Raw genomic sequence first — 57,671 nt, 5'->3', positions numbered from 1 at the left:
TTGCTGACCCATTCGTCTTCTTGTTCAAACATTGTGTTTACCTGATTTTCTGAATCTGCCTATTTTATCAGTTTTCAGACGGCCTTTCCGTGCGATTTTTGCAGTGGCCGTCTGAAACGGTTAAAATGCCGCAAAACCCTGTCAGGAAACCTTTTTATGCTGTTTAACCACACACCGGACGAGCTGTTGCGCTTGTGCGGACACACGCTGGATTTGGCCAAACAATCCGGCGCTACCTCGGCCGAAGCCGATTTCAGCGAGTCGCTCGGCCAAAGCGTCAGCGTGCGCCTGGGCGAAATCGAACAAATCGAGTTCCAACAAGACAAATCTTTAGACATTACGGTCTATGTCGGCCAACGCAAAGGCCGCGCCAGCACTGCCGACTTCTCCGAACGCGCCCTGCAAGATACGGTCAAGGCCGCCATCGATATTGCGCGCTATACCGCCGAAGACGATTGCGCCGGCCTTGCCGATGCTGCCTTGATGGCAACCCATATCGGCGACCTCGACCGCTACCACGAATGGGATTTGAGTACCGAATCCGCCATTGATTTGGCCAAGCAATGCGAACAGGCTGCGCTGTCAACGGACAAACGCATTGAAAATTCCGAAGGCGCATCGGTTCATACCGGCCATTACCAATACGTTTACGGCAACACCCACGGCTTTGCCGCACACCAGCAAAGCACGCACCACAGCATTTCTTGCAGCGTGGTCGCCAGCGACGAACACGGCATGCAGCGAGACTATTGGTACGATTCTTCCTGCCGTCACGAAGACATGGACGCGCCCGAACTCATCGGTAAAACCGCAGCCGAACGGACTTTACGCCGTCTGAACAGCCGCAGCGTTCCGACCGGCAGCTATCCCGTACTGTTCGACACCACTGTCGCCGTCGGCTTAATCGGCCACCTTATCGGCGCACTCAGCGGCGGTGCGCTCTACCGCCAAAGCAGCTTCCTGATTGACAGCATCGGCAAACAGGTGCTGCCCGAGTTTCTCAGCCTTCGTGAAGAGCCGCATATCCTGCGCTCGTTCCGCAGCACTTATTTCGATGCCGAAGGCGTGGCCACGCAGCCGCGTTTTGTGGTGAAAGACGGCGTCGTCAAAGGCTATTTCCTCAACAGTTACAGTGCAAAAAAACTCGGTATGCAGACAACGGGCAACGCCGGCGGCGCGCACAATCTGTATCTGAACCACACCCACGCCACGCAGGCCGACCTGTTGAAAGAAATGGGAACAGGTTTGCTGGTTACCGAATTGATGGGACAAGGCGTTAACACCATTACCGGCGACTACTCGCGCGGCGCGGCCGGATTTTGGGTGGAAAACGGCGTCATTGCCTATCCGGTTCAGGAAATCACCATTGCCGGACGTTTGCAGGATATGTACCGCGACATCATCGGCGTGGCAGACGACGCATTACGCCGTTCGTCCAACCAAATCGGCTCCGTCTTGGTTTCCAAAATGACGGTTGCCGGCAACTGATTGAACTAAATATACCAAAGGCCGTCTGAAAGATATCTTTTCTTTTCAGACGGCCTCGCCGTTATCTACCTCCATAAAAAACACATCATGCATATTGTCGTCATCCCCTCTTGGTACCCCTCTTCCGAAACCGACGTGGACGGAATCTTTTTCCGCCTCCAAGCCCAAGCCCTGCAACGCGAAGGCATGAAAATCGGCATGGTCGTTCCCATGTTCCGCTACTTGAGAAGCCAGCCGAAAACCATCTTCTCGCGCTTCTACGGCCTGCGTCGCCATCAGCAAGGCGGACTCAACACTTACGCCTACGACAGCATGTATTTCTTCCCGCGCTGCCCGGTTGTCGACATCGACCGCATCCGCTGGGTCAACGCAGGCATGAAAGCTTTTGAAGCCTATATCGCCGACAACGGCAAACCCGACGTAATTCACGCCCATTGCGTCAACTACGCCGCCATTTTGGCCTGTGCCATCTTCAAAAAATACGGCATTCCCTATGTGATTACCGAACACAGCAGTGCCATTTCACGCGGCCTTGTCCGCAAAAACCAATGGCCGTCCATGCACGAAGCCGTGCGCCACAGCGCGGCCCGGTTCGCCGTCAGCCGTGATTTCTGCCGCATTCTCGAAAAAACCTACGCCGGTACAGACTGGCAATACCTGCCCAATATGCTGGGCAGCAATTTTGAACAGGATTTCGAATTCCCCGAAAAAAACCATCAAGACTTCACCTTCTGCAGCGTCTCCCACCTGCGCCACCTCAAAGGCCACGACCTGCTCCTGCCTGCTTTTGCCGAAGCACTCAAAACCTATCCGCAGCTCAAACTCAAAATCGGCGGCGGCGGCGCAGAAGAAGGCCGTCTGAAACAACTGGCAAGCGACTTGGACATCAACCACGCCGTTACCTTTACCGGCGCATTGACCACCGACCAAACCCTAGACCTCATGCGCCACAGCAACGCATTCGTCCTCGCCAGCCGTACCGAGACTTTCGGCGTCGTCTATATCGAAGCACTGTCGCAAGGTTTGCCCGTTATCGCCACACGCTGCGGCGGCCCCGAATCCATCGTCACTTCCGACAACGGCCTGCTGGTGCCAATCGAAAACATACCGGAACTGACCAAAGCATTGCTCACCCTATACGAAAACCATGCACACTACGATCCCGTCCGTTTGCGCCAAGATTGCCTGCAACAATTCGGCAGCCGAGCCATAGCGCAACACCTGATCGACACCTTCCAAAAAGTGCTTAATAAATAGGCATAAACCATGCAGGCCGTCTGAAATCCTTCAGACGGCCCGCCTTCTTCCAACAAGACAAATCTAGTGTAAAATTAAGACAATAACCAAACTTTTTGATTTAAAATCAGTCGAAAGAAAAACTGTTACCTATAATAATATCCCCACATACATTATGCGCTATTACGGAACGATTACTCGCTGGAACAGCAAGCGCGGCTTCGGCGCCGCTACCATAGAAGACACAGGCCAAGAAATCTTTCTTGCCCTTGCCGCCTTCACCACCCTTACCCGCCTTCCGGCCGAAGGGCAACACATCTCCTTCAACATCACAGAAGGCCGGCGCGGCCGCAAAGAAGCCGAAAACGTCTGCTTCGCCCTCGATTGCGCCGACTGCTTCGATGTCCTCGTCCCTCCCCCCGAAAAACCCCTCGCCGGCAAACAAGCCATCGTCGGCCTGATTGCCGTGATCTTCGTCTGCAGCATTTTCGCCGCCTTGTGGTACGGCCTCCACTTTTCCGACAATACACCCAAAGAACCGGCCGTCAAAAAACAAGAAACCATGGTTCACGAAGTAGCCGCCAAAATCGAAGCCGAACGCAAAGCATGGCGCGATGCCGTCAACCGCAGCAACCAACGCTCGGGGCAGCCTCAACGCGCCAAAGATGATGTGTCGAAACAATAACGCTTTATCCAATACAAAAAGGCCGTCTGAAAAAATGGGAAGATGAAATGATAGATTTCTTCCTCATTCTTTCAGACGGCCTTTATTCTTACCTCAATTCGGTTCGGCCATTTCCAACGCCTGTTTGATGTCTACGGCAACGACGCGCGATACGCCTTTTTCCTGCATGGTTACGCCGACCAGCTGCTCCGCCATTTCCATGGTCAGGCGGTTGTGGGAGATGTAGAGGAACTGGGTTTGCGCCGACATTTCTTTGACCAGGTTGCAGAAACGCGAGGTGTTGGCGTCGTCCAGCGGGGCGTCGACTTCGTCCAGAAGGCAGAAGGGGGCGGGGTTGAGGCTGAACAGGGCGAACACGAGGCTCATGGCGGTGAGGGCTTTTTCGCCGCCGGAGAGGAGGTGGATGGTGCTGTTTTTCTTGCCGGGCGGGCGCGCCATGATGGACACGCCGGCGGTCAGGAGGTCGTCGCCTATCATTTTGAGGGTGGCTTCGCCGCCGCCGAATAAGGTGGGGAAGAAGGTTTGGACTTTGCCGTTGACGGCATCGAAGGTTTCTTTGAAACGCGCTTTGGTTTTGTCGTCGATTTGGGCGATGGCTTCTTCCAAAAGGGTGATGGCGGCCTGCACGTCTTCACTCTGGCTGCGGTAGTAGCCGTCGCGTTCGCGCGCTTCTTCGAGTTCTTGCAGGGCGGCGAGGTTGACGGCGCCGAGGGCTTCGATTTGCTGGATGAGGCTGCCGATGCTGCTGTTCAATACTTTCGGCGATTCTTTCGCCAACGCTTCGAGCGTGTCCAAATCGGCGGCGCGTTCGGTCAGGTTTTGATGGTAGCGTTTGGCGTTAATCAGGGCTTCCTGCTGCTGCAACAGGGCGGTTTGGGTGGCGGCCTGAAGCTGCGGCAGCTTGGTTTGCAGGGTTTGTACGCGGGCGTATTGCTCCCTGCCCTGCTCCTGAATCTGCGCGAGTTTTTCCTGTGCGGCGATGTATTCTTCGTCCAGCGTGTGCACGGCTTCTGTCAGCTCGTCGAGCTTGATGTGCTGCTCGTCGTTTTGGAACTCGGTTTCATAGGCGAGGGCAAGCTCTTGCTGGCGTTCCTGCCAGTCCAGGGTTTGCTGTTCGAGCCGGGCGATTTGCTGCTGGTAGTTTTGTTTTTGCTGGTTGAGCTTATGGACGGCAACTTCGGCCAGCCCGTATTGGCGGTTGGCTTCCAACAAGGCAAGCTGCGCCTGTTTCAGACGGCCTTGCTGCTCTTGGCGGCTGTGCGCGGTGGTCTGTTGTTGGTGTTCGAGTTCGGCGGCGGCTTCCTGCAAAGTAGCGATGTCGTCTGAAAGCCCGTCGGACGTGTGTTGCAACACGGTCTGTTCTTCCGCCAACTGCGCCAGTTCGCGCTCGATGTGTTCGCGGCGGATTTGCCCTTGGTTGGTGCGCGCCAGAAGTTCGGCGGCGCGTTGCTGCGCCTGGCTGTATTGGCGCGTGTGCTGCTGTTGTTGCTGCATCAGGTTTTTGTGCTGCACTTCGGACGAGCGCACGGCGGCTTCCGCCTGTTTGAACGCGGCTTCGGCGGCGGAAAGTTCGGGGGCGAGGTTTTCCAGTTCGGAAGCGATGCCGTCGAGGCGCGCTTTTTGGGCAATCAGGCTTTCCTGCGCGGGTTTGGCATAGAGCAGGACGCTGACTTTATCGACCTGATGGCCTTCGGGCGTGAGCCAGATTTGGTGTGCGCCCAAATCGCTTTGATGCGCGAGGGCGTAGCTCAAATCGGGCGCGCACAATACGCCGTCGAGCCAGTGGTGCAATGCCGTCTGAAACGGCGGCTGCGCTTGGATTTGGTTCAACAATGCCTGTACGGGCAGGGATTTTTTGATGCCGCCGGAGAGGTCGTCTGAAAGCCATGCCGCCTGCCCCTGCGGCAACGGCACGGGGGGAACGAAGCCAGACGGCACGCTACGGGCGTGCAGGCGTTCGGCAAGGATGACGGACAAGGCGTGCTGCCACTCGGCGGGCGCGGTGATGTGTTGCCACAGTTGCGGCGCGGCGGCGTGGTCGGTTGCCTGCCAGAAGTCGGCTGCTTCCTGCTGTTGCGACAGGATTTGCGACAACGCCTGCTGCTGCGCCTGCAAGGTGATGTGTTGCTGCTTCAGGCTTTGGAAGCGGTTTGAGGCCGTCTGAAACGCCTCGCGGGCGGCGTGTAGGGCTTCTTCGGCAGCAATGATTTGTTCTTCGTAATGCTCTTGCTGGCTTTGCAACAAGGCGGCGGCTTCCTGCGCGGCGGCGGTTTCGGCCTCGTCGGGCAGGTTCAGGGCTTGGTTTTCCTGTTTCAGACGACCTTTGCGCTCTTCGTGCTTGGCAACGGTTTGTTCGGCATGGGCAAGCTGCTGCTGCTTCAACGCCAGTTCGCGGCGGATTCGGTTTGCCTCGTCCTGCTGGGTTTGGAAGGCGGCATTAAGCGTGGCTTGGGCTTCTTCCAATTCGGGCAGACGCTCTTCGTGTTCGGCAACCTGCATCGCCCATTCCGCCAATTCGGTTTGCTTTTCTTCGGCCTGCAACTCGTTTTCTTCAAGCTGCACGCGGATTTGCTGCTGCTCCTGATGGATACGTTGCAACTGCGCCTGCGCCGCCTGTTTGTCGCGTTCGATGCGTTGGTGCAGGTTTTGCTGATGGCGGATTTGTTCTTCCAAACGGGCAATCTGCTCGCGCAACACGCCGCGTTTGTTGCTCAATTCGTGTACTGCCTGCTGCTGCGACTGCTCGGCAGTCTGCAAGGCGTGTACTTCGTCGTTTAACGCCTGAACCTGCGCGGCGGTTTCGTCCTGCTGCGCCTGCAAAGACTGATGCTGCGCGGTCGCCTTGTCGGCGGCGGCAAGCGATTGCTGCCATTGGGCGTAATCGAGTAAATCCTGTTGTTGGTTCAACTGCGCGGTCAGGGATTTGTAGCGTTCGGCGGTTTCTGCCTGTTTTTCCAACTTTTCCACCTGACGCGCCAACTCGTTCTGTAAATCGCCCAAACGCTGCAAATGCTCGCGCGTGTCTTTCAGACGGCCTTCCGTCTCCTTGCGGCGTTCCTTATATTTGGACACGCCCGCCGCCTCTTCGATATAGGCGCGCAACTCCTCCGGCCGCGCTTCGATGATGCGCGAAATCATCCCCTGCTCGATAACGGCATAACCGCGCGCGCCCACGCCCGTACCCAAGAACAAATCGGTAATGTCGCGGCGGCGCACGGTCTGATTGTTGATGAAATAAGTCGATTCGCCCTGACGCGTCAGCTGCCGCTTGATGCTCACCTCGGCATACTGCCCCCACGCCCCCTGCAAACTGTGGTCGCTGTTGTCAAACACCAGCTCCACCGAAGCCCTCGGCGCAGGACGGCGCGTCGCCGCACCGTTAAAAATCACGTCCTGCATACTCTCGCCGCGAAGCTGCTTCGCCGAAGCCTCGCCCAACACCCAACGCACCGCGTCAATCACATTCGACTTGCCGCAACCGTTCGGCCCGATAACCGCAACAAGCTGCCCCGGCACATGAATCGTGGTCGGGTCGGTAAAAGATTTGAAGCCGGAGAGTTTGATGTGGGTCAGGCGCATGGCAATGTTTCGAATCGGAAAAGAAGGCGTATTTTAACGGAAATACGCTGATTCGTTGAGAGAAAAGCATCCATAAAGTCCGACTGCTCTTTTATCTTCAAAGGCCGTCTGAAAAGTTTGTTAAAAAGAAACAGACCAGCTATCGAACTCACTAAAATATTCAAAATAAATTCATATAAAACAATTAACTAAAAAAATATCCACCCAACCACCTTCCCTTTGATTAATTTTTGTACAGAAATGAAAACAAACTGTTTATTTTTTTATGATTTATGGTTATTATCGGGCATTAAAGGTTTAAAAATCAGATAAACGATCTCTCCGACCTTTTCATCAAGCGAATAACTATACAGGGAATCTCATGTCAAACATCCAAACCAAACTTAAAACTATCGTTTTTACAGCCATCAGCGCAGCCATCAGCGCAGCCATCTTGTCCGCATGCGGCGGTGGCGGAGGCGGCGGTTCATCTGCTTTAAGCACCGGCGCGACTCCTACCAATAATACCGGCAACTCTGCTGGCAATAATGGCAATCCTGCCAACAACAGCAATGCCAACACTCCGAAAGCGCCGTCTACTACGCTCACCAACAGTGCCGACAATCTTGCCAAACTGACCGATGAAGCTCCAATCGATCCGGCCAACATTACCCAGCCTTTGCACACACATTTCATCTCCTCCAAAGGTGCACAGCAATCCAACCCTAACGTACAAATCCGCAGAGATACCGCAGGCAAAATGTTCCAAACGGACAATCAAGACCGCAACCAAAATGGTCTGATCAGTTCTATTGACTTTAACAGCAATGATGAAGTCAAAATGGACGGCGTTGTATTGTTTAACAAGACCACTGATGGCAACGCAACCCAACCTACATGGACAAGCTACGCTTCTGTTATTGCCAAAGTATATTCAAAAGGCAATACTCAAACTGATGTCAGTGAACAAACGGGAAAAGAGAAAAATACCGAATTTGCATACGGTAAATCAACTTTGGATGAACGTATTGTTGAACTTTATAAGAAGTTAGAAGCTGAAAAAGAAAATCTAAAAAAAGAACAAAACTCAGAGTCTGGCCAAATTGATCATGACAAAATAAAGAAAATTGAAGCTAAAATTAGAGACTTAGACGCTTTATACAAAAAAAATCTGCAACATCGCACTAATCTGGCAACCTTTAATAAAATTGACAGCGATAATTTAGCCTACTTCCGCACCGATAAAAACGGCTTAGTTTTTGACAAACAATTCGATGGTGTTTATGTCATCAATTTTGATGACGGCACCAAAATTGTGTTGCATGATCCTTCTGCGGCCGGCTGGACATATCAAACCTTCGCGCATTACACCGATCCTAAAGGACATGTATACCAAGGCTACCAAAGCCTGGGCGATGAAACTGTCTTCACTACCCTGCCTGCTAAAGGTACAGCCACCTACAAAGGTATTTCCACTGCCTATGTGGTTACCGACAAGAACAATCGTCAGTTGACTTCCAATGTCATGGCTATCGTTGATTTCGGCCTCAAAGGTGTCCGTTTTGAAACGTCAAACTCACACTTCCATACTTTGGAAAATGGTAAGCGTGTATCCCAAGCAGATAAAAACTACGATTTCAAAGGTACGGCAAGCTGGAAAGACGGTAACCTCTTCTCCGGCAAAGTCAGCACGGCCGATGACAAGTTAAGTGGCAACCTGAACGGCAAATTCTACGGCCCCAATGCTGCAGAAATTGGCGGCACTTACGGCTTGAAAAACAAAGATGCAACCGAACACTTAATCGGTGGCTATGGCGCGAAACGTCAATAAACCTGCCTAAACAAAAGGCCGCCTGAAGTTTCAGACGGCCTTTTGTTTTTTAGCTTGGATTACACCGACACGGCGGCTTTGATGTGCGGATGCGGATCATAGCCTTCCAGCTCGAAGTCTTCAAATTTGAAGGCAAACAAGTCTTTGATTTCAGGGTTGATTTTCATGGTCGGCAGGCTTCGGAAATCGCGGCTTAATTGTAGTCGGGCCTGCTCGATATGGTTGCTGTATAAATGGGCATCGCCAAACGTATGGATAAACTCACCGGCTTCCAGGCCGCACACTTGCGCCATCATCATGGTCAACAATGCGTAGCTGGCGATGTTGAACGGTACGCCAAGGAAGATATCGGCGCTGCGTTGGTAAAGCTGGCAGGACAGTTTGCCGTTGGCAACGTAAAACTGAAACAGCGCGTGGCAAGGCGGCAAAGCCATTTCATCGACCAAAGCGGGATTCCATGCGGACACAATCAGGCGGCGCGAGTCGGGATTTTTCTTAATTTGTTCCACCACATTGGCAATTTGGTCGATATGGCGGCCGTCAGGTGCGGGCCAGCTGCGCCATTGGTAGCCGTAAACCGGGCCTAAATCGCCGTTTTCGTCCGCCCACTCGTCCCAAATGGAAACGTTGTTCTCTTTCAGGTATTTGATGTTGGTATCGCCTTTGAGAAACCAAAGCAGCTCATGAATAATCGAGCGCAGATGCAGTTTTTTGGTTGTCAACAGCGGAAAGCCTTCACTTAAATCAAAACGCATTTGGTAACCGAACACGGAACGCGTGCCAGTGCCGGTACGGTCGGATTTGTCGATACCATTGTCGAGGACATGGCGCATAAGGTCGTGATAGGCTTTCATGGGTTTCCTTAATGTATGTGTTGTGGGAATTTGATGCATATTGTACCGAATTTTCAGACGGCCTGCCTCTCTGTCTGCAATGGGCTAACCCTTCCTCTAGACTTAGAGCATACCCATTAATAATGTTGACAATTTATCATTTGCTTACACGAAATTTTGAGCTAAATAAAATTTTTACAAAAAAATTTTGGAATTTTCTAGTTTAATTACTTAGAACTTTATAGCTTATTATTTTTAAATGTAAAATATAAACCATAATTTTTATTATAATTTAAAATATAATTCCATTTTTACAAATTGGTAAAAAAATAATGTCAACAATCTGGTCAAAATTTTTCTTGGCAAGTAAAATTTTTACAGCTATATTTCAAAACATAAATATTGAAACATCTCACTCAATAGGAGTTGAAAAATGACTGACCTGAACACCCTGTTTACCAATCTTAAACAACGCAACCCCAACCAAGAACCCTTCCACCAAGCCGTTGAAGAAGTGTTCATGAGTTTGGATCCGTTTTTGGCGAAAAACCCGAAATACACCCAACAAAGCCTGCTTGAGCGTATTGTTGAACCGGAACGCGTGATTATGTTCCGCGTCACTTGGATGGACGACAAAGGCCAAGTTCAAGTCAACCGCGGCTACCGTATTCAAATGAGCTCTGCCATCGGCCCTTACAAAGGCGGTTTGCGTTTCCACCCGACCGTCGATTTGGGCGTGTTGAAATTCCTCGCCTTTGAACAAGTCTTCAAAAACGCGCTGACCACCCTGCCTATGGGCGGCGGCAAAGGCGGTTCCGACTTCGACCCTAAAGGCAAATCCGATGCCGAAGTAATGCGCTTCTGCCAAGCCTTTATGACCGAACTCTACCGCCACATCGGTGCCGATACTGACGTTCCTGCCGGCGACATCGGCGTAGGCGGCCGCGAAATCGGCTATCTGTTCGGCCAATACAAAAAAATCCGCAACGAATTTGCTTCCGTCCTGACCGGCAAAGGCCTCGAATGGGGCGGCAGCCTGATTCGCCCTGAAGCCACCGGCTACGGCTGCGTGTATTTTGCCCAAGCCATGCTGGAAACACGCAATGACAGCATCGAAGGCAAACGCGTATTGATTTCCGGCTCCGGCAACGTGGCGCAATACGCTGCCGAAAAAGCCATCCAACTGGGTGCAAAAGTATTGACCGTTTCCGACTCCAACGGCTTTGTCCTCTTCCCTGACAGCGGCATGACCGAAGCGCAACTGGCCGCTTTGATCGAGCTGAAAGAAGTACGCCGCGAACGCGTGGCCACTTACGCCAAAGAACAAGGCCTGCAATACTTTGAAAACCAAAAACCGTGGAACATCGCGGCCGAAGTCGCCCTGCCTTGCGCCACCCAAAATGAATTGGACGCAGACGCTGCCAAAATCCTGCTGGCAAACGGTTGCTATGTGGTTGCCGAAGGTGCGAACATGCCGTCAACTTTAGGCGCGGTCGAACAATTTATCAAAGCCGGCATCCTCTACGCTCCGGGCAAAGCCTCCAACGCCGGCGGCGTAGCAACTTCAGGTTTGGAAATGAGCCAAAACGCCATCCGCCTGTCTTGGACTCGAGAAGAAGTCGACCAACGCCTGTTCGACATCATGCACAACATCCACGAATCCTGCCTGAAATACGGCAAAGTCGGCGACAAAGTGAACTACGTCAATGGTGCGAACATTGCCGGTTTCGTCAAAGTAGCCGATGCCATGTTGGCACAAGGTTTCTAAACCTCTATCCAGCCAAACCAAAGGCCGTCTGTTTTCAGACGGCCTTTTTCTTTTCATACAAACTTTATACGCCCAAATAACCTTCCCTGCTGGAAAGCCATCTTGCCAAATGTGCTTCGACGATTTCGGGGTTTTGTTCAATCAGCAAGGGGGCGATTTCGCGCGCCTGTTCCAAGAGGTGCAGGTCTTCTTCGAGATTGGCGAAGCGCAGCATGGGGACGCCGCTTTGGCGCGCGCCGAGAAATTCGCCGGGGCCGCGGATGTTGAGGTCTTGGCGGGCGATTTCAAAGCCGTCGGTGTGTTCGTAAATGACTTTCAACCGCGCTTTGGCGAGTTCGCTCAAGGGTTCGGCAAATAGGAGGACGCACACGCTTTCTGCCGCGCCGCGTCCTACCCGTCCGCGTAATTGGTGCAGCTGCGCCAAGCCCATGCGCTCGGCGTGTTCGATCACCATCAGGGCGGCGTTGGGTACATCTACGCCGACTTCGATGACGGTGGTGGCGACCAATACATTCAGACGACCTACGGCAAACTGAGCCATGACTTCGGCTTTTTCGGCGGCTTTCATGCGCCCGTGTACCAAGCCGATGTTGAGTTCGGGCAATGCCGCCTGAAGCTGGGCTAGGGTTTCAGTGGCGGTTTGCAGTTGCAGGGTTTCGCTTTCTTCAATCAGCGGGCAGACCCAGTATGCCTGCTGCCCTTTGCGGCAGATGTTGAGGACGAAGCCTTCGACTTCGGCGCGGCGGACATTGTTGACGAGGCGGGTTTTAATCGGGGTGCGTCCGGGCGGCAATTCGTCGATGACGGACACGTCCAAGTCGGCGAAGAAACTCATGGCGAGCGTGCGCGGGATGGGGGTGGCGGACATCATCAGCTGGTGGACGTCGCGTCCTTTGTTTTTGAGGGCGAGGCGTTGGGCGACGCCGAAGCGGTGTTGTTCGTCCACAATCACCAAGCCCAGATTTTGAAACTCGACGTCGTCTGAAAACAGGGCGTGCGTGCCGACGGCGATTTTGACGGTGCCGTCGGCAAGTTTGGCTTTGGCTTCGTCTTTGGCTTTTTTGCGCTGACTGCCGGAAAGCCAGACGACTTCAAGACCTAAAGGCTCAAGCCATTGTTTGAACTTGATAAAATGCTGTTCAGCAAGGATTTCGGTTGGTGCCATTACAGCCACCTGCGCGCCGGATTCAATGGCGGTCAGCGCGGACAAAGCAGCAACAATGGTTTTGCCGCTGCCGACATCGCCTTGCAGCAGGCGGTGCATGGGGTGGGTTTGCGCCATATCGTGGAGGATTTCGGAAACAACTTTTTCTTGTGCATCGGTCAGGGCAAACGGCAAAGCATGACGCAAGGCTTGAGTCAATGTGCCGTCGCCGCCCAATGACGTCGCCGTGCCGCTGACACGCTTCTGTCGCGCCAAGCGCATGGAAAGCTGTTGTGCCAAAAGTTCGTCAAATTTGAGCCGTTGCCATGCAGGCAGCGTGCCATCTGAAAGTTGATGAATAGTGAAACTCGGCGGCGGAGAGTGCAAAAGGCGCAGGCTTTCAGCGAGGTGTGGCAGTTTCAGACGGCCTAATAAAGCATCAGGCAAGGTGTCGTGCAGCGGCGTAACGTCCAAGGCCGTCTGAATAATACGGCGCAAAGTGGGCTGGTTCAAGCCGTTTACGGTCGGATAAATCGGCGTGAGGCTTTCCGCCAAACCGCTGCTCTCGGCATCGCGGATTTTAGGGTGAATCATCTCGTCGCCGTGAAACCCGTGTTTGATTTCACCCACGGCGCGGATGCGCTTGCCGACCGCCATCTGTTTCTGGTTGCTGGCGTAAAAGTGAATGAAGCGCAAAAAAAGGACGCTGCCGGAACCGTCGGCGATTTGGACAATCAACTGCTTGCGCGGTTTGAACGTGACTTCCTGATGGATGACCTCGCCCTCAACCTGACACGGCACACCGATCGGCGCGTCCTTAATCGGCATGATGTGCGTCTCGTCCTCGTAACGCAGCGGCAGGTGCAACACCAAATCCCATGCGGTATGGAGGTTGAGTTTCTCTAGCTTCTTAGCGGAAACATCGGTGATTTTGAGCTGTTTTTGGGTTTCGGGCGTCATCTTAAAAGGCAGCTGATTGAAAGTTTGCTGTATTTTATCCGAAAACAAAAAGGCCGTCTGAACGCAATGTTTCAGACGGCCTTCAAAGCTGAATACTTGAAACAAATTAATATTTGAAAATACGCCGGCTATCGAATCAACTTCAGCCATTGTTAGGAAACAGCTTTCAAAAAAGAAGGATATTCAACCCATACTTTTATCAGGAATTTAGCCAATAATGTTTACATACCCAATCATTATCCATTCTCTCTAGAAATGCCAATCCAATTTCAGTTTGACTGTCCGCGGTTCGCCATAGAAATTGTTTTGACCTCGCGTACGGTTGTAGTTATTTTCAAAATACGTCCTGTCAGCCAAGTTAGTTCCGATCAGGCTGATTCTGCCGTGTTTGTGAAAGTCATATTGAACAAAGCCATCTATAAGTCCGTAGCCTCCTTGGCGAATATTGTAAAGGCTACTTGTGCGACTTTGCGCGGATATTCCGCCGCCCAAGGTCAATTTAGTTTGAGGCAAGCGGTAGCTTGTACCGAGGCGGAACATATGTACCGGCGTGAAGTTACTGAAGTTATACGGGTCGGCAGTCGTATTTTTCTCCAACCGCTCCGCATTGACTTCTGCAGCATTTTTATACTTGCTTTTGTTATATGTGTAGCCAACAAAAATACGCCAGTTTTCCGACAATTCGCCAGCCAATTCAAGTTCTGCGCCGCTACTCTTAACCTTACCCACAGGTTTGGCGATGGTTTGGAATGAACCTCCGTTACTACTAGTATCAGGAACAAATCCAAAATCGACAACGGTACGGTTTTTCTGCTGTAAAACAAACAAGGCAAGCGAAGCATTCAGACGGCCTTGCAGGAACGACCCTTTCCAACCTATTTCATAGTTAGTCCCGATGAGTGGTGGAAGAACGGATTTGCTGGTTACATCAACGTTATCCTGTTGTTTAAAAATCTTAGTATAGCTGGCATACAAGCTTTGTTGCGGTGTCAGGTCGTAGGTAATGCCTGCATATGGCGTGAACCGATGACTTTGCATTTTTGAGGTGTAGTGTTCTTTGTCGATTTTGTTACTACTCTCAGTTTGAAATGCCGTAGCAGGCTGGCCGTAGCGTACAGGCATTTCTTTGGTTTGTGTGGTTTCATAGCGCGTATAGTGCATACCGCCCAAGAGATGCAGACGGTTGGTTGCATTAAAGCGGGTGCTGACAGTCAAAGAATGTGTTTTATTCGTGTTAAGGTATTTCGAATAATTGTATAACGCCGGAACATGATCATCTGCAACCTGAACAGTTTTCCACAGCGGTATTTTCAGATATTGGTTTGCCCATTTCAAATTTCCCTCTTCATCCCGCTCCTGTATTTTGTTTCCATTTGCATCCAATTCGTAAACAGGATCTTGCACCATTACGCGTTCACCATTGTCGTTGACTGTCCAGACAGGCTTGCCCTCCGCATCCAAACGGGGAGTATATTTGGTAATATGCGCGCCACTGCATTCCGGCACATAGATTTTGTTATTACCTTTTTCGTTATAAATATGCCAATCTGGTTCGGCAATACCTTTTTCTAAAGGATTACGCTCCGGTCCATCGGGATGAATACCGCAACTGCCTGCACCTGCATAACCTTGAGGACGGACAAAATAACGGTTTTGATAGATTTCCGTATAAGCAGAACGGATTTTTTCATTGTTATACGCATAGCCGACAAAGAAATCATGTTCACGTCCAAGCAGGCGGTAGTTACCTGTCAGATCCAGCTTAAAGCCCCATTGCACATCGTGTTTGGTATAGTGCAACGGCATGAAGTTGTAACGGCGGTTGTATGTGCGGCGAAGATTGTATGCTGAGTCGTATAGACGGTTGGGAAACAGGCCTTCTGCATTGTTAACAATGCCTTGCTTTGCAAGCTCCTTATCAACAAACTCTTTTTTATCTACTTCTACACCCGGATCCTGCCAGTCGTTGCACAGGAAATCCAAACCAATGTCCTGCATACATTGATCAAAACCTGCCCGACGTGCTGCCGCCCTTTGGGAGCGATATTGTTCAAAAGCAGATGCATCGAAATGATGGGCAACGTAATCTGCTTTTTTCTCTTCATATGTTTTAGTGACGCCATCACGATATTCTTTTAATTTTGCCAATGCCTTGTCTTTAGGCTCAAAAGGAATAACCTCTCCCTTTTCGGTTAAGAAACCCGTTGCCTCAGATGCTGAAATACCTGCCGCGTGTTCGTTTTTCAGAAAAAATTGTCCGACTTTGGCATCTGAATCGTTACGCGTATAAGAAATTTCGGCATTAAGTTGCCATCCATTGTCAAAGACATGTTTGAAACCGGAAAAAATATTGTATTTATCAGCATTCAGGCGTGACCATGAGGTTTCACCCAAATAAGTTTTACGTGGCAATTTCAAAGGATTGTTACAGGCAGGACTGGAGCTGAAGGCCGCAGTTTTTTGATCCTCACAAGGTAAAATCACGCCGGCAAAATCGGGAATGTCTTTATTTTTCTGATAAGTGCCGCCCAATGTCAGCATACTGTTATCACTCAAATCCGTATCGATCACGCCATAAACCATGTCTTTCTTGTTCCATACACCCTCTTTAAAAGAACGGTGGTCCTCATGAACACCAACCAGCCTACCGCGTACCGTATGTTCATTATTCAAGCTTCCAGATACATCCAAAGCCAAACGCTTGCTGCCCCTATGGTCAGTGCTGATTTCACCGGTATGCTTAAACAAAGCTGTTGGCCGCTTACGGATTAAATTAATGGTTCCACCTGGTTCGGAATTGGATTGAGTAAGACCGGTTGCACCTCTGACAACCTCAATGTGATCATAAACAGCAAGGTCTGTGCTCGGAGAGACATCAATTTTTGCCGTATAGCCCGAACGTCCAGACACATTAGTGGTAATACCGTCTTCACCAATCTGATCAACATAGAAACCACGAGACAAAAAACGAGTTTGTAGACCCGAATCGCGAACCACGTTGATTCCCGTAGTGTTTTTCATTGCCTCTTCTAAAGAATATATTGCTTTATCATCTAGCTGCCGACGCGTCATTACGCTCACCGACTGCGGCGTATCCTTGCCTGAAATACGCAAGCCAGTCGCCGTTGCCATCGTTCCGATTGTATAAGACTGACTGCGCTCGGTATTCCTTTGTGCCTGCCGTTTGCCGCTGACCTTGACCGTATCCATATCTACATGTTCCACTTCTTGATGTCCCGTATCTGCAAAAACAGTTTGGCAAGGCAGCACTAATAACAAACAAATTGTTTTCATTTGAAAATCAGGTTTCACAACTATTTCCTTAATTAATAGAATCTACTTGCTGGATAAATTTCAATATGTTGATTTTAAATGGTATATAAACCCATTAAATTAAAATATTATCGTAATGATAAACGGTATCATTATATACTTATTACATTAATATATGAACTTTTTATTATAGATTTTTCTTATGTCCTAATTTTCAAATAAAAAAGGCCGTCTGAACGCAATGTTTCAGACGGCCTTAATTTAGATATAACGCGATTAAGCGTTAGCTTCCTGTTGTTGTTGGTAGATTGCTTCGAAGTTGATCGGAGCAAGCAGTACAGGTGGGAAGCCGGCGCGGGTTACGCTGTTGGAAATGGCTTCGCGTGCGTAAGGGAACAGGATGTTCGGACAAGCAACGCCCAGCAGCAGTTGTACGTCTTCTTCAGGAATGTTTTCCAGACGGAAGATGCCGCTTTGGGTAACTTCGTTCAAGAACATGGTACGCTCTTCATTCAGTTTGGCAGTCACGGTAACGGTAACGTCAACGCTGTAGAAACCGTCTTCCAGTTTGGTGTTGCCGGTAGAAACGCGCATATCCACTTCAGGCTCGCCTTGTTCCAAGAAGATTTGTGGTGCGTGAGGCACTTCCAAAGACAAGTCTTTTACATACAGACGCTCAACGCTGAATACGGGTTGCAATTCTTCGCTCATTTTATTTTCCTAAGTTAAGGGTTAAGGATTCAGTAATTCGTCCAACTTGCCTTCCTGCTGCAAGCGGTACAAATCGGTAAAGCCACCGACATGGGTGTCGCCGATAAAAATCTGCGGCACGCTGCGCTGGCCGGAAAGCTGCTGCATTTCGGCAAAAACTTCCGGATTGCCGTCGATGCGGATTTCGTTGATTTCTTTCACGCCTACCGCCTGCAACAGCCTTTTCGCCATGGTGCAGTACGGACAATACGGACCAGTATAAACAGTAACGGTTTGCATGATTTCTTCCAAAATACCAATGTTCATGACTATATGGGCATAAGCGTTATTTTACAAGTGTTCCCGCCGTACGGTTGTAAAAAACATTCAGACGGCCTCTTGGCATAAACATTTGTGCAGATGCGGAAAACCCATAATTAAAGTATGATAAGCGCTTTCGATGAATGACTTTTGCCATTTGTTTTTTTGAAGAAGAACACTTCGCAAAAGTTTTTCTATTCAAAATCAGGTATCCCCATGCTTTCAGGAATCCCCATCCCCAAGGACGCCGTGCGTCCGCCCGAAACCGTCCTCGTCAACATCACGCCGCAAGAAACGCGTGTGGCCGTTTTGGAAGAGAACAATATCTGCGAGCTGCACATCGAGCGCAACAGCGGCCACAGTTTGGTCGGCAATATTTATTTGGGCGTCGTCAAACGCGTCCTCCCCGGCATGCAAAGCGCGTTCATCGATATCGGCTTGGAACGCGCCGCGTTTTTGCACATCGTCGACGTCCTCGAACAACGCCGCAATCCGGACGAAACCCAACGCATCGAACACATGCTCTTTGAAGGCCAGTCCGTCTTGGTTCAGGTCATCAAAGACCCCATCAATACCAAAGGCGCGCGGCTTTCCACCCAAATCTCACTGGCCGGCCGTTTCCTCGTCCATCTTCCGCAAGAAGACCACATCGGCATTTCCCAACGCATTGAGGACGATGCCGAACGCAGCAGCCTGAGGGAGCGCCTCAACAACCTGCTGCCCGAAAACGCCTGCCACGGCTACATCATCCGTACCAACGCTGAAAACGCTTCCGATGCCCAGCTGCAATCAGACATCAACTATCTGACCAAAGTGTGGGAACACATTCAAAAACAGGCAAAAATCCAGCCGCCCGAAACCTTGCTCTATCAAGATTTGCCTTTGAGCCTGCGCGTTTTGCGCGATATGTTCAGCCTCGATACGCACAAAATCCTGGTCGATTCCACCGAAAACCACCGCCGCATGACCCAGTTTGCCGAACAATACGTTCAAGGCGCATTGGGCAGAATCGAGCTATTCAAAGGCGAACGCCCCCTATTTGAAACCCACAACATCGAGCAGGAAATCGCCCGCGCCCTGCAACCGCGCGTCAACCTCAACTTCGGCAGCTACCTCATCATCGAGTCCACCGAAGCCATGACCACCATCGATGTCAACACCGGCGGCTTTGTCGGCGCGCGTAATTTTGATGAAACCATCTTCCGCACCAACCTCGAAGCCTGCCACACCATCGCCCGCGAACTTCGCCTGCGTAATCTCGGCGGCATCATCATCATCGACTTCATCGATATGGCACAGGAAGTCCACCGCGAAGCCGTCCTGCAAGAGCTTGCCAAAGCCCTGAGTTTCGACCGCACCCGCGTCACCCTCAACGGCTTTACCAGCCTGGGCCTTGTCGAACTGACCCGCAAACGCTCGCGTGAAAACTTAAGCCAAATCCTCTGCGAACCCTGCCCTTCCTGCCAAGGCCGAGGCCGTCTGAAAACACCGCAAACCGTGTGCTACGAAATCCAACGCGAAATCGTCCGCGAAGCGCGCCGCTACGATGTCCAGGCCTTCCGCATTTTGGCCGCTCCAAATGTCATCGACTTGTTCTTAGACGAAGAATCTCAATCGCTGGCAATGTTGATAGACTTTATCGGCAAACCGATTTCGCTGGCAGTCGAAACCGCCTACACGCAGGAACAATACGATATTGTGTTGCTGTAAAGATAAAAGGCCGTCTGAAAACTTTTCAGACGGCCTTCTTGTTTGAGCAAATAAAGATTACGGTTTCACTACTTTACCGTTGATTTTGACGGAAGTCAGTTTCAGGTTGTAGGTTTTGCCGTCATCGGTATAGCTGATTTGTGCCGGGATATTGTCGATATCGGAAGCAAACGAGTAAGTAACGGTATCGTCGCCGCGGCGGACGCGATATTTGCTCACAGGCGTTGTACCGCCGTTCAGTTTATAGCTTTCGTTGCCGATTTTGTTCATGCTGCCGACAGTGTACAGTTTTTTACCGTTGGTAATTTTCAAACCTGACGGCAGGCGCACGTCATTGGCGGCCAGTTGCCATGCCAAAGTGAACAAGTCCATGGCCGGGCCGGATTTTTCGGTTTTCAAATCACCTGCTTTGCCGTAAGTGATGTTGCCGCCGGAGAATTTGGCCTCGGCATACACTTTGCCGCCGCGTACATCTTTGTAGTAAGACGGATTCAAGGTTGTGCCGTTAATGCTGCCGCCGGATTCAAAGCGGATATTGTAAAGCGGCACTTTGATGGTAGAGACGATTTTGTATTGGTTGCCGCTGCGTGTGAAGGTCATGGTCGCAGGAATACCGTAGCTGCCTGAGTATTGCAAAACGGCAGATTGCGGCAATTCAGCGGCTTGCGCGCCGACGGAGGCTGTGAGCAGGGAAAGTGTCAGCAGGGTTGTTTTAATCGGATTCATAATGTTTTCCTTGTGTGTATGGTGTTTCAATCAAGCCAGCAGGCTTTGACCGGCGGCATTGCGTTGTGCATTCAAAACGCGGTTGCCTTCGATTTTCAGACGGCCTGCAACAAAATCGGCAACGGCTTGCGGGAAAAGCCGGTGTTCAACCGTCAGCACGCGTGCGGCAACGTCGTCGGCAGTATCACCGTCCAAAATAGGCACAATGCCTTGCGAAATAATCGGGCCGCAATCCAGCTCAGGGGTTACGAAATGGATGGTGCAGCCTGCCACTCGGCAACCTGCTTCCAATGCGCGTTCGTGGGTATGCAAACCGGTGAAAGAAGGCAGGATGGACGGATGGATATTGATCAGGCGGTTTTCATAATGGGCGCAGAATTCCGGAGTCAAAATGCGCATAAAGCCCGCCAATACAACCAAATCGGGTTGATAGGCATCGATTTTTTCCATCATGGCCTGATCAAATGCCAGACGCGAGTCGAAGTTTTTATGGTTCAAACTGTCGGTGGCTATACCGCGCTCTGCCGCCCATGCCAATCCGGCTGCGGTCTCGTTGTTGCTCAATACGGCTGCAATGTTGGCATTGGGAATATCGGCATTCACAATCGCCTGCATATTGCTGCCGCGTCCGGAAATAAGGATGACGATATTTTTCATCATAATTCCTTGTTGGTTTGGAACAAAGGCCGTCTGAAACGGAATTTTTTCAGACGGCCTTTTATCCGTTGTTTAAGGGCGTAAGCCTTGATTCGGATTATTGAACTTTTTGTACGTCAACTTGTACTGGTTGTTGTGCGGCAGCGTCAGGTGCGCCGACTTTAACCAGTTTTACGTCGAATACCAAAGTGGCGTTCGGGCCGATTTTATCGCCGGCGCCCACTTCGCGGTAAGCCAATTTAGCCGGGATGTAGAATGTTGCTTCGCCGCCTTCTTTCAAGAGTTGGATACCTTCAGTCCAACCTGGAATCACTTGACTTACAGGGAAGCTGACTGGGCCGCCGTTGGCTTTGCTGCTGTCAAATACGGTACCATCAATCAGACGGCCTTCATATTCAACGGTAACCATATCGTCTTTAGTCGGTTTTTTACCTTCGCCTTCTTTGGTAATTTTGTATTGCAGACCGGAAGCGCTGGTTTTCACGCCTTCTTTAGTCGCGTTTTCTTTCAAGAACGCTTCGCCTTTTTCCAAGTTTGCTTTGGCATCTTCAGCACGTTTGGCAGCCGCTTTTTCTTGTTGCTCTTGCAGGAATTTCATCATCACTTCCTGAGCTTGGGCTTCAGTCATTTTGACTTCTTTGCCTTCAAACATGGCTTCCATGGCTTCGGTGAAGACTTTCAAATCGATTTCTGTGCCTTGGTCTTTCATTTGTTTCAATGAACGGCCGATGTCCACACCCATTGCGTAGCTGGCTTGTTGGGCAGTAGAACCGATGGCGGAAGCATCTGCAGTCGCATTTGAAGCTGCGGAAGCAGCAGGGGCATCTTTGGCGGCAGTGTCTTTTTGTTGGTTGCAAGCAGTCATCGCCAACAGAGCAGACAAAGCCAATGCGCTGAATTTGAAAGTTTTGTTCATGATTATGTCTTTTCCGGAAAGGTCAAAAAAGGGGATTATAGCTGAGTTTGATTGAAATGGAATCAAGGTGGATTAAAATTTGTAAAGGCTCTTATTAAAAACATCAAGGCCGTCTGAAAACAGGTTTCAGACGGCCTTGTCTTAGCTATCGGTCAACCGATTAATACCAACCGCGCAGTTTCATTGCTTTCTCAACACGACGGATACTCATCATGTAAGAAGCGGTACGCAGGTCAACATCGTATTCTTGAGCCAAGTTCCAAATATCGCGGAACGCACGGCGCAGAACCACGGTTTCTTTCTCTTGAACTTCGTCAAACTCCCAGTAGTAGCCTTGCAGGTTTTGTACCCATTCGAAATAAGATACAACCACGCCGCCGCAGTTTGCCAAAATGTCAGGAACAACCAATACGCCGTTTTGACGCAGGATAACGTCGGCTTCAGGAGTAGTCGGGCCGTTTGCGCCTTCAACCACGATTTTCGCGCGGACTTTGCCTGCATTTTCGGAAGTCAATTGATTTTCCAATGCACAAGGGGCGAGTACGTCCACATCCAAAGCCAGAAGTTCGGCATTGCTGATTTCTTTGCCGTAACCGGCTTCGTTGGTGATGAAGCCTTTTTCTTGGTATTCTTTGAACAGCGCTTCCATATCCAAGCCGTTTTCGTTGTAGATGGCAACGTCAACAGTAGATACGGCAACGACTTTCGCACCGGATTTGTGTGCATAGTAACCGGTGTGGTAGCCCACGTTACCGAAACCTTGAATGGCGTAAGTGGCACCTTTCACGTCTTTACCCAGTTTTTCCAAAGCTTGGACGGCGGCGAAGTTTACGCCGTAACCGGTGGCTTCGGTACGCGCCAAAGAGCCGCCGAACTCAACCGGTTTACCGGTGAATACGCCCGGTGCGGAATGTTTTACCACGTTTTCATAGGCATCAACCATCCAAGACATGATTTTGCCGTTGGTGTTCACATCTGGGGCGGGAATGTCGATTTTCTCGCCGATCAGCGGAGAAATGGCTTCGGAATAAGCGCGGGCAATGCGTTCCAATTCTGCTTCGGAATAATTGCGCGGATCCAAAGTGATGCCGCCTTTGCCGCCGCCGTAAGGAATACCGGCTACGCAACATTTGATGGTCATCCAAATAGACAGGGCTTTGACTTCGTCCAGATTCACATTGGGATGGAAGCGCACGCCGCCTTTGTAAGGGCCGACGGCGTTATTGTGTTGGGAACGGTAACCGGTGAAATTTTCTACTGTACCGTTGTCGAGTTTGACAGGGAAGTTCACTTCCAAAACACGTTGCGGCTTTTTCAAGATTTCAAATACTGCCGGGTCGGCATTCAGGCGATCGCAGGCAATTTTTACTTGTTTTTGTGCAATTTCAAACGGATTCAGTGTTTCTTTAACAGCAGATGCGGACATGTATTTTTCCTTTTCATACACATGATTAGACGAGAGCCATACTTGTTACTATATACAAAAACGGGAAAAAATGTAATAGCATGTAGTCAATAAAAAGCAAATCCATTCATTTATATATGAATTTAGTTTGAGGCCGTCTGAAAATATGGACGCCTTGACTCAAAATTTTCAGACGGCCCGGCCCCAATATTTCTCAAACCCTTTCCAAAAACGATACAAACTCTTTGTTTTTCAATACCTACCCAAGCTCCCTTTTTGTTGACAAAATCACTTCCGCCCTTCCCGACAAACAACCAATCCTACGCCTGCGAAAATTGTTAACAATTTAAACAAGCAGCCATTGGAAAATCGGCAAAACATCGGCAAATCGGGGAAATAATGCTAAAATAACGCCTTAAATGATATGACAGAAAGCTATTTAATGACCGCTGCTACTTTAGAACACGTTCAAGCCGTTGCTTTTGATTTGGACGGTACTTTATGCGATTCCATTCCGGATTTGACTACCGCAGCCCAAGCCATGTGCGAATACTTGGGTTTACCTGTTTTACCCACTCAAACGGTTGAAAGTTATGTCGGCGACGGCATCGGCAAGTTGGTTCATCGCGTCATCACCCATGATCGTGAAAAAGAAGCTGATCCTGAAATCTGGGAAAAAGGTTTTGTGTTCTTTATGAAATATTATCGCGAACACCTGAGCGACTTTACCCACCCTTACCCTGAAACCGAAGCCGGTCTCGGCCTGCTCAAGTCCTTGGGTATTCCATTGGTTGTCATTACCAATAAAAACGAAGTACTGGCTGTAGAGCTGCTGAAACAGCTCAATCTCGACGGCTACTTCAGCCTGGTTCTCGGCGGCGACAGCCTGACTGAGAAAAAACCCAGCCCATTGCCGCTTCAACATGCTGCCGAAGTTTTGGGCATCGATGTTGCCAATATGCTGATGGTGGGCGACTCTAGAAATGATATTCTTGCCGCCAAAGCAGCCGGTTGTTTCAGCGTCGGCGTAACATTCGGCTACGGCGACATGACCTTGCTCTCCCAAGACAAAGCGACCAAACCTGATTTGTTGATTCGCGCCCTGCCTGAAATCTACGAAAATCTGCAACCGCAAAAAAATAAAGACGAAGAATAATTCGGCTTTATTTTCAGACGGCCTTTTCGGCTATTTTCCCAATCAGGCCGTCTGAAAATGTAATTCAATGTAGTCCCCTCACCCCCCGCCATATCCCATGAGACCCCCTAAAACCTTACGTGCCCGCGCCTTGGATATTCTTTCCCGTCAAGAAGTCAGCCGCGTCGGTTTGAAACGCAAACTGGCTCCGCACGCTGAAAGCGAAGAAGAATTGGAAAAGGTTTTGGACGAATTCGCCGAACGAAATTGGCAATCCGACCAACGTTACGCAGAAGCCTATATTCACAGCAAAAGCAACCGTTACGGCACGCTCCGCCTCAAACAAGCCTTGGCGCAACAAGGTATTGATGCGGATGACTGTCGAGAATTACTGCCCGACAGAGAGGACGAGCTGCAAACCGCCATTTCTGTTTTGCGTAAAAAATTCAAGCAAGAAGCTGAAGATTTGAAAGAAAAACAAAAACAAGCGCGTTTCCTTGCGTATCGTGGCTTTGGTGCAGACACCATTCAGACGGCCTTAAAAACCGCGTGGAATGAAGAAGAAGACTTCTATCAATAATCATTCCTACTTGAATCTTTACGGCTATCGGCGTACCCTTACGCTTTCATTCAATAATCCAATCAGAGCTTCATCATGTCCGACAAACCACACGATACATCCAACCCCCTACTCGAAGACGAACGCAAAAACCCTGTTTACCGCTTGGGTCAGGCAGTGGCCGGATTCATGTTGCTGGTTTGGGCCGGCGTTTTGGTCTTGGTTTTCTTCTTGGTTTTCCGATTTTGGTTGAGTTAAATCCAACCTGAAGCATTATTTTTCTTCAAAACAAACTGAAAGAAGTTTGTTTGTACATACTCAAAAGGCCGTCTGAAAACACTTTCAGACGGCCTTTGCTTATAACGAGATTATCCTCGAATCACTTTGCGGATATTCGGATTGGCATGCATCTCATGAACAATCTGATTAACCTGATCCAAGTCCTTGACTTTAATCATGAATTTAAATTCCACAAAACCTTCCGTTCCTGCTTGGGCTTTGGTCGGCGTATCGACAGATTCGATGTCCGCACCCGAGTTGGAAATCGCTTGCGCCATTGAAGCCAGCAAGCCATGGGCATCTTCGGATTTGACGTTGAGGATGGTGCGATACGTTTGATTACGCATACTGTCCCAACCGGCATCCAACTGCTCTTCCGGATCGGCTTTGACTAAAGTTTGGCAGGTATCACGGTGAATAATCATGCCCTTGTCTTTGACCAATAAGGCGCGAATCGGATCACCGGGAATCGGATGGCAACACTCGGCAAAATGAATCCGGCCGGTCTCTTGATCGTTGACTTTAATCGGGCTGAGTTTGACCTCACTGCCGAAATGTTGGCCAGCCAACTCGGCAATGTGCATGGCAACGTGAATCGGCAAAGTATGCCCCATACCGACTTTGTAGAGAACTTCTTCAAACGAAGTTTGTTTGGTATTCAAATCGGCAAGGTATTTTTCTTTAAGGTCGTCTGAAAGCAAAACATCTTTAGGCAGCAGGCTGGATAAAGCTTTTTGCAGCAGGTTCTCACCCAAAACAACGGCATCGTGACGATTCAGATTTTTAACGTATTGGCGGATGGCGCTGCGCGCACGACTGGAAACGGCAAAATTCAACCATGCCACATTGGGCTTGGCATGTTCGGAAGTAATGATTTCGACCGTATCGCCCGTTTTCAGCTTGGTACGCAACGGCATCATGATATTATTAATGCGCGCGGCAACGGTTTTATGACCGATATTGGTGTGCACGGCATAGGCAAAGTCAATCGGCGTTGCGCCCTTAGGCAAGGTCAAAATATCGCCTTTCGGAGTAACGATATAGACTTCGTTGGGGAACAAATCGACTTTGACATGTTCCAGAAACTCGATGGCATTTGAGCTGCTGGCTTGCAGGTCAAGAATATTTTTCAACCATCGGTTCATATGGAGGACGGCCTGATCCGGAGTGTTTTCTCCGGATTTGTAAATCCAATGGCCGGCAATACCGCCCTCGGCTACGGCATCCATTTCACGCGTACGGATTTGCACTTCGATCGGCAAACCGTAAGGACCGACCAAGGTCGTGTGCAGGCTTTGATAACCGTTGCTTTTCGGGATGGCGATATAGTCTTTGAAACGACCAGGCTTGGGTTGGTATAAATTATGCAATGCACCCAATGCGGCATAACAGGCAGGAATGCTGTTGACGATGACCCGAAAGCCGTAAATATCCATTACTTCGGCAAAACGCAGTTTTTTAGCCAGCATTTTTTGATGAATGCCGTATAGGTTTTTCTCACGGCCTTTGATTTTAGCTTCAATATTGACACCGACCAAACGCTGACTGAATGCACGCAGCACTTTGCCGACAACATCGCGACGGTTTTTGCGGCTGTTGTCCATGGCTTTTTTCAGGGTTTCGTAGCGGCTTGGGTGAAGGTTTTGGAACGATAAGTCTTGAAGCTCTTGATACGCGTTGTTCAGACCGATGCGGTTGGCGATTTGAGCATAAATTTCGAGGGTTTCTTTGGCGATGCGGCGGCGCTTGTCCGGACGCATAGAGCCAAGGGTGCGCATATTGTGCAATCGGTCGGCCAGTTTGACGACGATGACGCGCACGTCTTTAGTCATGGCGAGGATCAGTTTGCGGAAACTTTCCGCCTGATGCTCGGCATGATCTTCAAATTTGAGTTTTTCCAGTTTGGAGAGGCCGTCTACCATTTCGGCAATGGTATCGCCGAATTCCGCCGCCATTTCGACTTTGGTTACACCCGTATCTTCCAATACATCGTGCATAACGCCTGCGCAAAGGCCTTGAACATCCATGTGCCAAATCGCAAGCTGCGTGGCAACGGCAAGGGGATGGGTGATGTAGGGTTCACCGCTCTTACGGGTTTGTCCGTCATGGGCATGAAAAGCGTAGGCAATGGCTTTTTCAAGCTCGGCCTGTTCATTCTCATTGAGATAGGATGCGGTGCGAAACAGAAGATCGCGCGCTTCTGCTGTCAACGGGTCATAAGGAGCGGTAGGCAGTGGGGCTGGCATTTTCAGACGGCCTTTTATGGCTATTTTTTAAGCCGTCAGACTGTATCGGTTGTTATATTGCACCGATACAGTCCGCACGGCGGTTTTATCGGTTTGCCGGTTGGTTTATTTGTTGCGAGTCAGAAGCTCGGTTCCGATTTGTCCGGCTGCGATTTCGCGCAGGGCGGTTACGGTTGGTTTGTTGTTGCGGATGTCGTCAACCAAAGGCGTATTGCCGTTTTCCAGTTGGCGTGCGCGACGAGCGGCAACGAGTGTGAGGTCGAAATGGTTAGGGATTTTACCTGTGCAGTCTTCAGTAGTAATACGGGCCATGTTTGCTTGCTTTCTTTCTATGTTTCAAATAAACGGTTATTTTCGCTGTTTTTTACGAATTTTCCAACAGGTTTGAGATAAATCCCTGCTGGGCAGATTTTTTCAGACGGCCTGCTTTAATAATGTGGAACAAATCGGCTTCGGCACGATCCAAATCGTCATTCACGACGACGTAATCAAACAAAACAGATTGTTCAATCTCGTGACGGGCTTTGGACAGGCGTGTTTGAATGACTTCTTCGCTATCCGTACCACGGCCGATCAAACGTTGCGCCAATACCTCAAAGGAAGGCGGCAAAATGAAAATGCTGCTGGCTTCAGGCAACGATTTACGCACTTGCGCCGCACCTTGCACATCGATTTCCAAAATCACATCATAGCCCTCTTCGCTCAACGAATTTACGCCGGCGATGCTGGTGCCGTAATAATTGCCGAACACATTGGCGTGTTCCAAAAAGGCCCTTTGCTCAATCAGTGATTCAAATTCGTCTTTGGGGACAAAGTGGTAATGCACGCCATGCACCTCTCCTTCGCGCGGCTGGCGCGTGGTGTGAGAAACGGAAACACGGATATCGTCATGATTTTTCAACAGGCGCGACACCAAAGTCGTTTTGCCTGTGCCCGAAGCGGCGGAAATGATGAAAATATTGCCTTTTTTGTGATTTTGCATGGTAATTCAGCCGATGGTATGTATCTGTAAATTATAACACAACACAATGTTTCTCGGAATTTCAGACGGCCTGTTGCAAAATTTGGCTATTGTATCGATTAATTTGGCAAGTTTGCATATGACCGCTACAATGGCGTGTTAAAAACTTTTTGATTTCGGAATGTCGAAATGTTGATTCATCCTGAAGTAATGGGCGTAGAAGCTTTGGCGGACAAAATCCGTAAAATTGAAAACTGGCCGCAAAAAGGGATTTTGTTTCATGACATTACTCCCGTTTTGCAAAGCGCAGAATATTTCCGCCTGCTGGTCGATTTGCTGGTTTACCGCTATATGGGGCAAAAAGTTGACGTTGTGGCAGGCTTGGACGCGCGTGGTTTCATCATCGGTGCGGCTTTGGCCTATCAACTGAATGTCGGCTTCGTTCCCATTCGTAAAAAAGGCAAACTGCCGTTTGATACGGTTTCTCAAAGTTACGCTTTGGAATATGGCGAAGCAACGGTAGAAATCCATACCGATGCCATCAAGCCGGGCGCACGCGTTTTGTTGGTAGATGATTTGGTGGCGACCGGCGGCACAATGCTGGCGGGCGTCGAGCTGATCCGCAAACTGGGCGGCGAAGTAATCGAAACGGCTGCTATTTTGGAGTTTACCGACTTGGACGGCGGCAAAAAAATCCGCGAAAGCGGCGCGCCGTTATTTACCCTGTGCCAAAACAAAGGCTGTATGTAACACACAAAAAACCGCAAGCCGATCAGCCTGCGGTTTTTTTATTGTCAAAATTATTCGAGAACGTATCCGTCTGTATCCCAAAAGGTTTTTTTCACCAACTGGTCGTCTTTATACACCAACTCGGATTTCTTCGCACCATCATCATACCAATCCAAAATAATGCCGCTGCGTTTGCCGTTGCGAATACTCAATTCAGACACAATGCGGCCATTTTCATCCCAACTGATAATCTCTGTCGGTTTATCATTGCTCATCATCATTTCGGTTTTCGGGCTGCCGTCTGAATACCATTGTTTCCAATGACCGTTGGCCTTATCGTGCTTGAATTGGATTTCGCTTTCTTTGACGCCGTTGCGGTAATAACGAGAGCCTATACCCTCGCTCAAGCCGTTTTGATAAGGCATGACCGCAGATTTTTTGCCGTTTGGATACCAGTTAATCCACTCGCCGTGCGGCTTGCCGTTGCGATAGCTGCCAACCATCTTTTTCTGCCCGTTAAAATGCCACAGGGTCAGTGTGCCATTGTCCAGAGCCGGCACAAAAACCTTAATCTGACCAGCAGGTATCTCGTACGGATCAGAATATTTTTTCATTGATGGATAGTAAAAATCCTGAACCTGCGCCTTGCCTGCCGCAATTTTGTATTGGCGGACATAAGCAACCGAAGGCATGGTTGCCGTCAGTTTACCGTTTTGATTGAAATAAACGGTATATTGCTGGGCAAAAGCGACAACGGGCGTACTGAATAAAACAGCAGCCAACAGGCCTGATTTTAAACAATTATTCATAATATTGGGTTTGGCAGTATATGTTCTACAAAAAGTCAGTAATAAAAATCTACCGGCATTTGAATCTATGACAAATATTATAAGCCATAGTTTCAAACCCTGCTTGGATTTCACAACCGACATATCATAGGCGTTTGTATTTTCTTAAAACATTAAAGACATTACAAAATAGAGGCCGTCTGAATTTTTTTTCAGACGGCCTCTATTTTATTTACATCACAATAAACTATTCTTCACCCAACAATTGCTCACGGGTCAATAAGAATACAAACCCGTCGCCACCGCTGGTTTCCAACCAAGTAAACGGCAATTCCGGATAAGCCGCCTCCAATACTTCGCGGTTGTGGCCGATTTCAACCAGCAATACACCTTTCGGATTCAAGTATTTCGCAGCCTGCAAAATGATTTGGCGTGTAGCATCCAAACCATCTTCTCCGCTACCCAAAGCCAATTCCGGCTCATGTAGGTATTCATCAGGCAACGCTTCCACAGATTCCGCATCAACATAAGGCGGATTGGAAACAATTAAGTCGTAGGTTTCATCTAAACCTTCAAACAAATCGGTATGCACCAAGCTGATGCGGTCTTCCAAGCCATAATCTTCGATATTGATGGCCGCTACTTCCAAAGCATCTAAGCTCAAATCAACGGCATCGATTTGTGCATCGGGATAGTGATGCGCCATTTGAATGGCCAAACAGCCGCTACCGGTACACAAATCCAAAGCTCGATGCACCAACTCATCATGTTCAATCCAAGGACGGATACCGTCGCCAAGCAATTCATAAATAAAAGAACGAGGCACGATGACACGCTCATCGACATAAAAATCAAACTCACCCTGCCATGCCTGATGCGTCAGATACGCGGCAGGAATATGCTCCACTGCGCGGCGTTCGAGAATGGACAATACCTCTTCCTTCTCACTTTGCAACAATTTGGCATCCAAATAAGGCTCCAATGTATCCAAAGGCAGATTCAAAGTGTGCAAAATTAGATAGGCTGCCTCGTCATGGGCATTATCGCTTCCGTGTCCGAAAAACAGTCCGGCATCGTTAAAACGGCTGACGGCGAAACGCAATAAATCGCGAACAGTGGTCAGCTCTTGAGCAGCTTGGTTAAACATAATGTTTTGTCTTGTCGATTTAAGAATATTGAAATTATAACATAAAGGCCGTCTGAAAACTTTTCAGACGGCCTTCGATTTAATTCAGCTTAAGATTATTTATCGCGGCTGAATACGATTTTGGTAGCTTGGATAGCAACGCAGACAGCACCACCGATAAAGATCAAGTCAGCAGCGGTACGAACCCAACGCAGGGTATCCAGAATTTCCATTTGCAGGAATTCTTCGCTACGGGCATACCACAGACCGTGAGTGATAGAAGCATAAGCTTGAATCACGCCAACCGGCAACAGGCTGATGGCAATCATACCTACCAGACCGCCGTTCAGCAGCCAGAATGCCCAAGTCATCAGTTTGTCGTCAAATTGAGCATTAGGTTTCAGGTAACGTGCAACCAGCAATACGAAGCCCAGAGCCAAGAAACCATACACACCAAACAGAGCCGCGTGAGCGTGAACTGCAGTAGTGTTCAGACCTTGGATGTAGAACAGGGAAATCGGCGGGTTAATCAGGAAGCCGAATACGCCGGCACCGATCATGTTCCAGAAGGCAACTGCTACGAAGCACATCAGAGGCCAACGCAGACGTTTCGCCCAGTCGGACAGATGTTGGTAAGACCAGTGTTCGTAAGCTTCACGACCCAGCAGAACCAAAGGTACAACTTCCAAAGCGGAGAAACATGCACCGATTGCCATAGAAGCAGAGGTAGAGCCGGAGAAGTACAAGTGGTGCAATGTACCTGGAATACCACCCAACATGAAGATGGCAGCAGCAGCCAAAGTAGAAGCAGTAGCAGTACTACGGCGGACAAAGCCCATGTTGTAGAAGATGAATGCGAAGGCGGCAGTAGCGAACACTTCGAAGAAACCTTCTACCCACAGGTGAACCACCCACCAACGCCAGTATTCCATCACAGCGATTGGAGATTTTTCACCGTAAAACAGGCCAGGAGCATAGAACACACCCACACCGACCATAGAAGCTACGAAGATAGCCAACAGGTTTTTGTCTGTACCTTTTTCTTTAAAGGCAGAGACAGTACAACGCAGCATCAGGAACAGCCACAACAGCAAGCCGACCATCAGCAACAGTTGCCAGAAGCGACCCAGATCCAAGTATTCGTAACCTTGGTGACCGAACCAGAAGTTCAGCTCAGGCGGAATGATGTGAGTCAAAGCAAAGAAGTTACCTGCATAAGAACCGCCGACTACGATGAACAGGGCGATGTACAGGAAGTTCACACCGGCACGTTGGAATTTAGGATCTTTACCGCCGTTCACAATCGGAGCCAAGAACAGACCTGCTGTCAGGAAGCCGGTTGCAATCCAGAAAATAGCGGATTGGATGTGCCAAGTACGGGTCAACGCATATGGGAACCAGTCGGCCATTTCAAAGCCCAGTGCGGTATCAATACCGTAGAAGCCTTGACCTTCGACAGTATAGTGAGCAGTCAAACCACCCAACAGTACTTGTACGACAAACAGCGCAACAGTCAGGAATACATATTTGCCCAACGCTTTTTGAGAAGGAGTCAGTTGTACTTTGGAAATAGGATCCTCAGTAGGTACTTCAACCTCTTCGTGTTTGGTCAAGAAAGAGTACCCCCACATCAGCAAGCCGATACCCATCAGCAACAATACCACGCTGGTGAAGGACCACATGTAGTTTTCAGTAGTCGGTACGTTGTTGATCAAAGGCTCGTGCGGCCAGTTGTTGGTGTAAGTGAAGTTCTCGTCAGGACGGTTGGTCGAAGCAGACCAAGAAGTCCAGAAGAAGAAGTTGAACAGTTTTTCACGCGCTTCTTGGCTTGGCAATGTGTTGTTTTTCATTGCAAAGTGTTCGCGAGTGGTTTGGAACTTAGGATCGTCGCTGTACACACCGTGGTAGTAAGGCAGAATGCTTTCGATCGCTTTCACGCGGGTATCGCTGATAACGACAGAACCGTCTTCCTTAATACGGCTTTGGTTGCGGTATTCGTCAGCCAAACGGGTTTTCAGAACAGCTTGTTCCTCAGGAGAAACTTCGTCAAATTTTTTGCCGTAAGTTTCTTGCGCAGTCAGATCCAACCATGCAACCAGCTCGCGGTGCAGCCAGTCAGCAGTCCAGTCCGGAGCTTGGTATGCACCGTGACCCAATACAGAGCCAACTTCCATACCGCCGGTAGTTTGCCATGCAGATTGACCTGCCAAAATATCGTCTTTGGTCATCAGGACTTTGCCGGATGCAGAAACGACTTGTTCAGGGTATGGCGGAGCCTTTTTATAGACCTCGCTACCCATATAACCAAGAATGGTAAAGCATACTGCCAGTACGGCAAACAGCAAGTACCAAAGCTTCTTGTACTGTCCCATTTTGAGTACTCCTTGATTTTGGTAAAAAGTGGTTGGGTATTAATTCATCAAATATGAATGTTAAAGATTGTATCACGGTTTTAAAAGTAAAGAAATATTTTGTCAATAATATTCCTTTAAAACCATTAACTTACATGATATTGATTCCTATTATCCTATATAACTCCTCCTTTGTTATATTTTGTGTTAAGCCCACACTAACATTTTCACACAAAAATAAACTTTTCGGTTTAGTTTTTTATACTACTAAAGGAGTATTTAAGGATTAAAAGATTCATATTCATTGAACAATTTGATTTATGTCAAAATACACCCAAACAAGCGCCTACATAATCATACAAAATTTCAAACCATCCTATCAGGATACTTAACTTTTCTTACAATAAGGAAACTTTAAACATGAAACGCCAAACCTTAGCTGCACTTATCGCTTCTGTATTTGCACTGGCCGCATGCGGCGAACAAGCTGCTAAACCAGCTGAAACTCCGGCTACCACCGCTTCTGCCGAAGCTCCTGCTGCTTCTGACTCACAAGCTGCTGCCGAGACTCCTTCTTCAGAATTGCCTGTAGTCGATGCCATCATGACTCACGCTCCGGAAGTTCCACCTGCAATCGATCGCGATCATCCGGCTAAAGTACGCGTTAAAATGGAAACCGTCGAAAAAACCATGACCATGGAAGACGGTGTTGAATACCACTACTGGACATTCAACGGCGACGTTCCGGGCCAAATGATCCGTGTACGCGAAGGCGATACCGTAGAAGTAGAATTCTCTAACAATCCTTCTTCTACCGTTCCTCACAACGTTGACTTCCACGCTGCTACCGGTCAAGGCGGTGGTGCAGAAGCTTCCTTCACTGCCCCAGGCCACACTTCTACTTTCAGCTTTAAAGCTCTGCAAGCCGGTTTGTATATTTACCACTGTGCCGTTGCTCCTGTAGGTATGCACATCGCCAACGGTATGTACGGTTTGATCTTAGTTGAACCTAAAGAAGGTCTGCCTAAAGTAGATAAAGAGTTCTACATCGTACAAGGTGACTTCTATACTAAAGGTAAAAAAGGCGCTCAAGGCCTGCAACCTTTCGACATGGATAAAGCCATTGCCGAACAACCTGAATACGTTGTATTCAACGGCCACGTGGGCTCTATCGCCGGCGACAATGCCCTGAAAGCTAAAGCTGGTGAAACTGTTCGTATGTACGTTGGTAACGGTGGTCCTAACTTGGTATCTTCTTTCCACGTTATCGGCGAAATCTTCGACAAAGTATATGTTGAAGGTGGTAAACTGATTAACGAAAACGTACAAAGCACTGTGATTCCTGCCGGTGGCGCCGCCATGATCGAATTCAAAGTCGATATTCCAGGCAGCTACACTTTGGTTGACCACTCTATCTTCCGTGCGTTCAACAAAGGTGCTTTGGGTCAATTGAAAGTTGAGGGTGACGAAAACCCTGAAATCATGACCAAAAAACTGAGCGACACCGCTTACCAACCTGCCGGTGCTGCCGCTTCTGCCCCAGCCGCTGCGTCTGCCGCACCTGCTGCTTCTGAAGCCGCTAAATAATCCCTCGGTTTAATACGCCAAGCCACTGCTGCTCTTCTCTTAGAGTCGCAGTGGCTTCCATCACAATTAATCTTCCTATTCAATTTCAATCAGACAGATTGATTTTTCAGACGGCCTTGTTATGATTAGGCTATCTCAAAAATAAATTTTCTGTTTTCAAACGATAATAAGGGCGTACCATGAAACTCATACGACTCCTCCTCTTAGGCAGTGCCTTAATCTGCGGCAATACATTTGCAGCTGAAATGGTAAAAATCGAAGGAGGCAGCTATCGCCCTCTCTATCTCAAAAAAGAGACTTCCCTTATTAAAGTCAAGCCCTTCCAACTTGATAAATATCCTGTAACCAATGCCGAATTTGCCGAATTTTTGAAAACACATCCACAATGGCAAAAAGACAAAATCAGCTCTAAACAAGCTGAAAAGGCTTACCTGAAACATTGGGTAAAAAACGGCAGCAACAGTTATGCGCCTAAGGCCAGCGAACTCAAACATCCGGTAACCAATGTTTCATGGTTTGCCGCCAATGCCTACTGCGTTTCCAAAGGCAAACGCCTGCCGACTATTGACGAATGGGAATTTGCAGGCTTAGCCTCTGCCACTCAAAAAGACGGCTCTGCCGAACCCGGCTACAACCGTACCATCTTAGATTGGTATGCAGACGGCGGCCGCAACGGCCTGCACGACATCGGTAAAAACAAACCCAACTACTGGGGCGTATACGATATGCACGGCCTGATTTGGGAATGGACTGAAGACTTCAACAGCAGCCAACTCTCAGCCGGTTCGTCCAACACACAAATGTTCTGTAGCGGCGCATCCGTAGGCTCAAGCGACCCATCCAACTATGCTGCTTTCTTGCGCTACGGCATCCGTACCAGCCTGCAATCCAAATATGTTTTAAATAACTTAGGCTTCCGCTGCGCAAGCAAATAAAGTTTAGTTTTATCACCAAAGCAGCTTTGGCGGTACTGGAAGGTATCGCCGCTTTTTTTGGCCGTCTGAAAAGATGTGGCGCACAAAGACAAATTGTGGCATAATCCGCCCGTCTTTATAAAAAGGCACTTAGGAGTTTGCTTAGGTCGTTTGGCTTGGCAAACTTGTCCGAACCTGAAAAGGTTCTTTTATTTTCGGAGTTATCCATCATGGCATTGACCGTAGAACAAAAAGCACAAATTGTTAAAGATTTCCAACGCAAAGAAGGCGATACCGGTTCTTCTGAAGTACAAGTCGCTCTGTTGACTTTCCGTATCAACGACCTGACTCCTCACTTCAAAGCCAACCCTAAAGACCACCACAGCCGTCGCGGCCTGTTGAAAATGGTTAGCCAACGTCGTCGCCTGCTGTCTTACCTGCGCCGTACTCAGCCTGATACTTACCGTACACTGATTACTCGCCTGGGTCTGCGTAAATAATTTATGCTTAAATCAACACCGCCTTTGGGCGGTGTTTTTATTCACATGCCCATGCCGTCTGAAACACAGGCCTACTCTGTGTTATACTTCCACACGCTTAAGCAGCAAGGCTTAAACTCCCAATCACTCCTTAAAGCTCCCATCAAAGCGAGAATCTGAATTGTCTGTTCATTCCATGTTGCACTCAGGAAAATTTTGGTTGAAAACCCTGGTTTTCGGCATTACCGCGCTTTTATGCCTCGCGGCGGTATTGAGTGCCTTAATGTTCCGCATATTCAACACAGAAAACATCGACGCATTCATACAAAAAAACTTTTCCGCCCATGGCTGCCAAATCAAATACAACGCCACTATCGGCAGAAAATGGCTGCCGCGCCCCACGCTGATTTTAAAAGACCTCAGCCTTTCCTCTTCCGAACCTGACACACCGACGCTGAACATCGCCGAATCCAAAATGGGCTTTGGCTGGAGCAGCCTATGGTCGGATGCGCCCATAATTGAGAAATGGATTCTTTTAAACCCGACACTGACACTGGACTCCAAACACCATCTGCCCGCCTGCCTGCAACAAGACCCATCGTCAAAAGAAAGTTTTCAGCTCAACCGCATCATCATCAATAACGGCAGCATCCGTTATCACACTAAAGAGCAAAATATTGCCTTAAACAACCTGCAATTTTCCCTGCAGCAAGCCGATTCAGACGGCCGTCCCTTCGACATCAGCGGCACATTGCAAAACATCGGCAACCCCATCAGTTGGCAGGGTGCAGGCTATCTGGTACCCAACAATGCCGGTTGGAGTGTTCCCGCCCTTAAGCTGAACCTGCAAACCGTATTACTCAAAAACAAGCTGGATGCCCAAATCGCAGGCAGCCTTAATTGGCAAAACCAAACCGCCCTACTCCGCGACTTCAATCTGCAAGCCGAAAGCGACTTTCAAAACTTGCATATCAACGCACGTTCGCCCCTATTGCAATTCAAAAACGGCTATTTACACCTCAATACACTCAACGGCGCATTGACTGCCGGCAGCGAAAACAACCAATGGGACGGCTCATTCAAACTGGACAAAGCCAACCTCTACGCAACCGTTTTGACCGCCGCCAATTTTGAACTCAAAGGCAGCCATAAAAACGACCGCCTCCAAACCAACTTTACCTTTTCCAGCCCGTTGGTTTGGCAAAAAGGCAAAGGCATCGATGCGCCCAAACTGCACCTCAGTACCCTGCAAGACACCATCAACCGCCTTCCCCGTCCACGCTTCATCAGCACACTCGAAGGACAGGCTAATTTCAGCCTCAATACATGGGAAGGCCGTCTGAAAGGCGCATTTGACAGACAAGCCCTCGCCTTGGCCTTTAAATACCAACGCGATGCCCAACCGCGTCCGCACCTTGACGCCGGTATCGCCTTACAAAAACTTAATCTGACCCCTTACTTAGAAGACCTGAAAACCCAGCCGTCGCTCAGTCTTCCTTCCCTGCTGGCCAAATCCTGGCTGCCCGACATTGAGGCCAACCTCCAAATCGGCACCATTCAAACTGCCGGCCTGCAACTTGAAAACGTCGAATCCCTGCTTACCGCAGATAAAGAACATATCGCCCTGCACCGTTTCAAAGCCGGGCTTTATGGCGGCAAAACAGAAGGCGGACTGAGTATTGCGGCTACCCAACCCGCTTCTTACCACCTTCAGCAAAACGCAAAAGGCATACAAATTCAACCGCTGCTACAAGACTTGTTCGGCTTCCACAGCTTCAGCGGCAGCGGCGACGCCGTTATCGACATTCAAACTTCCGGCAACGACCGCGCCCAAATGATACAAGCCCTAAACGGCAGCCTGCTCCTCGATATTACCAACGGCGCATGGCACGGCATTGATATGGACAGCATTCTGAAAAACGGTATCTCTTCGGAAAAAATTGACAACAGCAACCTCAAAACCCCTTTCCATCATTTCATCCTCAATAGTGAAATCGAGAAAGGCATCAGCCATCATATCAACACCGAACTGTTTTCCGACAGCCTGCACGTTGTCAGCAGCGGCTATACCGATTTGAATACCCAAAAACTGTCCGAAAACCTGCTTATCAGCAACGTACTGCAACCCAAAAACAAACCGATTCCCCTCAAAATCGGCGGAACCGTACAAAACCCTTCCATTACCCTTGATTACAGCCGCTTGACCAATGGCATGAACACACCGGCAGAAAAACAAAAAGCCCTGCAAGAAACCATACAAGAACAATGGAAGTGGCTCAAACCGCGCTAGGTTTTCAAATTAAAGGCCGTCTGAAACCCAAAAAGTTTCAGACGGCCTTTTAACAGATGTATTGTCAGAATAAGATGTTTACTTAGGAATGACCATATACACAATCAGTGCAACAATGACGGCAGACCATACGGTCAACATTATCAAGCCTTCTTTGGAGAGTTTTCTTTTTCTCCAATCGAGCCTCAATATTTCTACCGTACCTTCAAACACTGCCCCAATCATTTCCATCACGATTTGAAGTATAAATTCCAATAGAAATGACATCTACAAACCCAAACGCTCCCAAATCTCATCGATTTTTGCCGTAACGGCAGGGTCTTTTTTGATCACACGACCCCATTCGCGGTTGGTTTCACCCGGCCACTTGTTAGTCGCATCCAAACCCATTTTTCCGCCAAGTCCGCTGACGGGGCTGGCGAAGTCCAGATAGTCGATAGGCGTGTTTTCCATCAAAACAGTGTCGCGTACGGGATCCATGCGCGTGGTGACTGCCCAGATGACTTCTTTCCAGTCACGCACGTTCACATCGTCATCCACCACGATGATGAATTTGGTGTACATAAACTGGCGCAGGAACGACCAGCAGCCCATCATCACGCGCTTGGCGTGTCCGGCGTACTGTTTTTTCATGCTGACCACCGCCATGCGGTAGGAGCAGCCTTCAGGCGGCAGGTAGAAATCGGTGATTTCGGGGAACTGCTTTTGCAAGAGCGGTACGAACACTTCGTTCAACGCCACGCCCAAAACGGCAGGCTCATCGGGCGGTTTGCCCGTGTAGGTGGAATGGTAAATCGGGTTTTCACGCATGGTGATGCGTTCGACCGTGAATACGGGGAAATGGTCCTGCTCGTTGTAATAGCCCGTGTGGTCGCCGTATGGGCCTTCCAGCGCGGTTTCGTTCGGATGAATCACGCCTTCCAATACGATTTCGGCGCGGGCAGGCACTTGCAAATCGCTGCCGATACATTTCACCAGCTCCGTCCGCGAACCGCGCAACAGTCCGGCAAATTGGTATTCGCTCAAAGTATCGGGAACAGGCGTTACCGCGCCCAAAATGGTGGCAGGGTCACAGCCGAGCACGACGGCGACAGGATACGGTGTATCGGGATTGAGTTTGCGGAATTCCTGATAATCCAGCGCGCCGCCGCGATGCGACAGCCAGCGCATAATCAGTTTGTTTTTGCCGATTAACTGCTGACGGTAAATGCCGAGATTTTGGCGTTTTTTGTACGGGCCGCGCGTGACGGTCAAACCCCACGTTACCAGCGGCGCAACGTCTTCCGGCCAGCAATGCTGAATCGGCAGTTTATACAAATCAACGTCTTCGCCTTCCCACACGATTTCCTGACACGGCGCGTTTTTCACCACGTTCGGCGCCATGCTCCAAATATCTTTCAGCAACGGCAGTTTGGAAAACGCGTCTTTGATGCCTTTGGGCGGTTCCGGTTCTTTCAGATACGCCAGCGTCTGCCCGATTTCGCGCAACTTGGACACGCTGTCCGCACCCATGCCCAGTGCCACACGTTCGGGCGTGCCGAACAGGTTTGCCAACACGGGATAATCGTAGCGCGTACCGTCGGGCTTAATCGGGTGTTCAAACAACAGCGCGGGCCCTTCGGCGCGTAGCACGCGGTCGGCAATTTCGGTCATTTCCAAATGCGGCGACACCGGATGCTGAATGCGCTTGAGTTTGCCATCGGCTTCCAATCCGGCGATAAATTCTCGCAAATCTCTGTATTTCATGATTTCATTTTCCTGAACAGGCCGTCTGAAAACAGACTTCCATTTCGGGTTTGAAAGATAAACCAGCGGCTATTGTACCTGCCAAATCCGTCCATATCCCAACTTTCCGCATCCGAATTTCCATATTTTTTGCAAACTACCGTCAAATTTGAACAATATCTGCTTGTGATTGCTTTCAGACGGCCTTATCTTTGGTAGAATTCCAACTTAATCCAGTCATCAATCAATATCTATCGTGGGACGGCGGCCATGTTTGCAATTTTAGAATCTTTTTTCGTTGAATACGGCTATGCGGCCGTGTTTTTCGTTTTGGTTATTTGCGGCTTCGGCGTGCCGATTCCTGAAGATTTGACGCTGGTAACCGGCGGTGTGATTTCCGGCCTGGGTTATACCAACTCGCATATTATGTTTGCCGTCGGCATGCTCGGCGTATTGGTAGGCGACGGCTTTATGTTTGCGGCCGGCCGGATTTGGGGACAAAAAATCCTTAAATTCAAACCGATTGCGCGCGTGATGACGCCCAAACGCTATGCCCAAGTACAGGAAAAATTCGACAAATACGGCAACTGGGTTTTATTCGTCGCCCGTTTCCTGCCCGGCCTGCGTACCGCCGTTTTCGTGACCGCAGGCATCAGCCGCAAGGTTTCCTACCTGCGCTTCATCCTGATGGACGGTTTGGCCGCACTGATTTCCGTTCCGGTTTGGATTTATTTGGGCGAATACGGCGCACGCAATACCGACTGGCTGATGAAAAAAATGCACAGCCTGCAATCCGGTATCTTTATCGTACTGGGCATCGGCGCAGTCATTGTCGGCTGGATTTGGTGGAAAAAACACCGCCGCCACACCTTCTTCCGCGAGAAACTGCACGAAAAACGCGCGGCAAAAGCCAAAAAACAAACCAATCAATAAATCATTCCAGGCCGTCTGAAACACTTCTCCGCTTTCAGACGGCCTCAATCATTCATCAGAAACACCATGAAACAAAAAATCTTCGTCCTTTACACCGGCGGCACCATCGGCATGACCCAAAGCAGCGCCGGCCTGCGTCCCGACACCGCTCTCGTCGATAAAGCCCTTGCCCCCTTTTCAGACGGCCTTGATTTCGAATGGCACGTTTGTCAGCCGCTCATCGATTCTTCCGCGGTAACGCTGCAAAACCAGCGCGACTGGTTGGAGCTTATTATCGCCAAGCTGCCTGACTATGACGGCATTTTGGTGTTGCACGGCACGGATACCATGGCATACACCGCCAACCTCTTCGCCCTCTCGCTGCAAGGTTTGGACAAACCCGTTATCCTGACCGGCTCGCAATGGCCTTACGATGCCGCCAACAGCGATGCGCCGCGCAACCTGGCCACCGCCGTTTCCGCTTTCTCGCTCAAGCTCAAACAAGTAGCGATTGCCTTTGACGGCAAGCTCTTCCCCGCCGTCGGCAGCAGCAAGGTCAGCACTGAAACCGCCGCAGGTTTTGACAATCTGCATTTTGGCGCACTCGCCGAATGGGAGGAAAATAAAGGTTGGCACAATATCCGTACCGCCTCGACCCAACATTCAGACGGCCTCAAACCGCGTCTTCCAAATCCTGAAGCCAAAGTTTCCGTCCGCACGCTGATTCCCGGTTATGCCGCGCAAGAACTTTCAGACGGCCTGCCCCACCTTTCCGCCCAAGCCCTGATTCTGCAAAGCTACGGCCACGGCAATGCGCCGAGTAACGATGCGTTTGTCCGAGCCGTCCAAGCCTTTACGCAACAAGGCAAATTGCTGCTCAACATCAGCCAAGTGCCGCAAGGTTGCGCCGCCGCCGTCTATGCCCAAGGCGATGCTTTGCGTCAGACAGGTATCATCAACGGCGGCAAATGCAATCTCGAAACTGCCACTGCGCTGATGACCCTTGCCATTTCCCATGACTGGAATGCAGATAAGGTGCAACAAGAATTGCAACAATTAAATCTGCTGTAAACCGCCATTTAATATGACTTTCACCGACACCCACTGCCATCTTGCCGACCCCAAACTTGCCGACATGCTGCCTGCCGTGCTTACCGAAGCGCAAGCCGTTGGCGTGGCGCGTTTTATCGTACCGGCCACATCCCCCAAAGATTGGCATCCCGTTGCGCAGTTGGAAAGGCCGTCTGAAAACATCCATATCGCTTTGGGCATTCATCCGTGGTTTGCAGACGGCCTCAACGAAGCGGCATTCCAAGAGTTAGAGAAAGAATTAATCCAGCATCCTCAGGCATGGGTTGGCGAAATCGGCTTGGATTTTTATGGCAAAGAGCAAACCCAAGCGCAACGCGACACGCAAACCGACGTCTTTATCCGCCAACTCATCCTCGCCCAAAACCTCAACCGCCGCGTCATCATCCATAATCTGAAAGCCACCGCCGCCATTGCCGCCGCCGTCAAAACCGCCGGTTTCACACAAGGCGGTATCGTTCACGCTTTCTCCGGCAGCGTAGAAGAAGCGCGGATTTTGGTGAAACTCGGCTTCAAAATCGGCATAGGCTCACTGCTGCTCAATCCCAATGCAAAAAAAGTCCGTGCCGCCTTACAAGCCTTAGATGACACGGATTTTGTTCTTGAAACCGACAGCCCCTTTATGCTCGGCCACGAAACCAATACCCCGGCCAACATCCGCCGTATCGCCGAAATTGCCGCCGAACTACGCGGCGTACCGCTGGCACAACTGGCTGAAGCAACCGAGCAAAACGTGAATTCCCTGCTCCATACTTCCCCTTAATATACCGACCTCAAGGCATCAAAAAGCCTTGCCCGGCCATTTCGTTTCCAAACCGACACACTCTGCCCTCCCTACCCCATATTCATGAATAAAAAGCGATACAAGGCCGTCTGAAAAAATGTTTTTGGCACAAAATATCGTTCACTCCGTCATCTCGGCTTTTTAACACCGTATTTTCCCTTTGATTGATAAAAAGTATTACGCATATTATTGGGCAAACTTTTTATTTACGTTAAAATATGCCTTTTTTTGATAATAAGGCCGTCTGAAAAAGGCGGAAACTAATTATGGCTGAACAACATACACACGCTTCCACCTGGAAGAGCAAAATCAATGCTCTCGGCCCGGGTATCATGATGGCTTCGGCGGCAGTCGGCGGCTCGCACCTGATTGCCTCCACGCAGGCAGGCGCACTTTACGGCTGGCAGCTTGCGCTGATTATCATTCTGACCAACCTGTTCAAATACCCTTTTTTCCGCTTCAGCGCACATTACACGCTGGACACGGGCAAAAGCCTGATTGAGGGCTATGCCGAAAAAAGCCGCGTTTATTTGTGGGTATTTTTGATTTTATGTATTGCATCAGCAACGATTAATGCCGGTGCAGTCGCCATCGTTACCGCCGCCATCGTCAAAATGGCGATCCCGTCGCTGACTTTCGATGCCGGCATGGTGTCCGTCATGATTATGGTTTCCTGCCTGCTGATTTTGGCAAGCGGCCGCTATAAAGCATTGGACAACGTTTCCAAAATCATCATCGTCAGCCTGACGATCGCCACCGTCGCCGCGGCAGCCGTGGCCATGTCTCGCGGCATGCAGATGAAACCCGACTTTATCGAGCCTACCCCATGGACGCTGACCGGCTTGGGCTTCTTAATCGCGCTGATGGGCTGGATGCCTGCGCCGATTGAAATTTCCGCCATCAACTCTTTGTGGGTAACTGAAAAACAACGCATCAACCCTTCCAGCTACCGCGACGGTATTTTCGACTTCAACGTCGGCTACATTACCAGCGCGATTTTGGCGGTCGTTTTCCTCGCCTTGGGTGCATATGTACAATACGGCAACGGCGAGGAAGTGCAAATGGCGGGCGGCAAATATGTCGGCCAGCTGATTAATATGTACGCCGTGACCATCGGCGACTGGTCTCGTCCATTAGTGGCATTTATCGCCTTCGCCTGCATGTACGGCACCACCATTACCGTAGTGGATGGCTACGCCCGCGCGATTGCCGAACCGGTACGCCTGTTGCGCGGTAAAGACAAAACCGGCAACGTCGAACTGTTTGCTTGGAACATTTGGGTCGCAGGCTCAGGCTTGGCCGTGATTTTTTGGTTCAACAGCGCAATGGCGGAACTGCTCAAATTCGCCATGATTACCGCCTTCGTTGCCGCCCCTGTGTTCGCTTGGCTGAACTACCGCCTCGTCAAAGGCGACAAACGTCACAAACTGACGATGGGCATGAACTTCCTCGCCATTATCGGTTTGATTTATTTGACCGGCTTTACCGTTTTGTTCCTGCTGAACCAAACAGGCATCTTGGCTGCGCCTAAATAAGCCCATATAAAAAAGGCCGTCTGAAACTTAAAAACAGGTTTCAGACGGCCTTTCTAATCAATCATATCTTTTTGAATTTTCATTCAAACCCATTATAATGACTCCTTATTTCGCCGTTGCAGACCACCCGACGGCATCCGTATTTTGGAAAATTTATGAAGCCGTCTATCTTAGAAAAACTACAACAACTCAGCGATCGACTGGAAGAAGTCACGCATTTGCTCGGTCAGCCTGAAGCCACGTCCGACATGGACAACTACCGCAAACTCACACGCGAACACGCCGAACTGACCCCCGTCGTCGAAGTCTTCCAAAACTACCAACTGGCGCAAAGCGACTTGGCAGATGCCGAAGAATTGCTGTCCGACCCTGAAATGAAAGACTTTGCCGCCGAAGAAATCGAAGCGGCCAAAGCCAAAATCGACACGCTCGATACCGAATTGCAAAAACTCTTGCTACCCAAAGATGCCGACGACGACAAAAACATCTTCATCGAAGTACGCGCCGGAACGGGCGGCGACGAAGCCGCGCTGTTTGCAGGCGATTTGCTGCGTATGTACAGCCGCTACGCCGAGCGCAACCGCTGGCAGGTCGAAATCGTTTCCGCCAACGAAAGCGAGTTGGGCGGCTATAAAGAAGTCATCGCCCGCATTATCGGCTTGGGCGCATACAGCCGTCTGAAATTCGAATCCGGCGGCCACCGCGTGCAACGCGTCCCTGCCACCGAAAGCCAAGGCCGTATCCACACCTCCGCCTGCACCGTCGCCGTCATGCCCGAAGCGGACGAACTCGAAGACATCGAGTTGAACCCTGCCGACCTGCGCATCGATACCTTCCGCGCATCCGGCGCGGGCGGTCAGCACATCAACAAAACCGACTCCGCCGTCCGCATCACCCACCTGCCCACCGGCATGGTGGTCGAATGCCAAGACGGCCGCAGCCAACACGCCAACAAGGCGCAGGCGATGAAAGTCCTCGCCGCCCGCCTGAACGACGCGCAAAAACGCGAAGCCCAAGCCAAAGAAGCCGCCGAACGCAAATCCCTCATCGGCAGCGGCGACCGCAGCGAGCGCATCCGCACCTACAACTACCCACAAGGCCGCGTGACCGACCACCGCATCAACCTTACCCTGCACAAGCTGGATTTTGTAATGGACGGTGATTTGGAAGAAATCACCAACGCCCTGATTGCCGAGCATCAAGCCGAGCTTTTGGCGGCAATGGGGGATTGATATTTGCCTCACTCTGATCATCATTACCAATATAAAAGCCGTCTGAAATGTAAATTTCAGACGGCTTTTATTTAAAAACAAACAAACCTATAAAACAGTATTTATTTTGAGATTTGCTCCAAGGTCTGGATCATCAATAATTTAAAAGACTGTTGTAAAGGTTCAGGAAGTTGTAAAAAAATCAGTTCGACCGGCATTTCTTCTAAATCCTTTAATGTATTGTTTTGCTGTCTTTCCAAGTATTCTGCTAGCAGAAAAATAGACGAAACACGGCATCCCAATGCATCAGCAAGATATTTTAAGATAGCCTCACTGTATCCTTGATTACCATTCTCAAGATTGGAGATATTACTTTTCGAAGTATTTGCAAAATCAGCAAGTTGCTGCTGTGTCCAACCTTTTTGTTTTCTCAAAAATCTAATTGCACGACTTATATTCATGCAAAAGATATTAGAGAGAAATAGATTCAATTGAAATTGTATTGCTGTACTTCTTGACATAAAAATACTTAAATGCAATACTTCATACAGTTTTACTGTACTTTTCTATTTTTATGAAACTTTAAATCTTGAGGTGACCAAATGAAAATTAAACACTATCTCTTTGCTGGGATTTTACCAGTGATGTTATTAACTGGTTGTATGGGGGGCTTACCTTCATGCGGTTCAAGTGATGCAGAAGATTTGGTTAAAAAAATCATTAACCAACGCTCATTTCTTTTAGGTCAATTTGTTTCATTGGATGATGTGGAAGAAACTGCCGTTAATCATGATGCCGAAATAAGAGTATGTTCTGCCAAATTGACCACAACAAAAGGAAGTGAAAACATCACTTACTCAATCAAATGGCAGAATAAAGATAAAAGTAGTTTCTACTTAGAAATCAATTAAATATTAGGAGTGATACAAATGAAGGGACAAATTTTAGACTTTTCAATTCAAAACGGTGGTGGTCTGATCAACGGGGAGGATGGTAAGCGTTATCCATTTAAAAGCGAAGAATGGAAAGAACAAAACATTCCTACTCGAGGCATGAATGTTGATTTTGATATTAATGGAGATGGTCAGGCTATTGGTATTTACAAGGCACTAAATAGCAGTTCATCTAATAATGTCGTAAATGCATTCAATACTGTGGCGCAATCCAGAAATGAAAATGGACAATTATCACTGTTTGCCTTATTTTTGGAAACGCTATCTAAACGTTATGCACAATTTTCAGGGAGAGCATCCAAACGAGAATTTTGGGGATATACACTCTTTAGAATAATTGCAGATTTTTCCATTTTTATTGTCGCAATAATAATGTCTGAAATTAGCAGAAGTCTTGGAGATATTTTCTTCCTCCTATATTACCTATTTGCTCTAGCTGTAATTATTCCATCTTTATCTGTCGTTATTCGACGTCTCCATGATATAGGAAAATCAGGTTGGTGGTTTCTCATTATACTTATTCCTATTATTGGCCCAATCTGGCTAATTGTTTTGATGTGCCAACCATCCTTCAATGGGGATAATCAATGGGGTAGTATGCCTGAAAACTAACCTTCTAGAGTAAGGCCATCTGAAACAAAAATTTCAGATGGCCTTTCCCAATGAATTAATCAAACTTTGTCTTACTCATTTCTATTTTACTGATACTCTAATACTTCCAAAAATTATGACTTAACCTTCAATCACTGATCTCCATTTCTAAATTACCTGAATACCAGAATTTCCCCTATGAACAGTATATTTAAAATAGTGCGATCTTTTTTAAAATTAAAAAATATTTATTTTGAGTAAATATATAAACTGACACTTTTAGAGAAAATCATGATGCCCTGATTGCCGAGCATCAAGCCGAGCTTTTGGCGGCAATGGGGGATTGATGGATTTGGTCCATTGCGTTTATACTTTTCAGACGGCCTGATGACATATGTCAATATGACCGTGTATATGTTATCCCAAAGTGATAAAATGCAGCACCAGCTGCACAACAGCAACACCCTTCTACAATCACCGAAAGAGAGGACACAAAATGGCAAAAATCCTGATCGCACCGGTATCTACCGGCCTGAGCGCCGATGCAGCGGCAAAAGCATTTGCAGCGGCATTGAATGCGCAAATTTTCCAAGCCGTTGACTCCACTACAGAAGCCCTGTTGGCTCAAGGCAAGAGCGACGACTGGTTTGACGCACTTGTCGGTAAAGTTGCAGCATTGAACGCAGATAACCTCGTTATCGAAGGCATCACTCCTGATGCAGACAAATTGTTCTTGGCAGGCAAAAACGTTGAATTGGCGCTGTCTTTGGACACAGGCGTTGTCTTAGCACTGAAATCCGATAATACCGACGCGGCCGCCCTCGCCCAACAATTAAACCTCGCCAAACAGCTCTACACCAATTCCCCGGGCTTATTGGAAGGCTTCATCATTGACGGTGCAGCCGCTGCTTTGGGCGCACAAGTTGCCGAGCAAACCGGCCTGACTTTCTTCGGCTCCAGCGACAAGTTGGAAGACGTCTCCGCTTTGGCCAAACGCGAAGCCAAACGCCTGTCTCCGGCCCAATTCCGTTACAACCTGATCGATTTCGCACAAAAAGCCAATATGCGCATCGTTCTGCCTGAAGGCGCCGAACCGCGCACCGTCGCCGCTGCCGCCATCTGTCACGAAAAAGGCATTGCCCGTTGCGTACTGTTGGCTACCCGCGAAGAAGTTGAAGCCGTTGCTAAAGAACGCGGCATTTCCCTGCCTGATTCTTTGGAAATCATTGATCCTGCTACTTTGGTTGAGCAATACGTTGAGCCAATGTGCGAATTGCGCAAATCCAAAGGCCTGACTCCTGAAGATGCACGCAAACAGCTGCAAGACACCGTCGTACTGGGCACCATGATGATGGCTCAAAACGACGTAGACGGTTTGGTTTCCGGTGCAGTCCACACCACTGCCAACACCATCCGCCCTGCCCTGCAACTTATTAAAACCGCTCCGGGTGCAAGCCTTGTATCCAGCGTATTCTTCATGTTGCTGCCTAACCAAGTATTGGCATTCGGCGACTGCGCGGTTAACCCGAACCCAACTCCGGAACAACTGGCCGACATCGCCATTCAATCTGCCGACAGTGCCAAAGCCTTCGGTATCGATCCCAAAGTGGCCATGATTTCCTACTCTACCATCAACTCAGGCAGCGGCCCTGATGTCAATGCAGTGATCGAAGCAACCAAGCTGGCGAACGAAAAACGCCCTGATTTGGCCATCGAAGGCCCGTTGCAATACGATGCAGCTACCGTTCCATCTATCGGCAAATCCAAAGCTCCGGGTAGCGCTGTTGCCGGTCAAGCAACCGTTTTGGTTTTCCCAGACCTCAATACCGGCAACTGTACTTACAAAGCCGTACAACGCAGCGCCAACGTCCTGAGCGTAGGCCCGTTGCTGCAAGGCTTGCGCAAACCGGTTAACGACTTGTCCCGCGGCGCATTGATTGAAGACATCGTCTTCACCATCGCCCTGACTGCCGTTCAAGCCAAACAAATGCAAGGCTGATTAACAAGCTGATGCTTTGAAATCAAAGGCCGTCTGAAACCAATGTTTCAGACGGCCTTTCGTATCTTTGCGCCAACTATATTATAATTCGCCATTATTTTCTGAAAGACTGCCCCGATGACTGCCTACCAGCAACAACTAGCCGACAAAAAACAATATCTTCAGCAACTTTTCCAAGGACTGGATTTTCCAGAAATCGAAGTCTTTGAATCTCCGGAACAGCATTACAGGATGCGCGCCGAGTTCCGCATCTGGCATAAAGGCGGCGAAATGTTTTACGCCATGTTTGAACGCGGGCAAAAGGCAAGCGGGGCAAGCCTGATCCGTTGCGACCAATTTCCTGCCGCGTCCGAATCCATCAATGCCTTGATGCCGAAATTGATTGAAGCCGCATCCAATCATCCCGAGCTGAAAAACCGCTGGTACGCCGTCGAATTTTTGTCCACTTTAAGCGGCGAAATGCTGGTTACCATGATTTACCACAAGAAGCTGAACGACGCATGGCAACAAGCCGCGCAAGAGCTGGCGCACAATTTGGGCATCCACATCATCGGCCGCAGCCGCGGACAAAAAATCGTATTAAGCCAAGATTTTGTGACCGAAGCATTGGAAGTCAACGGCAAGACCTTCCGCTATCGTCAAATCGAGGGCAGCTTTACCCAACCCAATGCCCAAGTATGCAAAAAAATGCTGACTTGGGCGTGTGATGCTGCGCAAAACTTAGGCAAAGACATGCTTGAGTTATACTGCGGCAACGGCAATTTCACCCTGCCGCTTTCGCAACATTTCAATCAAGTATTGGCAACCGAAGTTTCCAAAACCTCCGTCAATGCCGCCCAATGGAATATTGAAGCCAACCAAATTACCAATCTCAAAATCGCTCGTCTGTCTGCGGAAGAATTTACCGAGGCCTACACGCAAAACCGTGAATTCCGCCGCCTGCAAGAACAAGGCATCGACTTGAAAAACTATGATTTTTCAACCATTTTCGTTGATCCTCCACGCGCCGGTGTCGATGATGAGACGCTCAAATTGGTTGCCCGATTCGACAACGTCCTCTATATTTCCTGCAATCCTGAGACCCTGCGCACCAACCTCGACACGCTCTGTCAAACTCATACCATCGAACGCGCCGCCCTATTCGACCAATTCCCATTTACCCACCATATCGAAAGCGGCGTTTGGTTGAAGAAAAAATAAAACCATACAAAAAGGCCGTCTGAATGTTCAGACGGCCTTTAATTAACGGCATATTAAGCGATTTTCAAATCAATCCGCTTCCAAAACCACTTTCATGGCTTGGTTTTCAGCAGCGTGTTTGAATACATCGTAAGCTTTTTCCAATTCGCTAAATTTGAAATGGTGGGTCATCATTTTGGTGTAATCCACTGAGCTGCTGGAAATGGCTTTCATCAGCATTTCGGTGGTATTGGCGTTAACCAGGCCGGTAGTAATGGCAAGGTTTTTAATCCACAGTTTTTCCAGTTTGAAATCAACGGATTGGCCATGTACACCAACCACAGCGATATGGCCGCCGGGTTTCACGATGTCTTGGCACATATTCCAAGTCGCAGGGATACCGACCGCTTCGATGGCACAATCTACGCCGTCTTCGCCGACGATAGCGGCAACTTGCTTACTTACATCGCCGGAAGCAGGGTTAATGGTATGGGTCGCACCCAACTCTTTCGCCAGTTTCAAACGGTTTTCGTCCATATCGCAAACGATGATGGCTGCGGGGCTGTACAGTTGGGTGGTCAACAGGGCGGACATGCCGACAGGGCCTGCGCCTGCGATGAATACGGTGTCGCCGGGTTTGACATCGCCGTATTGCACGCCGATTTCGTGGGCAGTCGGCAAGGCATCGCTCAACAGCAGGGCGACTTCTTCATTGACGTTTTCGGGCAGCGGAACAAGGCTGTTGTCGGCATAAGGCGTGCGGACGCATTCGGCTTGTGTACCGTCGATCATGTAGCCCAAAATCCAGCCGCCGTTACGGCAGTGTGAATAGAGTTGGATTTTACAGTTGTCGCAAGTACAGCATTTGCTGACACATGAAATAATGACTTTATCACCGACTTTGATGTTTTTTACAGCATCGCCGACTTCTTCTACAATACCGATGCCTTCATGACCGAGGATACGACCATCGGCAACTTCAGGGTTTTTACCCTTCCAGATACCCAAGTCAGTACCGCAAATCGTGGTTTTAACGATTTTGACGACTGCATCGGTCGGATCGATAATTTGAGGGCGAGGTTTTTCTTCGAAACGAATGTCGTTTGCGCCATGATAAACCATTGCTTTCATGTGAATCTCCTTGAGCGGTTAATAAACTTTAACAATACAGCGTAAATCCACGTTAACTATATTTATATATCCCTCCACCAGATAAGTCAATCCTGATTATTATTTTGTATATTATAGTGTAACATGCTGTTTTAAAAAATAAATAATTAAAAAGAAAATATTAATGAATACACCCACATCCTTCGCGCGACGACTCATCGATTGGCAACGGCAGCATGGCCGTCACGACTTGCCTTGGCAGGTCAAAGACCCTTATTCCGTCTGGCTTTCAGAAATCATGCTCCAACAAACGCAGGTTGCTACCGTATTGGACTACTATCCGCGTTTCTTAGCCAAATTCCCAACCATACAATCGCTTGCCGCCGCACCGCAAGACGAGGTTTTATCCTCGTGGGCAGGCTTGGGCTATTACAGCCGCGCGCGCAACCTGCACAAAGCCGCGCAACAAGTCGTCGGACAATTCGGCGGTATCTTTCCATCCGAGCGCAAGGACTTGGAAACGCTCTGCGGCGTAGGCAGAAGTACCGCCGCCGCTATTTCTGCCTTCGCCTTCAACCGCCACGAAACCATCTTGGACGGAAACGTCAAACGCGTTCTCTGCCGCGTGTTCGCCCGCGACGGCAATCCGCAGGACAAAAAATTTGAAAACTCGCTCTGGTCGCTCGCCGAAAGCCTGCTGCCGTCTGAAAACGCCGATATGCCTGCCTACACGCAAGGCTTGATGGATTTGGGCGCAACTGTCTGCAAACGGACAAAACCTTTGTGCCATCAATGCCCTATGGCAGACATCTGCGAAGCAAAAAAACAAAACCGCATTGACGAGCTGCCCCGCAAAAAAACCGCTCCCGAAGTGCAAACCCTCCCGCTTTATTGGCTGATTATTCATAATACTGACGGCGCATTATTGCTTGAAAAACGCCCTGCCAAAGGCATTTGGGGCGGTCTGTATTGCGTACCCTGTTTTGAAAAATTAGACGATTTGTATGCTTACGCCGAACGCTTCGGCATTATTTCAGACAGCCTCGAAGAACAAACCACGTTTACCCACCGCCTGACCCACCGCTTATTGATGATTACTCCTTTTCAGACGCAACAAAGGCCGTCTGAACATCTTTCAGACGGCCTTTGGGTATCAGCGGAACATTTGGCGGATTATGGTTTGCCCAAACCTTTAATCAAGTATTTGGCTAAAGGCTAAACCGCCCTATTCCACAATCTCTTTAAATACAACTTCTTTTCCGCCGCGAATCAGTACGGCAAACCCATCGCCAATCTGCCAACGCGAGCTTGGATTGGCGTACTCCACGCCCTGACTGCGCAAGCGGACTTGCACCAGTTTCTCAACCGTATTGCCTTCACGCAGCTCAACCATCATCGGGCTGTGGCTGTTGATATAAATTGCAGTAATCATCCGACCTTGTGCGGATTGATAACGGACAGAATACGTCTGCGCCTGTGCAATGACCGGTAACGGCGCATCAGGGCGCACGGCCTTATACGAGCCGCACGCAGCGCACAAACTCAGGCACAAAGCGCAGATGATTTTGTTCAACATAGGCATAGATTAGTAATGATGATGCGGAATCTCGCCATCAAGACGGTAATAAGTGCCGCAATACGGGCATTCAATCTCGCTGTTGGATTGAATCGGCAAGAACACGCGCGGATGGCCGTTCCATGTTTCATGATTAGGGCCGGAGCAATGCAGCGGCAAATCCTGCGGCTTGATGACTACAACGTTTTTTTCAGACTGTGTACTCATGGTTTGGTTCCTCACTATGTTTTCTTATCTTCCGATATTGTAAAGCAAAACGGCCGCTAGGTTCAGACTGAAAACATTATATAATCACTTTTTTCAGACGGCCTTTGATGATGATGACCACCCTGCTTAGTATTCAAGATTTCGATACTTCCGATTCCGCTTCATTTCTTTATACACTCAGCGCAGCCTATTTGGACCACACCGAACAGGCAGGCGACGAGGAAATGTCCGGCCTCAATGACGAACAGCATACATTGACCGCGCTCTGCTATCTCGACAGCCAAGTTCAAGAAGGCGGCTTTGTCCAGCTTATCGCGTCAGGATACGGAGAATACATCTTCGGCAACCCGGTTGCCGACAGCCTGCGCCGCTGGCGCATCAAACCGATACCGAAAATCCTAGACAAAGCCAAAGCCCTGTACGAAAAACACGGCGAAGCCATTGAAAAAATGGCAGACGAACAAAGGGATTTCGACGAAATCCGCAAAGCTTTTCCCGATTTTGAAGAGCTTGACGGCGATTATTATGACGTTGCCGACGAAGACTTGGAAGCTGCGGCGGCCTACGTTCAGGCAAATTGGGATAAATTTGCCAAACTGTCAGACTGAAACCTAAAACTTTGCCGGTTTGAATCATCCGTTCAAACCGGCAAAATCATCAATACGTCGAATTAACGTTTGTTTTTCTGATAAATCGGCATCACTTCAGGCAACATTTTGCGGATTGCATTGATACGCGCCTGATTGGTCGGGTGGGTCGACAAAATAGACAATGAGCTACCGCCCTGTACTTTGTTCATTTTTTCCCACACGCTTACCGCAGCCTCGGGGTTGTAGCCTGCTTCAGCCATCAAACGCACACCGCCGGCATCCGCTTCGCTCTCCTGATGGCGTGAGAACGGTTTGGTTGCCAACAAATCTGCACCAAAGCCGACCAAATCGCCATCCACACCGGTTGAGCTGGCCAAAATCGAACCGCCCAAGCCGGTCAACACTTGTCCGCCCAAAGCTTTTTTGCTGTGTTCCAACAAAGCATGAGTCATTTCATGGCCGACAACAGCGGCAATTTCATCATCCGTCAGCTTCAATTTTTCTACGATACCGGTGTACACAGCCATTTTACCGCCCGGCATCGCCCAAGCGTTCATTTCATTGCTGCGGATAACGTTCATCTGCCAATTGAAAGGCACACCGGTTTTGTTGGCGCGCTCAGCATGAGGACGCAGGCGCGCAAACACGCGTTGAACGCGTTGGGCAGTTGGCGATGAAACATCCAAGGCTTTTTGACCACGCGCTTTTTGAATGACTTGTGAGTAACTTTTAGCCGCGTCTTCATTTAAAGTCGCGGTATCGTAGCCAACCATATCCGCTACGGAAGTACAGCCGGTCAACGCCAAAATCACGCCCATGCCGGCCCAATATTTTTTATTCCATTTTTTCAACATGTTTTCTCTCTGTGTTTTAAAATTAATGTAACGACATTGTAACCAAATTTAATACATTTGACACAAAAGGCCGTCTGAACGGTTTCAGACGGCCTTTAAGCGTAATATTTAAGAACGGCGCTGCAACATCCAAGACTCAATCTTACGCGCATCGTTCACGCGGGTTGTAGAAGACGGAGAGTTGAGCAATACGATGGTAATCGGCTGATTCTGTACATTGGCCTTAACCACCATAGAACGTCCGGCTTCACGGATATAGCCGGTTTTCTGCAATTCGATATTCCAGCTGCCCTCACGCACCAAGGCGTTGGAGTTTTTGTAGTTTTGGCGGCCGTTTGCCGTCAACACCGAGCCGTAATTTGAAGTCGAATTTTTACGGATCAGCGGATATTTGCTGGCTGCCGCAACCATACGGTTCAAATCGCGTGCAGTGGAAACGTTTTGGAAATTCAAACCGGTAGGCTCATAGAAACGGCTGCTGGTCATGCCCAGGCTTTGTGCTTTGGCATTCATGGCCGCAACAAACGCACTCATACCGCCCGGATAGGTACGGCCCAATGCATGGGTAGCACGGTTTTCACTGCTCATCAGACTCAAATGCAACAACTCGCCGCGCGTCAGCGTCGTGCCGATACTCAAGCGGCTGCCCGTACCTTTCAAACGGTCGATTTCAGCCTCGGTAATCGTGATAGGCTCGTTCATATCGAGATGCGCATCCAAAACCACCATTGCGCTCATCAATTTGGAAATAGAGGCAATCGGCATGACGCGGTCTGGATTTTTCTGATACAGCACTTCACCTGTTTTATTATTGAAAATCAAAGCAGATTGCGAAGAAAGCAGAGGACCGGCCAAAGCAGCCTGAGCTTCGACTTGATCGGCATGACTCAACGCAAAAGCTTCCATCGGGTCATTTTGCACTGGGAAATTTTGCTCCAAAAATTGTCCCAATACATCCATATCATCGGCAACGGCAGGCGCAGAAGCAAAGGCCAATGCCACACCTGTCCATACCATTCCTAAAGTTTTATAGAATTTCATATCTGCCAATTCAAAAAAATACATTTAATTCAACATTCTGTTAAATTTTTCGCTAATTGTAAAGCGAGTTGAGAAAACTTTGCGTTTGTTTGCGAGATATTCAAATCCAACGCCCACATCTGTTTCTTAGACGATACGGCGCAATGCCTGCTCTGATTTGAAAAAACACAAGATAGTCATTATACTTAGGCTCCTTTGTCAGAGGCATTCCCTCAATCCGGCAATACGCCCGAAAGATCTGTTCCCCCTTTACAACACAGCCTCCATACAACCATACGAAGAAATTATTATGTCTGAAGAAAAACGCACCTGTTCATTCTGCGGGAAGTCCGAAAACGACGTTAAAAACCTGATCGAAGGCGAACACGCCTTCATCTGCAACGAATGTGTAGAAACTTGCGGCATAATGCTGCAAGACAACGAATCCGGCGAAATTGAAAACGAGCTTGCCAAAGCGAAAGAAGAAAACGCCGAGAAAAAACTGCCTACCCCGGCCGAAATCGTTGCCAACCTCAACGACCACGTTATTGGTCAGGAACACGCAAAAAAAGCGTTAGCAGTATCGGTTTACAACCACTACAAACGCCTGCGCCACCCGAAAGCAGAGGGCAAAGTTGAATTGTCCAAGTCTAACATCCTGCTCATCGGCCCTACCGGCTCAGGTAAAACCCTGTTGGCGCAATCTTTGGCGCGCAAACTGGATGTACCTTTTGTCATGGCGGATGCCACAACTTTGACCGAAGCCGGTTATGTCGGTGAAGACGTCGAACAAATCATCACCAAACTTTTGGGAAAATGTGATTTTGACGTTGAAAAAGCCCAGCGCGGCATCGTCTATATCGATGAAATCGATAAAATCTCACGCAAAAGCGACAATCCGTCCATCACGCGCGACGTATCCGGCGAAGGCGTGCAACAAGCCTTGCTGAAACTGATTGAAGGTACGGTGGCCAGCGTTCCTCCTCAAGGCGGCCGCAAACATCCGAACCAAGAATTCATCAATGTTGATACCACCAACATCCTCTTTATCTGCGGCGGCGCATTTGCCGGCTTGGAAAAAGTCATCCGCCAACGCACTGAAAAAGGCGGTATCGGCTTTGGTGCAGCGGTACACAGCAAAGATGAAAACGCCGATATTTCAGCCCTGTTTGAAACCGTCGAGCCTGAAGACTTGATTAAATTCGGTTTGATTCCCGAGTTGATCGGCCGTCTGCCCATGATTGCCACATTAGCGGAATTGGACGAAGATGCTTTGGTCAATATCTTGACCGAACCGAAAAACGCCTTGGTCAAACAATATCAAACCTTGTTTGAAATGGAAGATGTCAGTCTTGAGTTTGAAGAAGACGCTTTGCGCAGCATCGCCAAACTGGCAATGGAACGCAAAACCGGTGCGCGTGGCCTGCGCTCTATCGTCGAACGCTGCCTCTTGGACACCATGTATGCCCTGCCAGATTTGAAAGACGTCGCCAAAGTCGTCATCAATAAAGAAGTGGTGGAAAAAGGCGATCAGCCAAAACTTTTCCGTGCAGACGGCAGCGAATACAAACAGTAAAACTGATTCTTTGAAAAAGACGTGTAACCGTACACGTCTTTTTTTGAATTAAATCATATTGCCGAACAATTCCATATACGAAACAAAGGCCGTCTGAAACATATTCAGACGGCCT

Annotated in this window: 50 protein-coding genes (1 of these 50 cut by a window edge); 26 read left to right on the top strand and 24 right to left on the bottom strand. The window is 49.1% G+C overall.

Translation table 11 applies throughout. The features are described from left to right. Positions 1-32, bottom strand: partial view of a ribosome biogenesis factor YjgA gene (gene yjgA / locus HMPREF2711_RS09475; RefSeq protein WP_003745867.1) — the start only. It extends 502 nt beyond the left edge of the window; 32 of the gene's 534 nt are visible here — the first part of the coding sequence; the start codon lies at positions 30-32; the stop codon falls past the left edge of the window. A 124-nt stretch (positions 33-156) separates the two neighbouring features. Between yjgA and pmbA the strand changes: the two genes are divergently transcribed. From pmbA to HMPREF2711_RS09460, 3 genes are all read left to right on the top strand, one after another. Then, a complete protein-coding gene (pmbA, locus tag HMPREF2711_RS09470; protein WP_003745863.1) occupies positions 157-1,488 on the top strand; it encodes a metalloprotease PmbA in 1,332 nt (443 codons plus the stop codon). An 87-nt stretch (positions 1,489-1,575) separates the two neighbouring features. Then, a complete protein-coding gene (locus HMPREF2711_RS09465) occupies positions 1,576-2,745 on the top strand; it encodes a glycosyltransferase (protein WP_003745861.1) in 1,170 nt (389 codons plus the stop codon). Between the two features lie 154 nt (positions 2,746-2,899). Next, positions 2,900-3,409, top strand: coding sequence for a cold-shock protein (locus HMPREF2711_RS09460; protein WP_003745858.1), 510 nt, complete (start codon positions 2,900-2,902; stop codon positions 3,407-3,409). Between the two features lie 93 nt (positions 3,410-3,502). On the opposite strand, the gene smc is transcribed toward HMPREF2711_RS09460, so the two are convergent. Continuing rightward, the gene (gene smc / locus HMPREF2711_RS09455; protein ID WP_003745856.1) at positions 3,503-6,988 is read right to left on the bottom strand and encodes a chromosome segregation protein SMC; all 3,486 of its coding nucleotides are present in this window, start codon (positions 6,986-6,988) and stop codon (positions 3,503-3,505) included. 361 nt (positions 6,989-7,349) lie between these two features. Between smc and HMPREF2711_RS09450 the strand changes: the two genes are divergently transcribed. Further along, entirely contained in the window at positions 7,350-8,798 is a 1,449-nt protein-coding gene (locus HMPREF2711_RS09450; RefSeq protein ID WP_070616042.1) for a transferrin-binding protein-like solute binding protein, read from the top strand. A gap of 59 nt (positions 8,799-8,857) precedes the next feature. On the opposite strand, the gene HMPREF2711_RS09445 is transcribed toward HMPREF2711_RS09450, so the two are convergent. Beyond that, complete coding sequence (locus HMPREF2711_RS09445; protein WP_003745852.1) at positions 8,858-9,652, bottom strand: thymidylate synthase; 795 nt, start codon at positions 9,650-9,652, stop codon at positions 8,858-8,860. 412 nt (positions 9,653-10,064) lie between these two features. Here HMPREF2711_RS09445 and gdhA point away from each other — a divergent pair, with 412 nt between their 5' ends. Then, entirely contained in the window at positions 10,065-11,399 is a 1,335-nt protein-coding gene (gene gdhA / locus HMPREF2711_RS09440; RefSeq protein ID WP_003745850.1) for an NADP-specific glutamate dehydrogenase, read from the top strand. Between the two features lie 64 nt (positions 11,400-11,463). On the opposite strand, the gene recG is transcribed toward gdhA, so the two are convergent. From recG to grxC, 4 genes are all read right to left on the bottom strand, one after another. Next, complete coding sequence (gene recG, locus HMPREF2711_RS09435; protein ID WP_036493777.1) at positions 11,464-13,503, bottom strand: ATP-dependent DNA helicase RecG; 2,040 nt, start codon at positions 13,501-13,503, stop codon at positions 11,464-11,466. A gap of 249 nt (positions 13,504-13,752) precedes the next feature. Then, a complete protein-coding gene (locus HMPREF2711_RS09430; RefSeq protein ID WP_036493548.1) occupies positions 13,753-16,797 on the bottom strand; it encodes a TonB-dependent siderophore receptor in 3,045 nt (1,014 codons plus the stop codon). A 255-nt stretch (positions 16,798-17,052) separates the two neighbouring features. Further along, complete coding sequence (gene secB / locus HMPREF2711_RS09425) at positions 17,053-17,487, bottom strand: protein-export chaperone SecB (protein WP_003745844.1); 435 nt, start codon at positions 17,485-17,487, stop codon at positions 17,053-17,055. A gap of 21 nt (positions 17,488-17,508) precedes the next feature. Then, complete coding sequence (grxC, locus tag HMPREF2711_RS09420; protein ID WP_003684090.1) at positions 17,509-17,766, bottom strand: glutaredoxin 3; 258 nt, start codon at positions 17,764-17,766, stop codon at positions 17,509-17,511. A gap of 237 nt (positions 17,767-18,003) precedes the next feature. Between grxC and HMPREF2711_RS09415 the strand changes: the two genes are divergently transcribed. Continuing rightward, on the top strand, positions 18,004-19,497 hold the full coding sequence (locus HMPREF2711_RS09415; protein ID WP_003745843.1) for an Rne/Rng family ribonuclease: 1,494 nt from the start codon (positions 18,004-18,006) through the stop codon (positions 19,495-19,497). A gap of 57 nt (positions 19,498-19,554) precedes the next feature. Here HMPREF2711_RS09415 and HMPREF2711_RS09410 read toward each other — a convergent pair whose 3' ends face one another. The 4 genes from HMPREF2711_RS09410 to HMPREF2711_RS09395 all read right to left on the bottom strand — a co-directional run bounded on the left by HMPREF2711_RS09410 (position 19,555) and on the right by HMPREF2711_RS09395 (position 23,222). Continuing rightward, entirely contained in the window at positions 19,555-20,223 is a 669-nt protein-coding gene (locus tag HMPREF2711_RS09410; protein WP_036493544.1) for a DUF3108 domain-containing protein, read from the bottom strand. 30 nt (positions 20,224-20,253) lie between these two features. After that, positions 20,254-20,880: a phosphoribosylglycinamide formyltransferase gene (gene purN / locus HMPREF2711_RS09405; RefSeq protein ID WP_003745839.1), complete on the bottom strand. Its 627-nt coding sequence runs from the start codon at positions 20,878-20,880 to the stop codon at positions 20,254-20,256. Positions 20,881-20,977: 97 nt separating this feature from the next. Next, entirely contained in the window at positions 20,978-21,796 is an 819-nt protein-coding gene (locus HMPREF2711_RS09400; RefSeq protein WP_003745836.1) for an FKBP-type peptidyl-prolyl cis-trans isomerase, read from the bottom strand. Positions 21,797-21,956: 160 nt separating this feature from the next. Then, positions 21,957-23,222, bottom strand: a complete 1,266-nt coding sequence (locus HMPREF2711_RS09395) for a Glu/Leu/Phe/Val family dehydrogenase (protein ID WP_003745834.1) — start codon at positions 23,220-23,222, stop codon at positions 21,957-21,959. 421 nt (positions 23,223-23,643) lie between these two features. Here HMPREF2711_RS09395 and HMPREF2711_RS09390 point away from each other — a divergent pair, with 421 nt between their 5' ends. The 3 genes from HMPREF2711_RS09390 (at position 23,644) to HMPREF2711_RS11145 (ending at position 25,153) form a co-directional block, all read left to right on the top strand. Beyond that, positions 23,644-24,357 (top strand): phosphoglycolate phosphatase, encoded by a 714-nt coding sequence (locus tag HMPREF2711_RS09390; RefSeq protein ID WP_003745832.1) that lies wholly within the window; start codon positions 23,644-23,646, stop codon positions 24,355-24,357. A 97-nt stretch (positions 24,358-24,454) separates the two neighbouring features. After that, positions 24,455-24,916: a recombination regulator RecX gene (recX, locus tag HMPREF2711_RS09385; RefSeq protein WP_003745830.1), complete on the top strand. Its 462-nt coding sequence runs from the start codon at positions 24,455-24,457 to the stop codon at positions 24,914-24,916. Between the two features lie 75 nt (positions 24,917-24,991). Continuing rightward, the gene (locus tag HMPREF2711_RS11145; RefSeq protein WP_003745829.1) at positions 24,992-25,153 is read left to right on the top strand and encodes a hypothetical protein; all 162 of its coding nucleotides are present in this window, start codon (positions 24,992-24,994) and stop codon (positions 25,151-25,153) included. A 110-nt stretch (positions 25,154-25,263) separates the two neighbouring features. Here HMPREF2711_RS11145 and HMPREF2711_RS09380 read toward each other — a convergent pair whose 3' ends face one another. The 3 genes from HMPREF2711_RS09380 to gmk all read right to left on the bottom strand — a co-directional run bounded on the left by HMPREF2711_RS09380 (position 25,264) and on the right by gmk (position 28,402). Continuing rightward, the gene (locus tag HMPREF2711_RS09380; RefSeq protein WP_003745827.1) at positions 25,264-27,420 is read right to left on the bottom strand and encodes a RelA/SpoT family protein; all 2,157 of its coding nucleotides are present in this window, start codon (positions 27,418-27,420) and stop codon (positions 25,264-25,266) included. 105 nt (positions 27,421-27,525) lie between these two features. Further along, entirely contained in the window at positions 27,526-27,732 is a 207-nt protein-coding gene (rpoZ, locus tag HMPREF2711_RS09375) for a DNA-directed RNA polymerase subunit omega (RefSeq protein WP_003682294.1), read from the bottom strand. 52 nt (positions 27,733-27,784) lie between these two features. Further along, positions 27,785-28,402 (bottom strand): guanylate kinase, encoded by a 618-nt coding sequence (gene gmk / locus HMPREF2711_RS09370; protein ID WP_003745825.1) that lies wholly within the window; start codon positions 28,400-28,402, stop codon positions 27,785-27,787. Positions 28,403-28,570: 168 nt separating this feature from the next. Here gmk and HMPREF2711_RS09365 point away from each other — a divergent pair, with 168 nt between their 5' ends. Then, on the top strand, positions 28,571-29,131 hold the full coding sequence (locus HMPREF2711_RS09365; RefSeq protein ID WP_003745823.1) for an adenine phosphoribosyltransferase: 561 nt from the start codon (positions 28,571-28,573) through the stop codon (positions 29,129-29,131). Positions 29,132-29,181: 50 nt separating this feature from the next. On the opposite strand, the gene HMPREF2711_RS09360 is transcribed toward HMPREF2711_RS09365, so the two are convergent. The 3 genes from HMPREF2711_RS09360 to HMPREF2711_RS09350 form a co-directional block, all read right to left on the bottom strand. Next, positions 29,182-29,919 carry a toxin-antitoxin system YwqK family antitoxin gene (locus tag HMPREF2711_RS09360; RefSeq protein WP_003745821.1) on the bottom strand — a complete coding sequence of 246 codons (738 nt, stop codon included), beginning with the start codon at positions 29,917-29,919 and terminating at the stop codon, positions 29,182-29,184. 226 nt (positions 29,920-30,145) lie between these two features. After that, complete coding sequence (gene prmB / locus HMPREF2711_RS09355) at positions 30,146-31,045, bottom strand: 50S ribosomal protein L3 N(5)-glutamine methyltransferase (protein WP_003745819.1); 900 nt, start codon at positions 31,043-31,045, stop codon at positions 30,146-30,148. 95 nt (positions 31,046-31,140) lie between these two features. Then, positions 31,141-33,396 (bottom strand): nitric-oxide reductase large subunit, encoded by a 2,256-nt coding sequence (locus HMPREF2711_RS09350; RefSeq protein ID WP_003745817.1) that lies wholly within the window; start codon positions 33,394-33,396, stop codon positions 31,141-31,143. Positions 33,397-33,795: 399 nt separating this feature from the next. Between HMPREF2711_RS09350 and nirK the strand changes: the two genes are divergently transcribed. From nirK to HMPREF2711_RS09330, 4 genes are all read left to right on the top strand, one after another. Then, entirely contained in the window at positions 33,796-34,962 is a 1,167-nt protein-coding gene (gene nirK, locus HMPREF2711_RS09345; RefSeq protein ID WP_003745815.1) for a copper-containing nitrite reductase, read from the top strand. A gap of 179 nt (positions 34,963-35,141) precedes the next feature. Next, on the top strand, positions 35,142-35,897 hold the full coding sequence (locus HMPREF2711_RS09340; protein ID WP_003745813.1) for a formylglycine-generating enzyme family protein: 756 nt from the start codon (positions 35,142-35,144) through the stop codon (positions 35,895-35,897). A gap of 209 nt (positions 35,898-36,106) precedes the next feature. Then, a complete protein-coding gene (gene rpsO, locus HMPREF2711_RS09335; protein ID WP_003679932.1) occupies positions 36,107-36,376 on the top strand; it encodes a 30S ribosomal protein S15 in 270 nt (89 codons plus the stop codon). Between the two features lie 175 nt (positions 36,377-36,551). Next, entirely contained in the window at positions 36,552-38,645 is a 2,094-nt protein-coding gene (locus HMPREF2711_RS09330; RefSeq protein ID WP_003745811.1) for an AsmA family protein, read from the top strand. Between the two features lie 267 nt (positions 38,646-38,912). Here HMPREF2711_RS09330 and ubiD read toward each other — a convergent pair whose 3' ends face one another. Then, positions 38,913-40,391 (bottom strand): 4-hydroxy-3-polyprenylbenzoate decarboxylase, encoded by a 1,479-nt coding sequence (ubiD, locus tag HMPREF2711_RS09320; protein ID WP_003745807.1) that lies wholly within the window; start codon positions 40,389-40,391, stop codon positions 38,913-38,915. A 249-nt stretch (positions 40,392-40,640) separates the two neighbouring features. Between ubiD and HMPREF2711_RS09315 the strand changes: the two genes are divergently transcribed. The 5 genes from HMPREF2711_RS09315 (at position 40,641) to prfA (ending at position 45,922) form a co-directional block, all read left to right on the top strand. After that, positions 40,641-41,303, top strand: a complete 663-nt coding sequence (locus tag HMPREF2711_RS09315; protein WP_003745806.1) for a DedA family protein — start codon at positions 40,641-40,643, stop codon at positions 41,301-41,303. A 66-nt stretch (positions 41,304-41,369) separates the two neighbouring features. Further along, a complete protein-coding gene (locus tag HMPREF2711_RS09310) occupies positions 41,370-42,353 on the top strand; it encodes an asparaginase (protein WP_070616040.1) in 984 nt (327 codons plus the stop codon). Positions 42,354-42,366: 13 nt separating this feature from the next. Further along, on the top strand, positions 42,367-43,134 hold the full coding sequence (locus tag HMPREF2711_RS09305; protein WP_070616038.1) for a TatD family hydrolase: 768 nt from the start codon (positions 42,367-42,369) through the stop codon (positions 43,132-43,134). Between the two features lie 287 nt (positions 43,135-43,421). Further along, positions 43,422-44,690, top strand: a complete 1,269-nt coding sequence (locus tag HMPREF2711_RS09300) for an NRAMP family divalent metal transporter (RefSeq protein WP_070616035.1) — start codon at positions 43,422-43,424, stop codon at positions 44,688-44,690. A gap of 155 nt (positions 44,691-44,845) precedes the next feature. Next, entirely contained in the window at positions 44,846-45,922 is a 1,077-nt protein-coding gene (gene prfA / locus HMPREF2711_RS09295) for a peptide chain release factor 1 (protein WP_070616034.1), read from the top strand. Positions 45,923-46,023: 101 nt separating this feature from the next. Here prfA and HMPREF2711_RS09290 read toward each other — a convergent pair whose 3' ends face one another. Continuing rightward, complete coding sequence (locus HMPREF2711_RS09290; RefSeq protein ID WP_004519378.1) at positions 46,024-46,362, bottom strand: helix-turn-helix domain-containing protein; 339 nt, start codon at positions 46,360-46,362, stop codon at positions 46,024-46,026. A gap of 141 nt (positions 46,363-46,503) precedes the next feature. Here HMPREF2711_RS09290 and HMPREF2711_RS09285 point away from each other — a divergent pair, with 141 nt between their 5' ends. The 4 genes from HMPREF2711_RS09285 (at position 46,504) to trmA (ending at position 50,644) form a co-directional block, all read left to right on the top strand. After that, positions 46,504-46,812 carry a hypothetical protein gene (locus HMPREF2711_RS09285; RefSeq protein WP_003745794.1) on the top strand — a complete coding sequence of 103 codons (309 nt, stop codon included), beginning with the start codon at positions 46,504-46,506 and terminating at the stop codon, positions 46,810-46,812. A gap of 18 nt (positions 46,813-46,830) precedes the next feature. After that, positions 46,831-47,466 (top strand): DUF805 domain-containing protein, encoded by a 636-nt coding sequence (locus HMPREF2711_RS09280; protein ID WP_004519377.1) that lies wholly within the window; start codon positions 46,831-46,833, stop codon positions 47,464-47,466. A 475-nt stretch (positions 47,467-47,941) separates the two neighbouring features. Continuing rightward, positions 47,942-49,444, top strand: coding sequence for a phosphate acetyltransferase (gene pta / locus HMPREF2711_RS09275; RefSeq protein ID WP_070616032.1), 1,503 nt, complete (start codon positions 47,942-47,944; stop codon positions 49,442-49,444). Between the two features lie 117 nt (positions 49,445-49,561). Continuing rightward, a complete protein-coding gene (gene trmA / locus HMPREF2711_RS09270; RefSeq protein ID WP_070616030.1) occupies positions 49,562-50,644 on the top strand; it encodes a tRNA (uridine(54)-C5)-methyltransferase TrmA in 1,083 nt (360 codons plus the stop codon). 69 nt (positions 50,645-50,713) lie between these two features. Here trmA and HMPREF2711_RS09265 read toward each other — a convergent pair whose 3' ends face one another. After that, complete coding sequence (locus HMPREF2711_RS09265) at positions 50,714-51,754, bottom strand: zinc-dependent alcohol dehydrogenase family protein (RefSeq protein WP_070616029.1); 1,041 nt, start codon at positions 51,752-51,754, stop codon at positions 50,714-50,716. A gap of 163 nt (positions 51,755-51,917) precedes the next feature. On the opposite strand from HMPREF2711_RS09265, the gene mutY reads away from it, so the two are divergent. After that, on the top strand, positions 51,918-52,952 hold the full coding sequence (gene mutY, locus HMPREF2711_RS09260) for an A/G-specific adenine glycosylase (RefSeq protein ID WP_070616027.1): 1,035 nt from the start codon (positions 51,918-51,920) through the stop codon (positions 52,950-52,952). Positions 52,953-52,958: 6 nt separating this feature from the next. Here mutY and HMPREF2711_RS09255 read toward each other — a convergent pair whose 3' ends face one another. Further along, positions 52,959-53,315: a hypothetical protein gene (locus HMPREF2711_RS09255; RefSeq protein WP_070616025.1), complete on the bottom strand. Its 357-nt coding sequence runs from the start codon at positions 53,313-53,315 to the stop codon at positions 52,959-52,961. 3 nt (positions 53,316-53,318) lie between these two features. Beyond that, positions 53,319-53,516, bottom strand: coding sequence for a zinc-finger domain-containing protein (locus HMPREF2711_RS09250; protein WP_003745781.1), 198 nt, complete (start codon positions 53,514-53,516; stop codon positions 53,319-53,321). A gap of 107 nt (positions 53,517-53,623) precedes the next feature. Here HMPREF2711_RS09250 and HMPREF2711_RS09245 point away from each other — a divergent pair, with 107 nt between their 5' ends. After that, complete coding sequence (locus HMPREF2711_RS09245) at positions 53,624-54,124, top strand: DMP19 family protein (protein ID WP_083301559.1); 501 nt, start codon at positions 53,624-53,626, stop codon at positions 54,122-54,124. A 62-nt stretch (positions 54,125-54,186) separates the two neighbouring features. Here HMPREF2711_RS09245 and HMPREF2711_RS09240 read toward each other — a convergent pair whose 3' ends face one another. After that, positions 54,187-54,960 carry a M48 family metallopeptidase gene (locus HMPREF2711_RS09240; RefSeq protein WP_070616023.1) on the bottom strand — a complete coding sequence of 258 codons (774 nt, stop codon included), beginning with the start codon at positions 54,958-54,960 and terminating at the stop codon, positions 54,187-54,189. A 108-nt stretch (positions 54,961-55,068) separates the two neighbouring features. Beyond that, positions 55,069-56,001: a serine hydrolase gene (locus HMPREF2711_RS09235; protein WP_188211458.1), complete on the bottom strand. Its 933-nt coding sequence runs from the start codon at positions 55,999-56,001 to the stop codon at positions 55,069-55,071. A gap of 289 nt (positions 56,002-56,290) precedes the next feature. On the opposite strand from HMPREF2711_RS09235, the gene clpX reads away from it, so the two are divergent. After that, positions 56,291-57,556 carry an ATP-dependent Clp protease ATP-binding subunit ClpX gene (clpX, locus tag HMPREF2711_RS09230; protein ID WP_070616022.1) on the top strand — a complete coding sequence of 422 codons (1,266 nt, stop codon included), beginning with the start codon at positions 56,291-56,293 and terminating at the stop codon, positions 57,554-57,556. Positions 57,557-57,671: the final 115 nt, after the last annotated feature.

Source organism: Neisseria sp. HMSC070A01, from assembly GCF_001810165.1.
GTDB lineage: Bacteria > Pseudomonadota > Gammaproteobacteria > Burkholderiales > Neisseriaceae > Neisseria.
The sequence above is the reverse complement of the archived record's forward strand: the minus strand, read 5'-3'. Positions and strand labels throughout refer to the sequence as shown.

Bases quoted from the DNA above. Each gene is read 5' to 3' on its own strand.
- pmbA (WP_003745863.1), top strand. From the start codon at position 157: ATGCTGTTTAACCACACACCGGACGAGCTGTTGCGCTTGTGCGGACAC.
- HMPREF2711_RS09465 (WP_003745861.1), top strand. From the start codon at position 1,576: ATGCATATTGTCGTCATCCCCTCTTGGTACCCCTCTTCCGAAACCGAC.
- HMPREF2711_RS09460 (WP_003745858.1), top strand. From the start codon at position 2,900: ATGCGCTATTACGGAACGATTACTCGCTGGAACAGCAAGCGCGGCTTC.
- smc (WP_003745856.1), bottom strand. From the start codon at position 6,988: ATGCGCCTGACCCACATCAAACTCTCCGGCTTCAAATCTTTTACCGAC.
- HMPREF2711_RS09450 (WP_070616042.1), top strand. From the start codon at position 7,350: ATGTCAAACATCCAAACCAAACTTAAAACTATCGTTTTTACAGCCATC.
- HMPREF2711_RS09445 (WP_003745852.1), bottom strand. From the start codon at position 9,652: ATGAAAGCCTATCACGACCTTATGCGCCATGTCCTCGACAATGGTATC.
- gdhA (WP_003745850.1), top strand. From the start codon at position 10,065: ATGACTGACCTGAACACCCTGTTTACCAATCTTAAACAACGCAACCCC.
- recG (WP_036493777.1), bottom strand. From the start codon at position 13,503: ATGACGCCCGAAACCCAAAAACAGCTCAAAATCACCGATGTTTCCGCT.
- HMPREF2711_RS09430 (WP_036493548.1), bottom strand. From the start codon at position 16,797: ATGAAAACAATTTGTTTGTTATTAGTGCTGCCTTGCCAAACTGTTTTT.
- secB (WP_003745844.1), bottom strand. From the start codon at position 17,487: ATGAGCGAAGAATTGCAACCCGTATTCAGCGTTGAGCGTCTGTATGTA.
- grxC (WP_003684090.1), bottom strand. From the start codon at position 17,766: ATGCAAACCGTTACTGTTTATACTGGTCCGTATTGTCCGTACTGCACC.
- HMPREF2711_RS09415 (WP_003745843.1), top strand. From the start codon at position 18,004: ATGCTTTCAGGAATCCCCATCCCCAAGGACGCCGTGCGTCCGCCCGAA.
- HMPREF2711_RS09410 (WP_036493544.1), bottom strand. From the start codon at position 20,223: ATGAATCCGATTAAAACAACCCTGCTGACACTTTCCCTGCTCACAGCC.
- purN (WP_003745839.1), bottom strand. From the start codon at position 20,880: ATGAAAAATATCGTCATCCTTATTTCCGGACGCGGCAGCAATATGCAG.
- HMPREF2711_RS09400 (WP_003745836.1), bottom strand. From the start codon at position 21,796: ATGAACAAAACTTTCAAATTCAGCGCATTGGCTTTGTCTGCTCTGTTG.
- HMPREF2711_RS09395 (WP_003745834.1), bottom strand. From the start codon at position 23,222: ATGTCCGCATCTGCTGTTAAAGAAACACTGAATCCGTTTGAAATTGCA.
- HMPREF2711_RS09390 (WP_003745832.1), top strand. From the start codon at position 23,644: ATGACCGCTGCTACTTTAGAACACGTTCAAGCCGTTGCTTTTGATTTG.
- recX (WP_003745830.1), top strand. From the start codon at position 24,455: ATGAGACCCCCTAAAACCTTACGTGCCCGCGCCTTGGATATTCTTTCC.
- HMPREF2711_RS11145 (WP_003745829.1), top strand. From the start codon at position 24,992: ATGTCCGACAAACCACACGATACATCCAACCCCCTACTCGAAGACGAA.
- HMPREF2711_RS09380 (WP_003745827.1), bottom strand. From the start codon at position 27,420: ATGCCAGCCCCACTGCCTACCGCTCCTTATGACCCGTTGACAGCAGAA.
- rpoZ (WP_003682294.1), bottom strand. From the start codon at position 27,732: ATGGCCCGTATTACTACTGAAGACTGCACAGGTAAAATCCCTAACCAT.
- gmk (WP_003745825.1), bottom strand. From the start codon at position 28,402: ATGCAAAATCACAAAAAAGGCAATATTTTCATCATTTCCGCCGCTTCG.
- HMPREF2711_RS09365 (WP_003745823.1), top strand. From the start codon at position 28,571: ATGTTGATTCATCCTGAAGTAATGGGCGTAGAAGCTTTGGCGGACAAA.
- HMPREF2711_RS09360 (WP_003745821.1), bottom strand. From the start codon at position 29,919: ATGAATAATTGTTTAAAATCAGGCCTGTTGGCTGCTGTTTTATTCAGT.
- prmB (WP_003745819.1), bottom strand. From the start codon at position 31,045: ATGTTTAACCAAGCTGCTCAAGAGCTGACCACTGTTCGCGATTTATTG.
- HMPREF2711_RS09350 (WP_003745817.1), bottom strand. From the start codon at position 33,396: ATGGGACAGTACAAGAAGCTTTGGTACTTGCTGTTTGCCGTACTGGCA.
- nirK (WP_003745815.1), top strand. From the start codon at position 33,796: ATGAAACGCCAAACCTTAGCTGCACTTATCGCTTCTGTATTTGCACTG.
- HMPREF2711_RS09340 (WP_003745813.1), top strand. From the start codon at position 35,142: ATGAAACTCATACGACTCCTCCTCTTAGGCAGTGCCTTAATCTGCGGC.
- rpsO (WP_003679932.1), top strand. From the start codon at position 36,107: ATGGCATTGACCGTAGAACAAAAAGCACAAATTGTTAAAGATTTCCAA.
- HMPREF2711_RS09330 (WP_003745811.1), top strand. From the start codon at position 36,552: ATGTTGCACTCAGGAAAATTTTGGTTGAAAACCCTGGTTTTCGGCATT.
- ubiD (WP_003745807.1), bottom strand. From the start codon at position 40,391: ATGAAATACAGAGATTTGCGAGAATTTATCGCCGGATTGGAAGCCGAT.
- HMPREF2711_RS09315 (WP_003745806.1), top strand. From the start codon at position 40,641: ATGTTTGCAATTTTAGAATCTTTTTTCGTTGAATACGGCTATGCGGCC.
- HMPREF2711_RS09310 (WP_070616040.1), top strand. From the start codon at position 41,370: ATGAAACAAAAAATCTTCGTCCTTTACACCGGCGGCACCATCGGCATG.
- HMPREF2711_RS09305 (WP_070616038.1), top strand. From the start codon at position 42,367: ATGACTTTCACCGACACCCACTGCCATCTTGCCGACCCCAAACTTGCC.
- HMPREF2711_RS09300 (WP_070616035.1), top strand. From the start codon at position 43,422: ATGGCTGAACAACATACACACGCTTCCACCTGGAAGAGCAAAATCAAT.
- prfA (WP_070616034.1), top strand. From the start codon at position 44,846: ATGAAGCCGTCTATCTTAGAAAAACTACAACAACTCAGCGATCGACTG.
- HMPREF2711_RS09290 (WP_004519378.1), bottom strand. From the start codon at position 46,362: ATGAATATAAGTCGTGCAATTAGATTTTTGAGAAAACAAAAAGGTTGG.
- HMPREF2711_RS09285 (WP_003745794.1), top strand. From the start codon at position 46,504: ATGAAAATTAAACACTATCTCTTTGCTGGGATTTTACCAGTGATGTTA.
- HMPREF2711_RS09280 (WP_004519377.1), top strand. From the start codon at position 46,831: ATGAAGGGACAAATTTTAGACTTTTCAATTCAAAACGGTGGTGGTCTG.
- pta (WP_070616032.1), top strand. From the start codon at position 47,942: ATGGCAAAAATCCTGATCGCACCGGTATCTACCGGCCTGAGCGCCGAT.
- trmA (WP_070616030.1), top strand. From the start codon at position 49,562: ATGACTGCCTACCAGCAACAACTAGCCGACAAAAAACAATATCTTCAG.
- HMPREF2711_RS09265 (WP_070616029.1), bottom strand. From the start codon at position 51,754: ATGAAAGCAATGGTTTATCATGGCGCAAACGACATTCGTTTCGAAGAA.
- mutY (WP_070616027.1), top strand. From the start codon at position 51,918: ATGAATACACCCACATCCTTCGCGCGACGACTCATCGATTGGCAACGG.
- HMPREF2711_RS09255 (WP_070616025.1), bottom strand. From the start codon at position 53,315: ATGCCTATGTTGAACAAAATCATCTGCGCTTTGTGCCTGAGTTTGTGC.
- HMPREF2711_RS09250 (WP_003745781.1), bottom strand. From the start codon at position 53,516: ATGAGTACACAGTCTGAAAAAAACGTTGTAGTCATCAAGCCGCAGGAT.
- HMPREF2711_RS09245 (WP_083301559.1), top strand. From the start codon at position 53,624: ATGATGATGACCACCCTGCTTAGTATTCAAGATTTCGATACTTCCGAT.
- HMPREF2711_RS09240 (WP_070616023.1), bottom strand. From the start codon at position 54,960: ATGTTGAAAAAATGGAATAAAAAATATTGGGCCGGCATGGGCGTGATT.
- HMPREF2711_RS09235 (WP_188211458.1), bottom strand. From the start codon at position 56,001: ATGAAATTCTATAAAACTTTAGGAATGGTATGGACAGGTGTGGCATTG.
- clpX (WP_070616022.1), top strand. From the start codon at position 56,291: ATGTCTGAAGAAAAACGCACCTGTTCATTCTGCGGGAAGTCCGAAAAC.